This window comes from Acidimicrobiales bacterium, from assembly GCA_022452035.1.
Classification (GTDB): Bacteria; Actinomycetota; Acidimicrobiia; order Acidimicrobiales; family MedAcidi-G1; genus UBA9410.
The window spans coordinates 1-57671 of the sequence record JAKURV010000005.1; the positions used below are offsets into that span (position 1 = coordinate 1).

General features: G+C 67.2%; 49 protein-coding genes (1 of these 49 running past the window's edge). 30 read left to right on the plus strand and 19 right to left on the minus strand.

Annotated features, from left to right (window positions below; all coding sequences use genetic code 11):
* From MK181_02965 to MK181_02980, 4 genes are all read left to right on the plus strand, one after another.
* Window positions 1–845 (plus strand): ABC transporter permease (locus tag MK181_02965; GenBank protein ID MCH2418753.1); only part of this gene is annotated, 845 nt, incomplete at its 5' end.
* The gene (locus MK181_02970; GenBank protein ID MCH2418754.1) at window positions 842–1717 is read left to right on the plus strand and encodes an ABC transporter permease; all 876 of its coding nucleotides are present in this window, start codon (window positions 842–844) and stop codon (window positions 1715–1717) included. The genes MK181_02965 and MK181_02970, both read left to right, overlap by 4 nt.
* A complete protein-coding gene (locus MK181_02975; GenBank protein ID MCH2418755.1) occupies window positions 1717–2565 on the plus strand; it encodes an ABC transporter ATP-binding protein in 849 nt (282 codons plus the stop codon). Before MK181_02970 ends, MK181_02975 begins: the two co-directional genes overlap by 1 nt.
* Window positions 2562–3479 carry an ATP-binding cassette domain-containing protein gene (locus tag MK181_02980; GenBank protein ID MCH2418756.1) on the plus strand — a complete coding sequence of 306 codons (918 nt, stop codon included), beginning with the start codon at window positions 2562–2564 and terminating at the stop codon, window positions 3477–3479. The genes MK181_02975 and MK181_02980 overlap by 4 nt, the downstream gene beginning before the upstream one ends.
* A gap of 58 nt (window positions 3480–3537) precedes the next feature.
* On the opposite strand, the gene MK181_02985 is transcribed toward MK181_02980, so the two are convergent.
* Window positions 3538–3891, minus strand: a complete 354-nt coding sequence (locus MK181_02985; GenBank protein ID MCH2418757.1) for a hypothetical protein — start codon at window positions 3889–3891, stop codon at window positions 3538–3540.
* A 97-nt stretch (window positions 3892–3988) separates the two neighbouring features.
* Between MK181_02985 and MK181_02990 the strand changes: the two genes are divergently transcribed.
* Genes MK181_02990 through MK181_03010 form a run of 5 tightly spaced genes read left to right on the plus strand, consistent with a single transcriptional unit; the run spans window position 3989 to window position 7437 of the window.
* Window positions 3989–4396 (plus strand): helix-turn-helix transcriptional regulator, encoded by a 408-nt coding sequence (locus tag MK181_02990; GenBank protein ID MCH2418758.1) that lies wholly within the window; start codon window positions 3989–3991, stop codon window positions 4394–4396.
* A gap of 16 nt (window positions 4397–4412) precedes the next feature.
* On the plus strand, window positions 4413–5129 hold the full coding sequence (gene modA, locus MK181_02995) for a molybdate ABC transporter substrate-binding protein (GenBank protein ID MCH2418759.1): 717 nt from the start codon (window positions 4413–4415) through the stop codon (window positions 5127–5129).
* On the plus strand, window positions 5126–5917 hold the full coding sequence (gene modB / locus MK181_03000) for a molybdate ABC transporter permease subunit (GenBank protein MCH2418760.1): 792 nt from the start codon (window positions 5126–5128) through the stop codon (window positions 5915–5917). The genes modA and modB overlap by 4 nt, the downstream gene beginning before the upstream one ends.
* On the plus strand, window positions 5914–6615 hold the full coding sequence (locus MK181_03005; protein ID MCH2418761.1) for an ATP-binding cassette domain-containing protein: 702 nt from the start codon (window positions 5914–5916) through the stop codon (window positions 6613–6615). The genes modB and MK181_03005 overlap by 4 nt, the downstream gene beginning before the upstream one ends.
* A 9-nt stretch (window positions 6616–6624) precedes the next feature.
* Window positions 6625–7437, plus strand: coding sequence for an SDR family oxidoreductase (locus MK181_03010; protein MCH2418762.1), 813 nt, complete (start codon window positions 6625–6627; stop codon window positions 7435–7437).
* Between the two features lie 65 nt (window positions 7438–7502).
* Here the strand turns inward: MK181_03010 and MK181_03015 are convergent, their stop codons facing one another.
* Entirely contained in the window at window positions 7503–9602 is a 2100-nt protein-coding gene (locus MK181_03015; GenBank protein ID MCH2418763.1) for a prolyl oligopeptidase family serine peptidase, read from the minus strand.
* Between the two features lie 114 nt (window positions 9603–9716).
* Between MK181_03015 and MK181_03020 the strand changes: the two genes are divergently transcribed.
* From MK181_03020 to MK181_03050, 7 genes are all read left to right on the plus strand, one after another.
* Window positions 9717–10742 (plus strand): LLM class F420-dependent oxidoreductase, encoded by a 1026-nt coding sequence (locus MK181_03020; GenBank protein MCH2418764.1) that lies wholly within the window; start codon window positions 9717–9719, stop codon window positions 10740–10742.
* A gap of 119 nt (window positions 10743–10861) precedes the next feature.
* Window positions 10862–11977: a zinc-binding dehydrogenase gene (locus MK181_03025; GenBank protein ID MCH2418765.1), complete on the plus strand. Its 1116-nt coding sequence runs from the start codon at window positions 10862–10864 to the stop codon at window positions 11975–11977.
* Window positions 11974–13194, plus strand: coding sequence for a mandelate racemase/muconate lactonizing enzyme family protein (locus MK181_03030; protein MCH2418766.1), 1221 nt, complete (start codon window positions 11974–11976; stop codon window positions 13192–13194). Before MK181_03025 ends, MK181_03030 begins: the two co-directional genes overlap by 4 nt.
* Before the next feature lie 88 nt (window positions 13195–13282).
* Entirely contained in the window at window positions 13283–14815 is a 1533-nt protein-coding gene (locus MK181_03035) for a trimethylamine methyltransferase family protein (protein MCH2418767.1), read from the plus strand.
* Between the two features lie 27 nt (window positions 14816–14842).
* On the plus strand, window positions 14843–17317 hold the full coding sequence (locus MK181_03040) for an FAD-dependent oxidoreductase (protein MCH2418768.1): 2475 nt from the start codon (window positions 14843–14845) through the stop codon (window positions 17315–17317).
* A gap of 45 nt (window positions 17318–17362) precedes the next feature.
* The gene (locus MK181_03045; GenBank protein ID MCH2418769.1) at window positions 17363–18676 is read left to right on the plus strand and encodes a Xaa-Pro peptidase family protein; all 1314 of its coding nucleotides are present in this window, start codon (window positions 17363–17365) and stop codon (window positions 18674–18676) included.
* 80 nt (window positions 18677–18756) lie between these two features.
* Window positions 18757–19173 (plus strand): PaaI family thioesterase, encoded by a 417-nt coding sequence (locus tag MK181_03050; GenBank protein ID MCH2418770.1) that lies wholly within the window; start codon window positions 18757–18759, stop codon window positions 19171–19173.
* Between the two features lie 21 nt (window positions 19174–19194).
* Here MK181_03050 and MK181_03055 read toward each other — a convergent pair whose 3' ends face one another.
* Window positions 19195–20001, minus strand: a complete 807-nt coding sequence (locus tag MK181_03055) for an enoyl-CoA hydratase-related protein (protein MCH2418771.1) — start codon at window positions 19999–20001, stop codon at window positions 19195–19197.
* A 143-nt stretch (window positions 20002–20144) separates the two neighbouring features.
* Here MK181_03055 and MK181_03060 point away from each other — a divergent pair, with 143 nt between their 5' ends.
* Both MK181_03060 and MK181_03065 read left to right on the plus strand, forming a co-directional pair.
* Window positions 20145–21191: an acyl-CoA/acyl-ACP dehydrogenase gene (locus tag MK181_03060; GenBank protein MCH2418772.1), complete on the plus strand. Its 1047-nt coding sequence runs from the start codon at window positions 20145–20147 to the stop codon at window positions 21189–21191.
* Window positions 21191–22351 (plus strand): acyl-CoA dehydrogenase family protein, encoded by a 1161-nt coding sequence (locus MK181_03065; protein MCH2418773.1) that lies wholly within the window; start codon window positions 21191–21193, stop codon window positions 22349–22351. Before MK181_03060 ends, MK181_03065 begins: the two co-directional genes overlap by 1 nt.
* Window positions 22352–22372: 21 nt before the next feature.
* On the opposite strand, the gene MK181_03070 is transcribed toward MK181_03065, so the two are convergent.
* On the minus strand, window positions 22373–23164 hold the full coding sequence (locus MK181_03070; protein ID MCH2418774.1) for a tyrosine-protein phosphatase: 792 nt from the start codon (window positions 23162–23164) through the stop codon (window positions 22373–22375).
* 60 nt (window positions 23165–23224) lie between these two features.
* On the opposite strand from MK181_03070, the gene MK181_03075 reads away from it, so the two are divergent.
* On the plus strand, window positions 23225–24052 hold the full coding sequence (locus MK181_03075) for an enoyl-CoA hydratase-related protein (protein MCH2418775.1): 828 nt from the start codon (window positions 23225–23227) through the stop codon (window positions 24050–24052).
* Between the two features lie 13 nt (window positions 24053–24065).
* Here MK181_03075 and MK181_03080 read toward each other — a convergent pair whose 3' ends face one another.
* From MK181_03080 to MK181_03090, 3 genes are all read right to left on the minus strand, one after another.
* Window positions 24066–24989 (minus strand): acyl-ACP desaturase, encoded by a 924-nt coding sequence (locus tag MK181_03080; protein ID MCH2418776.1) that lies wholly within the window; start codon window positions 24987–24989, stop codon window positions 24066–24068.
* A 115-nt stretch (window positions 24990–25104) separates the two neighbouring features.
* Window positions 25105–27909 (minus strand): ABC transporter permease subunit, encoded by a 2805-nt coding sequence (locus tag MK181_03085; protein MCH2418777.1) that lies wholly within the window; start codon window positions 27907–27909, stop codon window positions 25105–25107.
* A complete protein-coding gene (locus MK181_03090; GenBank protein MCH2418778.1) occupies window positions 27906–29126 on the minus strand; it encodes a betaine/proline/choline family ABC transporter ATP-binding protein in 1221 nt (406 codons plus the stop codon). The genes MK181_03085 and MK181_03090 overlap by 4 nt, the downstream gene beginning before the upstream one ends.
* A gap of 220 nt (window positions 29127–29346) precedes the next feature.
* On the opposite strand from MK181_03090, the gene MK181_03095 reads away from it, so the two are divergent.
* Window positions 29347–29970 (plus strand): class I SAM-dependent methyltransferase, encoded by a 624-nt coding sequence (locus MK181_03095; protein ID MCH2418779.1) that lies wholly within the window; start codon window positions 29347–29349, stop codon window positions 29968–29970.
* Window positions 29971–30009: 39 nt separating this feature from the next.
* On the opposite strand, the gene MK181_03100 is transcribed toward MK181_03095, so the two are convergent.
* From MK181_03100 to MK181_03135, 8 genes are all read right to left on the minus strand, one after another.
* Window positions 30010–30870 (minus strand): 2Fe-2S iron-sulfur cluster-binding protein, encoded by an 861-nt coding sequence (locus tag MK181_03100; GenBank protein ID MCH2418780.1) that lies wholly within the window; start codon window positions 30868–30870, stop codon window positions 30010–30012.
* Window positions 30867–32690, minus strand: a complete 1824-nt coding sequence (locus MK181_03105) for an NAD(P)H-dependent oxidoreductase subunit E (GenBank protein ID MCH2418781.1) — start codon at window positions 32688–32690, stop codon at window positions 30867–30869. The genes MK181_03100 and MK181_03105 overlap by 4 nt, the downstream gene beginning before the upstream one ends.
* Window positions 32683–34563: a molybdopterin-dependent oxidoreductase gene (locus MK181_03110; protein MCH2418782.1), complete on the minus strand. Its 1881-nt coding sequence runs from the start codon at window positions 34561–34563 to the stop codon at window positions 32683–32685. The genes MK181_03105 and MK181_03110 overlap by 8 nt, the downstream gene beginning before the upstream one ends.
* A gap of 151 nt (window positions 34564–34714) precedes the next feature.
* Entirely contained in the window at window positions 34715–35503 is a 789-nt protein-coding gene (gene caiD, locus MK181_03115; GenBank protein MCH2418783.1) for a crotonobetainyl-CoA hydratase, read from the minus strand.
* On the minus strand, window positions 35500–37554 hold the full coding sequence (locus MK181_03120; GenBank protein MCH2418784.1) for an acetate--CoA ligase family protein: 2055 nt from the start codon (window positions 37552–37554) through the stop codon (window positions 35500–35502). Before MK181_03120 ends, caiD begins: the two co-directional genes overlap by 4 nt.
* Window positions 37555–37574: 20 nt before the next feature.
* On the minus strand, window positions 37575–38735 hold the full coding sequence (locus MK181_03125) for an acyl-CoA dehydrogenase family protein (protein ID MCH2418785.1): 1161 nt from the start codon (window positions 38733–38735) through the stop codon (window positions 37575–37577).
* Between the two features lie 27 nt (window positions 38736–38762).
* A complete protein-coding gene (locus tag MK181_03130) occupies window positions 38763–40247 on the minus strand; it encodes a 3-hydroxyacyl-CoA dehydrogenase NAD-binding domain-containing protein (protein ID MCH2418786.1) in 1485 nt (494 codons plus the stop codon).
* 29 nt (window positions 40248–40276) lie between these two features.
* Entirely contained in the window at window positions 40277–41170 is an 894-nt protein-coding gene (locus MK181_03135) for a 3-keto-5-aminohexanoate cleavage protein (GenBank protein MCH2418787.1), read from the minus strand.
* Window positions 41171–41355: 185 nt separating this feature from the next.
* On the opposite strand from MK181_03135, the gene MK181_03140 reads away from it, so the two are divergent.
* From MK181_03140 to pabB, 3 genes are read left to right on the plus strand one after another with little or no spacing between them, the layout of a single operon-like run.
* A complete protein-coding gene (locus MK181_03140) occupies window positions 41356–42567 on the plus strand; it encodes an NAD(P)-binding domain-containing protein (protein MCH2418788.1) in 1212 nt (403 codons plus the stop codon).
* A 2-nt stretch (window positions 42568–42569) separates the two neighbouring features.
* A complete protein-coding gene (locus tag MK181_03145; protein MCH2418789.1) occupies window positions 42570–43811 on the plus strand; it encodes a DUF1015 family protein in 1242 nt (413 codons plus the stop codon).
* The gene (gene pabB / locus MK181_03150; protein MCH2418790.1) at window positions 43808–45598 is read left to right on the plus strand and encodes an aminodeoxychorismate synthase component I; all 1791 of its coding nucleotides are present in this window, start codon (window positions 43808–43810) and stop codon (window positions 45596–45598) included. The genes MK181_03145 and pabB overlap by 4 nt, the downstream gene beginning before the upstream one ends.
* A gap of 41 nt (window positions 45599–45639) precedes the next feature.
* Here the strand turns inward: pabB and MK181_03155 are convergent, their stop codons facing one another.
* Genes MK181_03155 through MK181_03165 form a run of 3 tightly spaced genes read right to left on the minus strand, consistent with a single transcriptional unit; the run spans window position 45640 to window position 49940 of the window.
* Window positions 45640–46614 carry an electron transfer flavoprotein subunit alpha/FixB family protein gene (locus MK181_03155; GenBank protein MCH2418791.1) on the minus strand — a complete coding sequence of 325 codons (975 nt, stop codon included), beginning with the start codon at window positions 46612–46614 and terminating at the stop codon, window positions 45640–45642.
* Window positions 46611–47378 carry a hypothetical protein gene (locus MK181_03160; GenBank protein ID MCH2418792.1) on the minus strand — a complete coding sequence of 256 codons (768 nt, stop codon included), beginning with the start codon at window positions 47376–47378 and terminating at the stop codon, window positions 46611–46613. Before MK181_03160 ends, MK181_03155 begins: the two co-directional genes overlap by 4 nt.
* Window positions 47379–47420: 42 nt before the next feature.
* Entirely contained in the window at window positions 47421–49940 is a 2520-nt protein-coding gene (locus MK181_03165; protein MCH2418793.1) for an FAD-dependent oxidoreductase, read from the minus strand.
* A 239-nt stretch (window positions 49941–50179) separates the two neighbouring features.
* On the opposite strand from MK181_03165, the gene MK181_03170 reads away from it, so the two are divergent.
* On the plus strand, window positions 50180–50947 hold the full coding sequence (locus MK181_03170; GenBank protein MCH2418794.1) for an SDR family oxidoreductase: 768 nt from the start codon (window positions 50180–50182) through the stop codon (window positions 50945–50947).
* A gap of 198 nt (window positions 50948–51145) precedes the next feature.
* On the opposite strand, the gene MK181_03175 is transcribed toward MK181_03170, so the two are convergent.
* Entirely contained in the window at window positions 51146–51889 is a 744-nt protein-coding gene (locus MK181_03175) for an IclR family transcriptional regulator (GenBank protein ID MCH2418795.1), read from the minus strand.
* 214 nt (window positions 51890–52103) lie between these two features.
* On the opposite strand from MK181_03175, the gene MK181_03180 reads away from it, so the two are divergent.
* From MK181_03180 to MK181_03205, 6 genes are all read left to right on the plus strand, one after another.
* Window positions 52104–52808 carry a B12-binding domain-containing protein gene (locus MK181_03180; GenBank protein MCH2418796.1) on the plus strand — a complete coding sequence of 235 codons (705 nt, stop codon included), beginning with the start codon at window positions 52104–52106 and terminating at the stop codon, window positions 52806–52808.
* A 6-nt stretch (window positions 52809–52814) separates the two neighbouring features.
* Window positions 52815–53513: a DUF1638 domain-containing protein gene (locus MK181_03185; protein MCH2418797.1), complete on the plus strand. Its 699-nt coding sequence runs from the start codon at window positions 52815–52817 to the stop codon at window positions 53511–53513.
* A 3-nt stretch (window positions 53514–53516) separates the two neighbouring features.
* On the plus strand, window positions 53517–53825 hold the full coding sequence (locus tag MK181_03190; protein MCH2418798.1) for a virulence factor: 309 nt from the start codon (window positions 53517–53519) through the stop codon (window positions 53823–53825).
* Between the two features lie 67 nt (window positions 53826–53892).
* On the plus strand, window positions 53893–54792 hold the full coding sequence (locus MK181_03195) for a dihydropteroate synthase (GenBank protein MCH2418799.1): 900 nt from the start codon (window positions 53893–53895) through the stop codon (window positions 54790–54792).
* A gap of 21 nt (window positions 54793–54813) precedes the next feature.
* Window positions 54814–56865 carry an ASKHA domain-containing protein gene (locus tag MK181_03200; GenBank protein ID MCH2418800.1) on the plus strand — a complete coding sequence of 684 codons (2052 nt, stop codon included), beginning with the start codon at window positions 54814–54816 and terminating at the stop codon, window positions 56863–56865.
* Window positions 56862–57671, plus strand: partial view of a trimethylamine methyltransferase family protein gene (locus tag MK181_03205; GenBank protein ID MCH2418801.1) — the 5' portion only. Its footprint extends 732 nt past the window's final position; the window shows 810 of its 1542 coding nt (coding positions 1–810); it begins with the start codon at window positions 56862–56864; the stop codon falls past the right edge of the window. The genes MK181_03200 and MK181_03205 overlap by 4 nt, the downstream gene beginning before the upstream one ends.

The following is a 57671-nucleotide window of genomic DNA, read 5'->3' on the forward strand; positions in this document are numbered from 1 at the left end:
GTGACGCTGAGTTTCTTGCCCAGGTCCGGGCCGATTACGGGCTGGACCACCCGCTTCTCGTCCAGTTGGGGACCTACGTCGGTAACGTCGCCCAACTGAACCTAGGCGAGTCAATCTATTTTAATGAGCCGGTCCTCGGCCTAATCGTCGAGCGACTCTTCGCAACGGTGCTGCTGGCCGGCACTTCACTTCTCTTCGCAGTGGGGCTGGGGGTGGCCATCGGCGTGTACACCGCCCGACGGCCCGAAAGCCCGATGTCTTCTGCCGCAACGGTGACGAGCCTGGTCGGATTTTCCACACCGGTCTTCTACTCGGCCATCATGGTCATAGTCCTCTTTGCCGCAAAGTGGAGCCTGCTCCCCGTGGGTGGCATGGAAGACGTCCGCTACGACGGCAACTGGGTCGGCGAGACCATCGACCTTCTTCAGCACCTCATCCTCCCGGCGCTCAGTCTCGGCATTATCTATCTGGCCATCTACTCCCGGCTGGCCCGAGCTTCGATGCTCGAAGTCCTGGAGTCCGACTACATCCGCACTGCCCGAGCGAAGGGCGCCCAAGAACGCGTCGTCGTCTACAAACACGCCCTTCGGAACGCCGTCATTCCCGTGATCACCGCCGCCGGACTCCAGGTCGGGAACCTATTGTCCGGCGCCCTACTCGTTGAGGTCGTGTTCGCCTGGCCTGGGATCGGGAGGCTGGCCGTCGACTCAATCTTCCGGCGTGACAGTCCGATGCTCCTCGGGATCATGATCTTCTCCTCGGCCATGGTCATCGTGGCCAACCTGCTCACTGATCTTGTCTACCGGCTCATTGACCCCCGGATCCGCGTCGGAGGATCCCGATGACCGATTTCGGCGTAGCCATCGAACAAGTCGAAACTGGTGGCCGGGGAGCCTTGCGTATGTTCCTTCGGAACAAGGCCGCGGCCGTGGGTCTGGTCGTATTCGCCCTAATCGTCTTGGTCACCATCTTCGGTCCCGGCCTCTACGGGACAGGCGCAAACAAGATGGTTGCCAAACCGTTCCTTGGCCCCGGTAGCGAACTAGCGCCGCCATTGGGTACCGACTACCTGGGTCGAGACATTCTGGCCGGAATCATTGGAGGAGGCCGGGCAACTCTGGTGGTCGCCGCAGTAGCCGCCGCCATGACTATGACCATCGGCATCTTGGTTGGAAGCCTGGCCGGGTACTTCGGCGGGTGGATCGACGCCCTGCTCATGCGCTTCACCGAGATCTTCCAGGTAATGCCGGCTCTCCTCTTCTCGATGGTCGTCATCTTCATATTCGAACCCGGAACCCGGAACGAGACCCTGGCCATCGGCCTAACACTGTGGCCGCTGGCAGCCCGCCTTGCGCGTGCTGAGTTCCTGCGGTTACGAGAGATGGAGTATGTGAAGGCCGCCCGCGCTATCGGATGCGGCGACCTGCGGATCATGTTTCGCACGATCCTGCCCAACGCCATGCCTCCCCTACTGGTGGCAGCCACCCTGACGGTGGTCATTGCCATCCTCTTCCACTCCGGGCTGGCCTTCCTGGGCATGGTGGACGTCAACACGATTAGTTGGGGGTCGATGTTGGGCAAGAACCGGGGCTACGCACTGACGGCCTGGTGGATGGTCTTCTTCCCGGGCATAGCGATCGTGGTCACCTCACTCAGCATCAGCCTGGTCGGTGACGGCCTACAAGATGCCTTTAACCCGAAGCTCCGAGGGCGCTGATGACCCTCCTCTCAGTCACCGACCTCACCGTCACCTTCGACGAGTTCACCGCAGTGGATTCGGCGAGTTTCACTATCGAGCCTGGTGAGACATTGGGTGTGGTTGGAGAGTCAGGTTCCGGCAAGTCGGTCACCGCGCTTTCAATCATGCGGCTGATCGAAACGGGCACTCGGGCGAAGATCACCCGTGGCCAAGTTGAACTAAAGATGCACGACGGTTCGACCCTCGACCTATTGGGTCAAGACGAGCCCACCATGAGAAGCATCCGCGGCAACCAGATCGCCATGATCTTCCAAGAGCCGTTGACCAGCCTGAACCCCGTCTACCCGGTGGGCGAGCAGATCGCCGAGTCGGTGCGCATCCACCAGGGACTAGGGAGGAAGGCGGCCGCCGTCCGAGCACGGGAGATGTTCGACTTGGTCCGGATCCCCGAGGCCGACAAGCGGATCGGTCAGTACCCGCACGAGATGTCGGGCGGCATGCGCCAACGGGTCATGATCGCCATCGCCCTGGCTTGTGATCCCCGCCTGCTGATCGCCGACGAGCCGACCACCGCCCTAGACGTGACCATCCAGGCCCAAATCCTGGGCCTGATCAAGCAGTTGCAGGTCGACACAGGCACCGCGGTGATGCTCATCACCCACGACATGGGTGTGGTGGCTGAGGTGGCCGACCGGGTCGTGGTTATGAACCAGGCGAAGATCGTTGAACAGGGTCCTGTAGAACAGATCTTCCACTCGCCAAGGGAGGCCTATACCCGAGGTCTGCTGAGCGCGGTACCCAGACTGGGAAGCATGGCCGGCTACGACGGACCTAGACCGTTCAATCTGGCAGGAGACCTGGGGTGACCGGCCATAGCAACGGCCAGGGTCCCGTTGTCGAGGTACAGGGTGTCTCGAAGCAGTTCCCGACCGACCACAAGGCTCGGGTGCACGCCGTGACCGAGGTGTCGCTCCATATCGATCATGGCGAAACCCTTGCCGTGGTCGGAGAAAGCGGCTGCGGGAAATCCACCCTGGCAAACCTCATCATTCGTCTCCACGACGTCGACCAGGGCCGGATCCTGCTCAAGGGAATCGACATCACTGACCTAGACCCTCGAGAGATGCGGGTACATAGACAAACCCTGCAAATCATCTTCCAGGACCCATTCGCCAGTCTGGATCCCCGGGTCCGGGTCGGGGCGTCTGTAGCCGAGCCACTAATGGTCCATAAGGTCGCCACTAAAGAACAGGCTGCGGACCAGGTAAGTCACCTATTCGAATTGGTCGGTCTTGAAAAATCAATGCTGGACAACTACCCCCACCAGTTCTCTGGTGGTCAACGCCAGCGAGTGTGCATCGCCCGAGCACTGGCGCTGAACCCTGAGTTAGTAATCGCTGATGAGGCCGTATCGGCCCTCGACGTATCGGTCCAAGCTCAGGTGATGAACCTGATGTTGGAACTCCAGCAGGAACTCGGACTGTCGTACTTGTTCATCAGCCACGACCTGGCCGTCGTCGAACGGATCGCCCACCGGGTGGCCGTCATGTACCTGGGCCAGATCGTTGAACTCGGTTCGCGCGAACAGATATTCCGCGACCCGCGCCACTCCTACACGAAACGCCTCCTAAGTGCGGTACCAATCGCCGACCCCCGACAGCGCACCGAACGGACGCTTCTGACCGGTGAGATACCCAGCCCTGTCTGGCCGGCCGGCCAGAGCCCCGAGGTGGTCACTCACGCTGAGGTGGAACCCGGCCACCTGGTGGCCAACGAGTAGAAGCGAGGGCCGGTGCGGCGCCTCGGTCAGTCCATCCCGTTGTGATTGGACCGTTTCCTCAGCAGTCCGCCTGATCTCCCGGAGCCGCAGGCGCCGGCCGGTGGAGCACCCCTTCGATGAACTCCACCTCGGCGACCTCGCCGCCGGCGACCCGTCCAATGCCGTCGACCAGCATGCTGTGGTCGCCGTCCGCAGGAGGCGGGAACACCAGGGTGACCGGTCCGGGCTTGGTCAGGTTCCGGAGCGTTCCGCCACCCGGTGTGCACCGGAACGCACTAGCACTCGCGTCCCACACGACAGGGACGTGGACCACCTTGGCCGATCCGTCGACGCCCACCGTGACCAGGAAGGCCGCCGAGCCGTACTCCTCGAGGCGGGCTGGAACGTCGTTGCCGGTGACCGGGATGCTCACGGCTGCACCCTAGGCCCGGTCCGGCGGGCTACCGATCCGAGTATCAGGTTGTTACCAAATAAGCGCTTCTACAGGATTATTTGATAGTTTTTCTGGCATGCACCAGTTTCGGATGGGTGAAGCCGCCAACCTGCTGGGGGTTAGCCCGGACACCGTCCGCCGGTGGGCCGACGCCGGACGCCTGGCTACTGAACGGACCACCGGCGGCCACCGCACGGTGGCCGGCACGGAGCTGGCCCGCCTGGCCCAGGAACTGGCCGCCGAGGGTGGCTCCTCTGGGGAAAGTGCGGGAGAAGCAGCCCTGTCGGCCCGCAACCGCTTCACCGGGCTGGTCACCCGGGTGGTCCGTGACGGGGTGATGGCACAGGTGGAGATCCAGGCCGGCCCCCACCGGGTGGTGTCCCTGCTGTCCGCCGAAGCGGTCGACGATTTGAGCCTGGAACCCGGGGTACTGGCGGTGGCCGTCGTAAAGGCCACCAACGTGGTGGTCGAACGCCCCCGTTGAACCCACCACTTCCGCCATGCGCTTCCTCCCGGCCCTTGCCGTCGTGTTCACCGTCACCCTGGCTACCGCAGCCTGTGCGGCCGACGACGCCAACCGGGTAACCGTGTTCACCGCGTCATCCCTGACCGATGTAGTCGACGACCTGGCTGAACGGTGGAAGGCCGCCGGCGGCTCCGAGGTAGTGGCGGTGCTCGGCGGTTCGAACCACCTGGCGGCCCAGCTCCGCGACGGAGCGCCGGCTGACGCGTTCCTGACCGCCGACGTAGACCTGCTGGACGGACTGCTCTCCAACCCGGCCCCGGCGGATCTGGTCCGGGGCTTCGCCTACAACCACCTGGTCGTCGCCATGCCGTCTGACGGACCGGGCCGGAATCCCGGAGACCTCCACAACCGGGATCTGGTCCTGGTGGCCTGCGCCCAGGGGGTGCCGTGCGGCGACGCAACCTGGGCCCGGTTCGGCGACCTGCCTGTCGACTCCCTCGAGCCGAGCGCCCGAGCCGTCGTCACCCGTCTCGATCTCGGTGAGGCCGACCTGGGGATCGTCTACGCCACCGACGTGGCCGCCCGACCAGGGCTGGTCGAGGCATGGCCCCATGACCCAGCCTGCCCCTGCGTCGCCTACGCGGCAGCAGCCCTTACCGACCGCGGGCGGTCCTTCCTGGCCTTCCTCGACACGCCGGCCGCCCGGGACGTCCTGGCTGGCCACGGCTTCGTCACGGAACCACCGTCGTGAGTCAGCCTCCGGTACGGGCACCGAGGCCGGTCCTGGCCGTGGCCGTCGTCGGCATCACCGTGCTCGCCCTGCCCTTGGTGGGCCTTGTCCAGCGGGCCCCGTGGACCTCACTGGGCGACCTGCTAGGCCGGCGCCCTGTGCTGGAGTCGCTCCGGGTCTCGCTCACCGTCAGTCTGGTGGCCGCCGGTGTGGTCTTAGTCCTCGGGACCCCTCTGGCCTGGGTCCTGGCCCGGGTGGAGATGCCATTTCGGCGACTAGTCCGGGCCCTCGTAGTGCTCCCCATGGTCCTGCCTCCAGTGGTGGGGGGCACGGCGCTCTTGTTCGCCCTAGGGCGCCGCGGCCTGGTCGGCCAGTGGCTTGACCGCTGGTTCGACGTGGCCCTGCCCTTCACCATGGCCGGGGCGGTGGTAGCTGCCGTGTTCGTGGCCCTCCCTTTCTACGTGGTGACGGTGGAGGGGGCGTTGCGGACCACCGGGGACGAGATGGAGGGCCTTGCCGCCACCCTCGGTGCCCCGCCACTAACCGTTCTCCGGCGGGTCACCCTGCCCCGACTGGTCCCAGCCATGGGAGCCGGGTTGGCCCTTGCCTGGGCCCGAGCCCTGGGCGAGTTCGGGGCCACCATCACCTTCGCCGGAAACCTCCCTGGAAGGACCCGCACCCTGCCGCTGGCCACTTTCCAGGCCATGGAGTCCGACCCGGAGGCCGCCCTGGCTCTCAGCCTGGTGCTCCTGGCCGTCTCGCTCGCCGTCCTCATACCCACCCGCAACCGCTGGTTGCCTACCCGGTGAGCGACCCGAGAGTGGACGCGCCGACTATCGCAACCACCGTCCTCGCACCGGGGACCGTCGGGGCCCCACCGGCCGTGGACCTGGCCGGACACACCTCGGTGGGCGACCTGACCCTCGACGTTCGCCTAAAGGTCCGCCCCGGCGAGCTGGTGGCCGTGGTCGGACCCAACGGCGCCGGCAAGACCACGCTCTTGCGCCTGGTCGCAGGCCTGGTGGCGCTGGACGCCGGCTCCCTGTCCCTCGGGGGCCGGGTGGTAGACGACGCCACGTCGTCAGGCTTCGTAACCTCTCACCGCCGCCGGGTGGGTTGGGTTCCCCAGGACCGTCTGCTGTTCGACCACCTCCCGGTGGCCGCCAACGTGGGCTTCAGTCCTCGGGCCACCCCTGAGCGGGTGGCCCATCTACTGGCCGAACTCGACCTTGTCGACCTGGCTGATCGGCGTCCTACCGACTGCTCGGGCGGCCAGGCCCAGCGAGTGGCCGTGGCCCGGGCGCTGGCCGGCGCGCCCGACGTCCTGCTCCTGGACGAGCCGTCAACCGCCCTGGACGCCGAGTCCCGTCGGCGGATCTACCACCTGCTGGAGGACGGGGAGCGGCCGGCCACCCTCCTAGTGACCCACGACCCGGGCGAAGCTGCCGGGCTGGCCGACCGGGTGGTGGAGCTCGCCACCGGACAGGTCGTCGGGGACGCCCCGTAGGATCCCGGCGTGACCGACCCGCAGGATCCGACCGACCGTCCAGCAGAAGACCCTGATCGGGCCCTGGACCGGTTCCGTCTGGACGGACGAGTTGCCGTGGTCACCGGCGCCAGCTCCGGGCTGGGCGAGCGGTTCGCCCGGGTGTTGGCTGGCGTGGGGGCCCGCGTGGTCTTGGCCGCACGACGCACCGAACGCATCGAAGCCCTAGCCGTCGCACTGCCCGACGCTCTGGCCGTCACCGTCGACGTGGCCGACGACGACGGCCCGCAAGATCTGGTCGACGCCGCCCTTGCCCATTACGGTCGCCTCGACGTGCTGGTCAACAACGCTGGCATCTCCCGGGTGGTCCCGGCCGTCGACGACAACCTGGCAGGCTTCCGCCACGAGTTGGCCGTCGACCTGGTGGCCCCTTACGAGCTGTCCCGTCGGGCTGCCCGGTGGTGGATCGCAGAGGATCATCCGGGCGTGGTGGTCAACGTGGGCTCTGTCCTGGGTGAGGTGTCTGGTGGTCGCCTCCGGGTCCCCGGCTACGCGGCGGCCAAGGGAGGACTCCACAACCTGACCCGGGAACTGGCCGTCCAGTGGGCCCGGAAGGGCATCCGGGTTAACGCTCTGGCCCCCGGCTGGTTCGAGACGGAGATGAACTCGGACGACATGTTCCACACCGACGCTGGCCTGGCCTACATAGGCGACGGGGCGGCTCTGGGGCGGGGCGGCCGGAGCCACGAGTTGGACGGTGCGCTCCTGCTTCTAGCCTCCGACGCCAGCTCCTACTTGACCGGGCACGTGCTGCTGGTCGACGGTGGCTGGACGGCGGCCTGATTCGGCACCCTCCTGGACTCCGACCGTTGGGCGCCCGTCTCGATTCGGTCCGTCTCGACGTACCCCTAGCTGGGATCACTCTCGGGGAGGCCGAGGGCCTCGCGTAGGAACTCCAACTGCACTCGTAGCAGGTTCTCGGCCACGTCCACCTGGGGGGTCATGTGGGTCACCCCGGAGAGTGGCAACACCCGGTGGGGGCGACCCGCCTCCAGTAGCGCTCGGGACAATTGCAGTGTGTGAGCGGCCAGCACGTTGTCGTCGGCCAGACCGTGAACTAGTAGGAGTGGCCGCTCCAACCAGGCCGCTTCCACGCACAGGTCGGTCCGGGCGTAGTTCTCCGGCTCGGTGGCCGGATCACCTAGGTACCGCTCGGTGTAGTGGGTGTCGTAGAGCCGCCAGTCGGTGACTGGGGCTCCGGCCACTGCGGCGTGGAATACGTCGGGCCGACGCAGCACGGCCAGGGCGGCCAGGTAGCCGCCGAATGACCATCCCCGGATGGCTACTCGACCCAGGTCCAATCGCCTGTCCACGGCGGCAAGAGCCTGCAGGGCGTCCACCTGGTCTTCCAGGACTGGGCCGGCCAGGTCCCCGTGCACGGTCCGCTCCCAAGACGGTCCGCGACCCGGGGTGCCCCGCCCGTCGACTACTACAACGGCGAAGCCCTGGTCGGCGAACCACTGCGAGGTCAGGAACTGGCCACGGGCACGCTGAACCCGCTGCGCGTGAGGTCCCCCGTAGGGATCCAGCAGCACGGGAAGGGGCGAGCCGTCGTGGCCCTCGGGAACCAGAACGGCGGACCGTAAGCCCCGGTCTCCGACCACGTGGAAGGTCGGCTCGGGGTGTACCACCGGTTCCTCGACATAGGACGCCACCTCGTGTCCACCCGGCCACACGGCGGTCGTGGACCCCTCCAGGCCAGTCGACGACACGATCGTCACGCCTCCGCCCACCGCACCGGAGTGAACGCCTCCTCCTGTGGCTACCGGCTGGACCGTGCCGTCCCGGCGAACCCGTATGAGGTCTACGTCGGCGGGGTCCGTCGAGGCCCGCACCATCACTGCGTCGCCGTCGATTCCCACCACTGAGCGGACATGGAGGCCGTCGGGTGACACGGCCAGACCATCCACTACCAACCGGGTGGTGCCCTCCCGGGGTTCCACGGTGACCAGCGCCCCGTCCCACCACCGAAGCGCCCCCGGGACGAGGTCTACCCAGTGGTCATCGATGATCCGATGACGCTCGGAGACGGCACCGGATACTGGGTCCACCTCCCACACGACGACCGTCCGCTGGTCTCGGGACTGGGCAACAACTAGGGGCGGCCCCCCGGCAGTCCACGACACATCGGCCAGATACTCGAGAGATCCGCCAGCGCTCCAGTCCACGGCGGTCGTAGCACCGTCCAGACCCACCACCGACAGGCCAACCTCGGCGTTGGCCGTGCCGGCCGCTGGATATCGGATAGCCCGGGGAGGCGACGACGGGTCCACCGGCGACGAGATCCACCACTCGGCTACCGGGGCCACGTCCACTCGTGCCACCAGGAGGTGGTCACCATCCGGTGACCACCAGTGCCCCCGGGACCGACCCATCTCCTCGGCGGCCAGGAACTCGGCCGAACCCCACGAGACGGTTGGCGAGACACCACCGATCAGACGCCGGTCACCTCCCGAACCGGTGATCCGCAGCGACGGCCCTGACACGTAGGTCACCGACGCGCCGTCGGGGCTGATCCTCGGATCGAAGGCGTCGCCGGTGCACGCCAGTTCGGCCACCAGGACGTCACCGCCGGTCGCCGGATCGGGAACCTCGGCCAGGAACACTCGGCCGTCCAGGACGAAGCAGGCTCGCGACAGATCGCCTAAGGCGTCGTAGGCCACTATCCCCGACCCTGACTCCCGGAACCGTTCACGCCGGGATCGCTCGGCTTCGGGAAGCAACGCCGGGTCGTCACCCCCAAGGTCGGTCGGATCGGCCACCACCCGCTCGTGACCGGTCGCCGGGTCCAGCAGCCAAAGGGCGTGCACTGGGTCGTCACCGGCCCCCGAGCGGAGGAACAGAACCCGTGAGCCATCGTCGGCTACCCGGAAATCGCGGGGAGCCCCGCAGGTGAACCGGCGGGTCCGGGCGTACTGCCGAGGGAAACTCTCCTGCGGATTATTCACCCGCTGAGACTAGGGCCGTACGAGTATCCGTCTTGCAGCCCCACTCCGGGATTGGCGACCAGCCTGAGTCGCTGGAACCATGCTCTGTCGAGTCGACAATCCGGAGGACTCCTCATGCAACTCGGTCTGAGTCTCGGCTACTGGGGTGCCCAGCCACCGACCGACCTGGCTTCAACGGTCAAGGAGGCCGAACGCCTGGGTTACGACGCCGTCTGGACCGCCGAAGCGTGGGGCAGCGATGCCTTCTCTCCGTTGGTGTACCTGGCCGCCCACACCAAGCGGATTCGGCTTGGTACCGGCATCGTCCAGATGGCAGCTCGTACCCCTACGGCTACCGCCATGCACGCCGTAACCCTGGACCACCTGTCCGGGGGTCGCCTGGTTCTGGGCCTCGGTGTCTCTGGCCCTCAGGTAGTGGAGGGCTGGTACGGACAGCCCTCCGACCGGCCCTTGGCCCGTACCCGCGAGTACGTCGAGGTGCTCCGCCGGGCTTTTCACCGCGAAGGTCACCTGTCGTTTGACGGTGAGTTCTACCAACATCCTTACGTCGGTGAGGGCTCGACTGGGCTGGGCAAACCACTGAAGGTCATGGTCCACCCGTTACGGGCTGGCATCCCGATCTTCATCGGCGCCGAGGGGCCAAGGAACGTTGCCCAGACGGCCAAGATCGCCGACGGCTGGCTGCCCCTCTACTACTCGCCGTACCGACCCGAGGTGTATGCCGAGCAATTGGCCTACGCCCCGGACCACTTCGAGGTGGTACTGAATGTCTCGATCACGGTGACCGAAACGAACTCCGATGAGGACCTGGCGGCGGCGCTCCTCCCCGTAAAGGGGATGCTCGGCTTCTACGTGGGCGGCATGGGAGCGAAGGGACAGAACTACCACACCAAATTGATGGCCCGGATGGGATTCGAAGAAGAGGCTTTGCGAATTCAGGACCTATTCCTCGATGGACGCCGTGATGAGGCGATCGCCGCTGTACCTGACCTCTTCGCAGACGAGATCTCGCTGGTCGGCACCCCTGACCGGATCCGTGATCGACTGGCCGCCTTTGAGGACAGTCCGGTGACCATGCTCAACGTCGCCCCCGGGACAACGGACCGGCTCCGGCGGGTCGCCGAGATCGTCCTCGGCTAACCGGGCGCGGGCGGCGCGCCGAGACCAGAAATCGCTGCTGATCCGTGCTGGTTGCTGATACCAACGCGTGTAGTTTCCGCGCCGTGCCAACGGGCCGGGGGGCGACCATCCGTGCGGCGGTGAGCCGCGGTGTCGGTCTCCCGCCGAGCATCGAGAACCTCCACCTGGACGCGCCCGGACCTGGCGAGGTGCGCGTGGTGGTCGAGGCCTGCGCCGTCTGCCACTCAGACCTCAGTTACGTAGACGGCATCTGGGCCACCGACTTCCCCCTAGTACTGGGTCACGAGGCATCCGGTCGGGTGGCAGACGTGGGTGATGGGGTGTACGACCTCTCCACCAACGACCCAGTGGTCGTGTCGCTGGTGCGGACCTGCGGAGAATGCCGGGCTTGCCGGAAGGGACACGAGGTGGCCTGTAACGGGAACCTGTCCCTGAACGACCGCAGTCCGCTGTCTGACGCAGATGGCAACCGCATCCCCCAGGGGCTAAACGTGGCCGCCTTCGCCACCCAGGTGGTGGTCCACCGGTCCCAGGTGGTGCGCCTCCCCGACGGCTTTGACCTGGTCGAAGCCTCACTATTGGGGTGCGGTGTCCTGACCGGGTCCGGGGCGGTCACCAACACAGCCCGGGTGGACCGGGGCGACGCGGTCATCGTGGTCGGGTGTGGCGGAGTGGGCGTGGGTGCCATCCAGGCGGCCCGGATCGCTGGGGCCAAACCAATCCTGGCCGTGGATCCGGAGGCCGACAAGCGGAAGGCCGCCCTCGGCTTCGGCGCCACCCACACCGTGGACCCGGTCGGCGACGACGTAGCGGCAGCTATTCGATCGGCCACGGGAGGCCGCCTGGCCGACCATCTGCTGGTCACCACCGGGGCGCCGGCCGCCCTGGACGGCGCCATCGACCTGCTGGCCCCCATGGGCCAGCTGGTGATAGTCGGTATGCCCGGCGACGACGTCACCATCGACGTCGCCCCCAGCTGGCTGGCTGCCGCCAACAAGTCGATCCTGGGGTCCAAGATGGGTGGTGCCAGGGTCTCCGTCGACGTACCGGCCCTCCTCGACCACCACCGGGCCGGTCGCCTGGACCTGGGCGGCATGGTCTCCACCACCCACCCGCTGGACGAACTGGAGGAGGCCTTCGGCGAGGTCCGCCGGGGCGAGGTGCTCCGTACGGTGATCCTGCCCAACGGATCCGGTGATCGGGACCCCGCCGATGCCCCGGGGGTTCTGGTATGAGGGTGGCCAACGTCGAGACGTTCGTGGTCGGCAACCCGCCGCCCCGCCACGGCGGCCGCTACTTCCTGTTTGTGCAGCTGACTACCGATGACGGGATCGTCGGCGTCGGCGAGGCCTACGTGGCTACCGTCGGACCCCACCTGGTGGCCGACATGTTGGTCGACGTGGCCGACCGCCACCTGGTGGGCCGCAGCCCCTTTGACGTGGAGGCGTTCTGGCGTCGGGCCTACGGCAGCGGCTACGCCCTGCGACCTGACCCCACCCTGTGCGGTGTCCTGAGCGCCCTGGAGATGGCCTGCTGGGACATCATCGGCAAAGCTGCTGGACGGCCCGTCTACGACTTGCTGGGAGGCCGCGTCCACGAGGGGCTCCGCTCCTACACCTACCTGTACCCAGAGGGCGGCGACGCCTACGACCCCCTGGACGGGCCCAACCTCTACACCGACCCCGACCTGGCCGCCGAGGCCGCCGTCCGAGCGGTAGAGATGGGTTTCACCGCCGTCAAGTTCGATCCGGCCGGCCCCTACTCCGTCTACGACGGCCGCCAACCGTCGCTGGAACGACTAGACCTCTCTGAGCGCTACACCCGGGCCATCCGCGAGGCGGTCGGCGACCGGGCAGACCTGCTGTTCGGAACCCACGGACAGTTCACACCGTCCGGCGCCCTGCGGTTAGCCCGCCGCCTCGAGGCCTACGACCCACTCTGGTTCGAGGAACCGGTACCCCCTGACGATCTCGAGGGCATGGCCCGGGTGGCCGCTGGCACCACCATCCCGGTGGCCACCGGCGAGCGCCTGACCACGGTGTCCGAGTTTGCCGCCGTCCTCCGGGCCGGCGCCGCGTCGATCCTGCAGCCTGACCTGGGGCGCAGCGGTGGGATTCTGCAGGGCAAGAAGATCGCCTCGGTGGGCGAGGTCCACCAGGCGCTGCTAGCCCCCCACTGCTACTGCGGGCCGGTGGTAGCGGCCGCCAATATCGCCCTGGCCACCTGCTCGCCCAACTTCCTGATCCTGGAGTCCATCGACCGATGGGACGGCTTCCACGCCGACCTCCTACAGTCCCCCATCCGCTGGGAGGACGGCATGGTCATCCCGTCAACGGAGCCGGGTCTTGGCGTGGTGCTGGACGTCGACGTGGCCCGGGCCCACCCGTATGAGGGCAACGAGTTGCACCTCACCCCCGAGAACGATCCGATACCTGTACGGGAGGACCTGTGAACGGACCTCGCTGGTCCGCCGGAACCGGTTCGATAGACGACGAAGAGACACCGGTGACCGGAGACAACCTGAGAACAGGAAGGCACCAATGACCGAGGGACGACGGGGACGCCTCAGCGGGCGGACCAGAACACGCGACGTGGTGGCCGAACAACCACCATGGACCCAACCTCGCCTGCCGTTCGAACCACTGCGGAGCGTCTCCGACGACGAGCTGGAGGCCATCCACAAGGCCTCGCTGAGAGTCCTGGCCGAGACCGGTATCGACTTCCTGGACGAGACGGCCCGACGCCAACTGGTCGATGTCGGCTGCCAGGTGGATGGCGACCGTGTGAGGTTTGACCCGGACTTGGTCATGCACCTGGTCTCCACCGCCCCGGCCGAGTTCACCATGCACGCCCCCTCCCCGGCCCGGAATCTCCACATGGGCGGCAACGTCCTCACCTACACCAGCGTGGCTAGCCCGCCGTTCGTCACCGGCCTGGGACGAGACCGCCGGGACGGCAACCGCGACGACTACCGGAACCTCATCAAGCTGGGCCAGATGTTGAACGCCGTCCACACCGTGGCCGGCTACCCGGTGGAGCCCATGGACCTCCACCCGTCGATCCGCCACCTGTACGCCACCCACGACATGCTCACCCTGTCGGACAAGGTTCCGTTTGTCTACAGCCTGAGTCGCCAGCGCAACCTCGATGCCATCGAGATGACCCGCATCGCCCGGGGCGCCGACCACGACGCCATGGATGTGGAGCCATCGCTCTACTCGGTGATCAACGCCAGCACCCCGCTGCGATACGACACAGTGATGCTCCACGGCATCCAGGAGATGTCGGCCCGTAACCAGTGCATCGTCATCACCCCGTTCACTCTGGCTGGGGCCATGGCCCCGGTGACCGTGGCCGGTGCCCTGGTGCTCCAGAACGCCGAGGCCCTGGCCGGCATCGCTTACACCCAGGTGGTGCGGGCTGGAGCCCCGGTGATCTACGGCGCCTTCACCTCCAACGTGGACATGCGGTCAGGTGCTCCGGCATTCGGCACCCCCGAGTACTGGAAGGCCTGCCTCATCAGCGGACAGTTGGCCCGCCGCTATCGCGTGCCTTACCGGTCGTCCAACGTCAACGCTTCGAACAGCGTGGACGCCCAGTCGGCCTACGAAAGCGTGATCGCCCTCTGGGGGGCGGTCATGGGTGGCGTCAACCTGCTGTTACACGGCGCAGGGTGGCTGGAGGGTGGCCTCCTGGCCTCCTACGAAAAGATGGTTATCGACGCCGACGTCCTGAACATGATCACAGCCATGCTGGAACCGGTAGTCATCGACGACGCCGCCCTGGCCGTCGAGGCCATCGCCGAGGTCGGGCCGGCCGGGCACTTCTTCGGGACCCAGCACACCCAGGACCGGTACGCCACCGAACACTTCCAGCCCATGGTCTCGTCGTGGGCCAACTTCGAGACCTGGGACGAGGGCGGACGGATCGAGGCCCACCAGCGGGCCGAGGCGCTGGCCCGCACCCTCGTCGACGCCCACCAGGAACCCCCCATGGCCGCAGACCGTCGAGCCGCCCTCGACGACTTCCTGGAACGTCGGGTCGCTGAGGGTGGCGTCGAGACGGACTACTGACCGGAAAAGCGGGAGGGCACGATTGGCATGGGGGGACTCCCCGACGAAGCACAGGTAGTGGTGATCGGTGGCGGCGTGGTTGGCGCCAGCGTGCTGTACCACCTCACCCAGGCCGGCTGGACAGACGTGATCTTGATAGAACGGCGGGAGTTGACCGCCGGGTCCACCTGGCACGCCGCGGGTGGCATGCACACCATCAACGGAGACCCCAACGTGGCCGCCCTCCAGCGGTACACCGTGCAGCTCTACGAAGACCTGGAGAAGGCCTCCGGCGTGTCCTGTGGGGTCCACTTGACCGGTGAGGTGATGCTGGCCGACGACGAGGACCGCATGGACTGGCTGCGCATGGCCCATGCCCGCGGCCGCTACCTGGGTATGCAGACCGAGCTGATTTCGGTGGCCGAAGCCAAGGAGAAGATCCCCTTCCTGGTCGAGGACCACTTCGTGGGCGCCCTCTGGGACCCGGTGGGCGGCCACGTCGACCCGTCGGGCGTCACCAACGCCTACGCCACGGCAGCCCGGCTGGCCGGAGCCGAGGTCCACCGCAACACCTGGGCCCACGACATCGTGTCCCGCCCCGACGGCCGATGGGACGTCGCCACCGAGCAGGGCACCGTCACCTGTGAGCACTTCGTGAACTGCGGCGGCCTGTGGGCCCGCGAGGTAGGCCGTATGTGCGGCCTGGAACTGCCCATCCTGGCTATGGAGCACATGTACCTGGTTACCGAGGAGCTCCCGGAAATTCGACCCTGGCTGGACGCCACCAACGGCCACGGTGTCGGGGCCATCGACTTCGGCGGTGAGATCTACACCCGTGCTGAGGGCGGCGGCCTGCTTCTGGGCACCTACGAGAAGGCCTGTGTGCCGTGGTCGGTGAAGGAGACCCCGTGGGACTTCGGAGCACAGCTCCTCACCCCCGATCTGGAACGCATCGCCCCGTCGTTGGCTGTCGGCTTCGAGCACTTTCCGATCTACGCCGAGGCGGGTATCCGCCGGGTCGTCAATGGCCCGTTCACCTTTGCACCGGACGGGAACCCTCTGATCGGTCCCATCCGCGGCCAGCGAGGCCACTGGGTGGCCTGTGGCGTCATGGCCGGCCTCAGCCAGGGTGGCGGCGTAGGCCTGGCTATGGCCAACTGGATGACCACAGGCGATCCCGGATTCGACGTTTGGGGCATGGACGTCGCCCGGTACGGGGACTGGACCACTCCCTCCTACACCCGGGCCAAGGTCATGGAAAACTACAGCCGCCGGTTCTCCATCTCGTTTCCCAACGAAGAGCTCCCTGCCGGACGTCCCCTGCACACGTCACCCGTCCACGGCCGCCTGTCTGAGGCCAACGCCGTCTGGGGCTCCTCCTACGGCCTGGAACAGGCCCTGTGGTTCCAACGGCCCGGCGAGGACCCGGTGGAAGACGTGACGTTCCACCGGTCCAACGCCTTCGACCCGGTCGCCGACGAAGTCCGTGCCGTACGCACCGGGGTGGGGCTGCTGGAAACCACCGGATTCGCCAAGCACCAGTTCACCGGTCCGGGCGCCCGGGACCTCCTAGACCGGCTCCTGGCCAACCGCATCCCACCGCCGAGTCGAATGGCCCTGGCCCCGATGCTCAACGCACAAGGTCGCCTCATAGGCGACTTCACGGTGGCCACACTGGCCGACCCGTTCAACGGCTCCGAACGGTTCCTGGTCTTCGGCTCCGGGGTGGCCGAGGGGTACCACGAGCGGTGGTTCCGGGCCCACCTCCCGGTCGATGGGGCCCCCGTGCACTACCGGCCCCTCTCCCACGAGCTGGCTGGGCTGTCCATCGCTGGGCCGGCAGCCCGCCAGGTGCTGGAGGCGCTGACTGACGTTGATGTATCCGGTGAGGCGTTCGGGTTCTTGGACGTCCGGGAACTGGACCTGGGCATGGTCCCGACGATCGTGGGGCGCATCTCATTCACCGGCGACCTGGGATACGAGTTCTGGGTACCGGCCTCGCTCCAGCAGCGCCTCTACGACCTCGTGGTGGAGGCCGGAACGCCCTACGGCCTACGGCCGTTGGGCCTACGGGCCCTGGACTCCCTGCGCTTCGACAAGTCGTTTGGAGCCTGGGCCACCGAGTACCGCCCCATCTACACCGCCGACGAGGCCCGGCTGGACCGCTTCGTCAAGCCAGAGAAGGGTGACTTCATCGGTCGTGATGCCGTGGTGGCCGACCGGACCAACGGCCCCGACCGGCGCCTGTGCGCCTTCACCCTGGACGACGGAAACGAGCGGGACTCCGACGTCCTGGGTGACGAGCCGATCTGGTACGACGGGGAGGTGGTGGGCTGGGCTACTTCAGGCGGCTACGCCCACTGGTCGGAGGCCTCGTGCGCCCTGGGGTACGTCCCGACCCCCCTAGCCGACTCCACGTCCTCGGCTACCGGCTTCGAGCTCGAAGTGTTGGGTGTCCGACGCCCCGCCACTCGCCGCGACGAGCCGTTGTTCGACCCGTCGGGGTCGCGGATGCGAGGCTGAGGGCCGACCGATGGGCCCGGACACACCGGAGCGGAGGATCGGACGATGGACGTACACCCCGTGGTAGACGGCGACCTGGACGACTCTCTGGTGCGCCGGGCGTCTACCGTCGGCCACCGGATGGTCATGGGTCCCGGCGAGCCAGCCCTGTCCGAGTGGGCGGCCGCTGGCTTGGTCCTTCCTGACGAGACGGCCATGATGCGCTACCGGCTGGACCGCATCGCCGACCAGTTGGTGTTGGCCGACGTTGACGGGATCCTCCTGTTCGATCCCATGAACGTCATGTACGCCACTTTCGCCCCGAACATGCAGGTCTGGTTGCTCCACAACCAGGCTCGCTACGCCTTCGTGGGGGTCGACGGACGCCTTGTGCTCTTCGACTACCCCAACTGCGAGTTCCTGTCGGCTCACAACCCGTACGTGGACGAGGTCCGACCGGCCACTACGTTCACCTACTTCCTGGCCGGCGACCGGATCGACGAACAGGCCAAGAGCTTTGCCGCCGAGGTGGTTGACCTGGCCCGTACCCACGGTGGCGGCACCCGACGTCTGGCCGTGGACTCGTCCACCACCGCGGGGATCACCGCCCTGCAGGACGAGGGCGTCGCCCTGGTCGAGGGAACCCGGATCATGGAGGAGGCCCGCAAGGTAAAGGGCCCCGACGAAATCGCCGCCATGCGCTGCTCGGTGGAGGGCACCCGGGTGTCGTGTCGGAAGATGTTTGAGGCCATGCGACCGGGCCTAACCGAGAACCAGCTCTGGGGGGTGCTTTGGGCCGAGATGCTGGCCCGCCATGGTGAGTGGATGGAGTGCCGCCTGCTGTCGGCCGGTCCCCGAACTAATCCTTGGTTCCAGGAGTGCAGCAGCTACGTCATTGGTAACGGTGAACTGGTGGCCTTCGACACTGACCTGGTGGGGGCCTACGGGATGATGACCGACATCTCGCGCACCTGGGTGTGTGGCGACGCTCTGCCCTCGGATACGGCCCGGCACGCCCACGACCTAGCCGTCGAGCAGGTGTCCCGGAACATCGAGTTGCTGACCCCGGGCCGAAGCTTCCACGAACTGTGCCACGCCGCTTGGGCCCCCCCGGTCGAGGACTACCGGCACTACTCGTGCCTGTTCCACGGGGTGGGTCAGTGCGACGAGTACCCCAGCATTCCCTTCCCGGAGGACTGGGCGGACTCAGGCTACGACGGGGTGCTGGAACCCGGCATGGTGCTGACCGTCGAGTCCTACGTGGGTGCTCGGTCGGGTGGCGAGGGGGTCAAGATCGAAAATCAGGTACTCATTACCGAGGGCGGCCACGAGAACCTCACCCCGTGGACGCTCGACCTCGACCGCTTCGAGGGGCTGTGACCTCTCCGGACCCGACCAGTAGACCCGACATGGCCTGCTGCCCTACTTAAGCCCCTTTCCATGACCCACCGACGGAGACCATGACCACCCCATCCGACGAGAAGTTCACTGACCTGATCCGGAAGATCATGCCGTTCTGCGACGTGCTCGGGTTGTCGGTCATCAGCGCCACGCCCCAGCGGGTAGAAGCCACAGCTGACTGGGCTGAAGAGCGGACCACGGTGTTCGGAGGCTTGCACGGTGGCTACATCATGGCCATCGCGGATTCTGTGGGGGCGCTGTGTGCGTCTCAGAACCTTCCGGAGGGAGCGGAAACTTCGACCATCGAATCCAAGACGAACTTCCTGCGTCCGGTCACCGGTGGAACCGTCACCATCGTGGCCACACCGATCCACGTTGGGCGAACCACCATCGTCGTCCAGACCGCGATCACCCGTGACGACGGCAAGTCGGTCTCGCTGACCACTCAAACACAGGCGGTTACGGGTCCGACTTGAGGCCGGTTCGGCTAGTGGCCCCTAGTTCCCCTCGAACTCGGGTTGTCGCTTTTCGATCCAGGCCTGCGCCGCCTCCCGGGTGTCCTGCGTCCCAAAGTTGGTGGCTTGGGCCTGGCCCTCGGCCTCCAGCGCTTGGGACATAGACGTTTGTCCGCCGTTGTTCAACAACGCCTTGCTCATGGACAGAGCAAGAGGTGGTCCGGCGGCGATCCGACCCACCACGTCAGCCACGTGGGCATCCAGGTCGGCTTCGGCCACGATCCGGTTGACCAGGCCGATGCGGTCGGCTTCGGCGGCATCGATGACCTCAGCCAGGAGGGCCAGTTCCTTGGCCCGGTGCAGGCCCACCCGTCTGGGCAGCACCCAGGATCCACCGAAGTCGATAGTGAGGCCGCGACGGGCGAAGATCTCCGAGAACCGCGCCGTGTCGGCTGCATAGACGAGGTCGCACCCCAGGGCCATGTTGAGGCCGGCTCCGGCCGCCACACCGAACACCTTGGCCACAACCGGATGCTGGCACTCATGGAGAGCCTGGGCCGATGCCTTGATCCTGCGCAGGTTGCGGAGGGGGTTGGTGGCCACCGCACCACTGGCCCGCTCCGACTGGCCGCCCACATCAGCGCCCGAGCAGAAGTTGCCGCCGGCGCCAGTCAACACGATGGCCCGCACGGACCCGTCTGAGTGAAGGTCCCGGAAGATCCTTCCGAACTCGTTGAACATCGACCCGGTCATGGCATTCATGACCTCGGGACGGTTCATCGTCACGGTGACAATGTCGCCGTCTCGCGTCACGTCCAGCCCTTCGGCCCCTTCGATCACACCGCCCACGTCGCTCCTCCGGTCCTCTTCCTCTCTCGACGTTAGACCGACACAGGGAGACCCAACCCACGGGGCGACCTGTCCGGTGGAGCGCCCACCAGCATTCCACCGGTACCACCGGTACCACCGGTGGCCGTCGCTAGGGTCGACACATGGACCTGGACCTGACAGAGGATCAGGAGGCGATCCGCGACGTCTTCGCCGACTTCTTCACCTCGGAGACCGGACCCGAACGGGCCCGGGCGGCCGAGCCGGTCGGCTTCGACGCCGCAGCCTGGGAGCGACTGATGGAGACCGGCGCCCCTGGCATGGGCGTCGACGCCGATCTTGGAGGCGGCGGGGCCTCGTTGGCCGACCTAGCCGTGGTGGCCGAGGAGGCCGGAGCCCGAATCGCCCCTCTGCCCCTGGTCGACCACCAGGTCACCGCCCGCCTGTTGGCCAGCGTGGGGGGCTGTGACGACGACGTCCTGTCCGGTGCAGCCATCGCCGGCCTGGCCGTCCGCCCGGTCGAGGATGGCACCGCCCGTACCGTTCCCACCGGAGCCGTGACCGGCCGTCTAGTCGCCCTAGACGGTGACCGCCTGATAGCCGTCGACGGTCCTCCTGGGGATCCCCTGGCCAACCATGGTTGTCTGCCCCTTGCCCACCGGGAGGTGAGCGAGGCCACCGTGCTGGCCACGGGACCCGAGGCGATAGCGGCCTACGATCGTGCCCTCGACGAGTGGCGGACCCTCACCGCCTCGACCCTGGTCGGCATCACCCGGACTGCCCTGGACCTCGGCGTCGCCTACGTCAAGGAACGGGAGCAGTTCGGTCGCCCGGTGGGCAGCTTCCAGGCCGTCCAGCACCTCTTGGCCGACCTGCCCGGGCTCTTAGACGGAGCCCGCTTACTGACCGCTAAGGCGGCGTGGGCCGGTGACCGGGCATCGGCCGGCGAGTCGGGCGTCCTGGACGTGGGCGCCAACGACGTGACCGACTTTGGCGCCCTGGCCACCATGGCCCTCGTGGTCGCTGGTGAGGCTGCGGCCACTTCGACTGACCGCAGCCTCCACGTGCACGGTGGCTACGGCTTCAGCGAGGAGTACGACATCCAGCTGTTCTTCCGCAGGGCCCGCGCCCTCGCCCTGCTGCTGGGAGACCCGGCCCGCGAGTGCCGGCGGCTGGCTGACCGGATGTTCACCGACCCGGCGGCCGCCTGATGGACTTCTCCCTCGGCCCCCAAGCCGCCGAGTTTCGCGACCAGATCCGGGCATTCGTGGCCGAGCACCTGACGACCGAAGTGGTCGACCGAATGCACGCCACCGGCACATTCAACGACAGGGACCTCAATGGGGCACTGGCCGACGCTGGCCTGCTGGCCGGGGCGGTCCCCGGCTACGGCGACCGTGACCCCATCGAGCTCTACGTGCTGTTCAACGAGTTAGAGAAGGCTGGAGCCCCCTACGACGGACTGGCCGTCACCATGCTGGTGGCCGGCGTGGTTAACGCAGTGGGTACCGACTTCCACCGGGAAGCGGTGCTGGACCGCCTGTTGACCGGTCGTTTCAACTGTTGCCTGGGCTACAGCGAACCTGACCACGGTTCGGATTTGGCCGCCATCACCACGAGGGCCGTCCGGGAGGGTGACGGATGGGTGATAAACGGCCAGAAGATGTGGACCACCATGGCCCACGAGGCCGACTGGGTGATCCTGCTCACCCGGACCAACCCCGACGTACCCAAGCACAAGGGCCTGACCATGTTCTTGGTCCCCATGGACACCCCGGGTATTGAGGTCCAGCCCGTCCCCACCATGGCCACCGAGCGCACAAACGCCACCTTCTACGACGAGGTCCGGGTGGGCGACGAGTGGCGCCTCGGAGAGGTCGACGGTGGCTGGACCGTCATGGGAGTCGCCCTGGCTTTCGAACGGGGGGTGATGGGCGGCACCAACCCAGCCGTTCCCCTACTGCGCCACGTCCGGGACTGGGCAGCCACCGCTCCCGCCCCGGATGGCGGACGGATGCTGGACGACCCGGTCCTGCGGGAACGCATGGCACGTACGGCCATCGCCAACCAGGTGTCCCAGCTCCTGACGCTGCGGGCGGCGTGGATCGCCGCCACTGGCGGACTGCCCGGCCTGGAGGGATCTATGGCCAAGCTGTACGCCACCGAGCGGTACCAGCAGGCTGTGGGATGGTTCCAACAGATGGCGGGCGCCGAGGGGCTCCTAGGGTTCCACGCCGACGGGGCAGCGGCCGACGGCTGGATCGACTACGACGCCCGCCACGCCCCGGTGACCACCATCTACGGCGGAACCACGGAGATCAACCGCAACAACGTGGCCGAGCGCCACCTGGGCCTCCCCCGGGCCCGCTGAACCCGTTCCCCCCGGGTCGGGTCAGTCCAGGAGCCGGTCGCGCAAGTCGGCTATCCGGTCCTCGGTGAGGCCCAATCCGTCGCGCAACATGCACCCGGCGCCGCCCCATCGGTCATCCACGGCAGCTAGCTGCGCCTCGACGTAGGCCGGGGCCACCTCGATGAACGGCCGCAAGAGCTCCAGCCCCTCTTCGGTGAGCATGCCCCCGTCCACCAGGGCTGCCGCCCGGCGTGTCCCCACCCGGTTGCTCTCCAGATAGTGCTCCACGATGGCGTCCCGCTCCACGCCAAGGGCCAACAGCAGGATGGTCCCCACCCACCCGGCCCGGTCCTTACCGGCCGAGCAGTGCCACACCAGCGGCCACCGGTCGGCATCGGTTACGAGATCCATGACCCGACAGAAGGCCTCGACCCTCCCCGGGTGCTCCACCATGTTACGAGCGCCCTTCGTGGCGATGGCCGCCGCCCGGCCGTCGGACCACACGGCACGCATGGCCTCCACGTCGCCGGTGGTGATGAACTCCCGGATGTCGGCCCCAAAGCCTCCTTCGTCAGGGATGGGTGCCGGGATCCCGACCGCGCCCTCAGGTATCCGGTCAGCGCCCTCGTACCGGGAGTCCACCTCGTTGCGCAGGTCCACCACCGTCCGGATGCCCAGGGCATGCAGGCGAGCCAGGTCGGCGTCAGAAGCCCGACCCAGGTGTCCTGACCGCCACAGCAGGCCACCGACCGTGGTCCGACCGTCGGTGGTGGGCAGACCACCGATGCCTCGGAAGTTGGCGATCCTGTCCATCTCGGTCGCGGTGGGCTCCATCACGGGATGATGGCACGGCACGTTCCCGCACCCCACCTCCGATGGCCGTACCATCGGGTCGTGTCCGACGGTCCGGCCTCCCATCCCGACGTCCTGCTGGTCGACGACCCGCGCCCCGGTGTACGACGGCTGACCCTGAACCGGCCCGAGAAGCGCAACGCCCTGAACAACGCCCTTCGGGGAGCTCTGTTCGCCGCGCTCCAGGAGGCCGACCGCGACAACGCCGTCCACGTGACCATCCTCCGGGGAGCCGGACCGTGCTTCTCCTCTGGGTACGACCTGGGCTCAGACCTCAGCGCCGACCGACCCTCCTACACGCCGGGGGGTGACGGAGGCTGGGCCCGTCACGTCACCGACGGATGGCTGTCGCTGTGGGACTTGGCCAAGCCGGTAATTGCCCAGGTCCACGGCTACGCCATGGCCGGGGGCTCCGAGCTGGCCGCGGCCTGCGACCTCGTCTACTTGGCCAACGACGCCACCATCTCCCATCCCGTGCTCCGAGTAGCCGGAACACCTGACTTCGCCATCCACCCGTGGCTGGTCGGCCTACGCAACTCCCTGGAGATGGTCCTTACCGGCGATCCGGTAGACGCCGCCGAAGCGGTCCGCGTCGGTTACGCCAACCGTGCGTTTCCTGCTACCGAGCTGGATGAAGCGGTGCTGGCTGTAGCCGAGCGCATGGCCTCCATCCCCCACGAACTCCTACAGCTCAACAAGCGCTGGGTATACCGGGCGATGGACGCCATGGGTGCCCGAACGGCCATCCGGTCGGCCCCCGACCTGGGTGCCCTGGGCCCTCACGTCCCGTCGATCCAGGCGAACCTGGACGGGCTCCGGAGCCGGATACGCGACGCCGCCCGCTCACCGGACGACGACCCGGCAACCTGACGGTCCGACCCAATCAGGCGCCGCTTGGGACCCGCCTGGTCCGACTGGCCATCCGGTTCTCGAAGGTCTCGGCCTGGGCAATCAGGGCCCCCGGAATGGCCAGGATCTTCTCTTGCAGTTCCTCGCCCCGGGGGTCAAGGCCCTCGATGGACCCCACCTTCCAGTGGCGGAGCAGCGGTTGGACCACCTGTTCGGCATGGATCCGTAGGTTGTAGATCCCGGCCCGGGCAATGGCCACGGCCCGTCGGCTGAAGTTCGGAATCACGGTCCCGGGCATGTTGAAGTCGGACAGGACCCGGTGGAGCGCCCCCAGCACGAAGGTGGGCGCCTGGCGCAGCATGGCCGTGGTCACTCCCCGGTAGAACATGAAGTGGTGGTTCTCGTCGGCGGCCACTCGGGTCATGACCTCGTGGGCCACCGGACAGTCGGCCTTCACCCCAGTGTTGCGGTGGCTGATACGGGTGGCCAGTTCCTGGGCCGACGTGTAGGCGAAGACCTCCACAGGGCACGGGGAGTCGTAACGCCAACCGCGGGTCACCGTGGCCAACCGCTCGTCCTCCAGTTGGGCAGGATCGCAGTTCCGGGTGGCCAGCAGGTAGTTACGGATGGCAATGGAGTGCTGGCCCTCCTCAGCCGTCCAGAGGCGGGACCATTCGGCCATCGGCGAGTCCTCGGGGAAGCTGCCAGCGATCTTGGCGTGGTAGTAGGGGAGGTTGTCCTCGGTCAGCAGGTTCAACTGCAGAGCGGTACGGACCTCCGGGGACAACGTGGCCTGGGACTCCTCCCACGGTTCGTCGCGGAAACTCCGGCCCAGTTCCCAAGGAACAACGTCGTGGGCATACCAATGCTGTCGGCGCTCCCGGTGCTCGGCCATGAGCCGGGAGATCTCCGGCTCGACGGACGAGACCAACTCGAACGATTCGGTGGTGGCGGTCACGGCGCTCCGATCCCATTCCGGGCCGCCCCTCAGCCCGGTAAGGAACAGGCTAGGTCACCCCGGGGAAACCCGGTACCCGGCACCCTGTCACGCCCGAAGGGGCGCTCCCGTCCGATCAGTCGGTGACAGCGGGCTCGAGGTCGTCGTAGGTCTTGTTTCGACGGAACTCGGTGATGATCTTCTTCGACGTCGTGGCCAGCATCACTCCGGCGAACGCGGTGAGAAAAGAGCCGGCGCCACTGACGGTCTTGAGGTCCGACACCCGGGCCAGGCTGGCGATCCACACGATGCCGATCAGCGCTAGGCCACCTCCCGCGCCGGCAACCATGACACTCCAGCGCCATCTTCGGTTCTCGTCCAGGCCCAGCAAACCCGATGCCGGCACGGTGAGCGCCGCGCCGATGATGGACATCGTGATGGCCAGGCGGCCAAGCCCGCCACCGTCCTCCGAAAGCCCGTCGGTGACCACCAGAGCATTCATTCGGTACTTGTTGCGCAGAGAGGCGGCCTTTCCACTGTTTGATGCTGCCATGGCCGGATTCTCGTTCGTCTCGTCCCGAAGTCGAATCAGTTCCGCTTTGACCTCTTCGGGAAGCTCGGTCGCTCGACGTTCGTCGAAGGTCCAACCGGAAATCGAACCGATCAGGACCAGGGCAACGGCGAGGGCGCCCGCACCCATCCGACCCCAGCTGATGATTCGGTCCAAAGGTCGGAAGGCTGAGTAGGGCGCCGTCTGCAGGGCCAGGACCGCGCCGGCCAGCATCACGATGCTGGCCACGATGGCCAGCATCACGCCCGGGCCGTGGTTGTAGGTCTCAACGTCGACGAAGGGGGAGGCCACCTGGTAGGTGAGGGCGGCGACCAGCATGCAGCTCGAGGTGATGACCATGGTGTCTGCTGCGAACCAGCGGGAGCCTGACCGTAGGACGACCACGACCATCACGCCGATGGTGACGGTGGTCAGCAACTGCATGTCCAGGAACACCGCCGAATCGCCGGAGCCGATACTCCCGATGACCAGCCATCGGAGGGCGACGCCACTTGCCAGCGCTCCCAGGACGGTGACCCGCTGCTCGGAACCGGTTCCGTCAAGTACCCGATAGACGGCTCCGGCCAACGCGAGGGCCACCAGGTCCTTGACGTCGAGCACGGTCGAGAGCGGTGCGACGGCCATGCCCACGATGGCAACCACCGCAGCAGCCACCAAGTTGTTCCAGGTCATCCGATCGGCATCGAACAGGCTCGTACTGTTCAGGACGGCCAGCACGATCGCTCCGAGGGCGAGGACGATCACGGCGAGGACCTCTCCGGCCATACCGGTCGGGCTTTCGAAGATGTGCCCGAGCAGGCCCGCCGTGACGGCCCAAGTCCCGACCATCTGCCAGGACACCGGAACCGCCACCTTCGCTAGGCCGAGAACGAGGCCGAGGATCGCCGGAATCGCGAAGGTCTCGACGACCACCGACCAGAAGGCCTGGGCCTCATAGCCCTGGAGGTTGGAAAGCATCGTGTACCCGTCGAACTCGCCCAGGATCGGGTACATGAAGATGGCGGTGAACGCGCCGAGCGCCAGGGATACCAGGCCGGCAGGACCTCGGGCCCGTCCGATCCCGCCCGTCCAGAAGATGCAGGAGACGGCGGCGAAGACGGAGAAGAAGCCCAGAGCCAGAACAACAAGGCCAGCCCACGAGCCACCGGATGCCTGGTAGCCGTTGAACGACTCGCCGATGAGGTCTACGTCTGCTTTACGGGAATGGCTGCTAAGGAGGCCAGCATCGTTGCCCCATGTCATCTTGGTGGAGAGGACCGCGACGAACCCGGCGATGCCGACGACGGCCATGCCGAGGCGCTCACGTCCCGAGGCCACTACCTCGTGCTCGACGTGGACGGCCTTTGATGCCTTCTGGTCTTCGGTCTCGGCTGCCTCGACCTTCTTGAGGAGTTCTTCAGGGTCCCGGCGCTGGCTCATGGCCTCCCGGATCCGGGATAACAGGTTCTGTCCACCCTCCTCTTCGGGCTGGGAGAGGCGGTCTAGTACGACGGCCACTGCCCACAAGGCGAGACCGGATGAGATGCCGAGGCCGATGTCGAGGTTCTGGACGGCCCGGAAGACCAGGAGTCCGAGGCCCCCGGCGCCCATGATGGCGGCGATGCCGACCATGGCGATGGCCAGCATGAGGGTCTGGTTGAGACCGGCCATGATCGAGGGCTTGGCCAGCGGCAACTGGACGTCGGTCAGGACACGTAACTCGGTGGATCCGTACGCCCTGCTGGCCTCCACGACGTCCTCGGGAACGTGTCTGATGCCCAGGTTGACCATACGCACCAGCGGTGGCAGGGCGTAGATCATGGTCACCATGGTCGCTGGGACGACTCCGATGCTGAAGAAGAACACGAACGGCACCATGTAGACGAACGTGTGGACAGTCTGCATGGCGTCCAGGATCGGTCTGGTCACGTTCCACGCCGAGTCCACCCGGGCGCAAAAAACCCCGAGTGGGAGGCCGACGAGCGCGCACAACCCGACGGCCACGAGAACCATCCCGATGGTCCGCATGGTCTCCACCCAGTACATCGATCCGAGCAGGCCGCACATCATCAGGCCGAGCCCGGCCATAATGCCGATCTTCGGCGTCCGCACCAGCGAGCCGAGGATTACCGTGAAGAGCACCACCTGGTACCAGGGAAGCTGTAGCAGGAAGTCGTTGACGACATTCGAGAGCAGGAAGTCGAACGGCCACTTGACGGTATCGAGGAACCACTGGGCGTTGGCGTCCAACCAGTCGACCATCTGGTCGAACCAGTACCCCACCGGCAACTGGAACTGGTCAAGGACCTTGGTATCGGAGAGGCCCACGCCCTCGCTTCGTCCGGTCCATTCGCCGGTCTCGCCGCCAATGACCCAGGTGGTCCATCTCACAGGAAGACCTCCCGCTCGAACCCGTCCACCAACTGCTCTACCCGGCCCATCTCCTCCATGATCTCCCGAGGTTCGAGCTCACCGATCAGGTGGCCTGTGTCGTCCACCACGGCAATCGGGAGCCCCCGACCGGCCGCCGCGTAGTTGTCACTGAACCGTGCCTCAATGGTGGTGGAGTCGAAGTCTGACCGCAGCACCAAGCCCAGGTCGGTCGTCCCGTGGGCGATGGCCGTGGCGGCGTCGGTCATAGCCAGCAGGCCGGTAGGCCGGCCGTCGGCGTCGACCACAAAGGCACCTTGCCGATCGCCCATGGCGTCGATGCTTTCTGTGAGGGTCCACGACTCGTTGAGGATCACCGGGGTCTCCATGATCTTGCCCACGTCAATGACCCGGCCCTGGTCCACGTCCTGGACGAACTCAGCCACGTATCCGTCTGCCGGTTCGGTGAGGATCTCCTCAGGCGTCCCGATCTGGATCACCTTGCCGTCGCGGAGGATGCAGACCCGGTTGCCGACGCGCAGGGCTTCGTTCAGGTCGTGGGTGATGAACACGATCGTCTTGTGGAGCTTGTCCTGGATCGCCATCAGCTCATCCTGCATCTGGCGCCGGATCAGCGGATCCAGTGCGCTGAAGGCCTCATCCATGAGCAGGATCTCCGGGTTGGAGCACAGCGCCCTAGCAAGACCCACGCGCTGCTGCATGCCTCCGGACAGTTGGCGGGTGGCGTTGAAGGCATAGGCCTCGAGCCCGACCATGGCCAGCGCCTCGATGGCCGCCTCGTGGCGTTCTTTCTTATCCACACCCTGGACCTTCAGGCCGTAGGCGGTGTTGTCAATGACATTACGGTGGGGGAAGAGGGCAAAGTGCTGGAAGACCATGGCTGTCTTCTCACGGCGGAAGGCCTGGAGGGCGGCGCCCCGGAGTTGTTGGACGTCTGTTCCCTCGACCAGGACACGACCATGGGTTACGTCGTGCAGTTTGTTCACCGTTCGAATGGCCGTCGACTTGCCCGATCCGGACAGTCCCATGACCACGAAGATCTCACCCTTCTGTACCTCGAAGGAGATGTCACGCATCCCGACGACGTGACCGGTCTGCCGTTGGACCTCGTCCTTGCCGACGTCCGCCGAGCAGAGGTCAAACGCCCGCCCACGCGGGTTCGGGCCGAAGATCTTGTAAACGTTCTCCAGTGCAATGATCGGCTCGGAGTCCGACATGCAACCTCTCCTTGTTGTGTAACACACATAGAGACATAGTGGGACACCCCGACACATCCCCTACAACTGCGGCAGTGTATCAGGGTGACCTGTGTAACGAGACGGGCCACAAGGGATCCGGGAGACCACTCTTTATCGGTCCCGGCCCGATATCCGGTTACCGTCGAAGGTCGGGCCGCAAGCCGTCGACCCGGTCACGTTGATCACGGGGAGAACCAGGGTGGAAGACCGGCGATTCCTCGACACCTCTTACGACCTGGAGACCGGCCGTCAGACGCTGGACCACTACGAGGAGTGGGCCGAAACCTACGACCAGGAGGTCGGCGTCGAGAACGCCTACGCCCAACCCACCCGGTGCGCAAAAGCCCTGACCTCCGTAGTGGAACCCGGCGGACGGATCCTGGACGTGGGCTGCGGCACCGGACTCTCCGGGCGTGCCCTCGCCGAGGCCGGATTCACCAACCTCGACGGCTGCGACTTCTCACCCCCCATGCTGGAACGGGCCGCAGCGACCGGGGTCTACGGCCGGCTCTTCGAATCCGACCTGAACGAGGGGCTCGACGTCGCCGACGACACCTACGATCACGCAGCGGCCGTCGGCGTGTTCTCGTTCGGGCACATCCGACCCTCCGCCCTCCGTGACGTCCTGCGCGTCGTCCGACCGGGCGGTGCCGTAGTCGTCGGCTTGAACGACCACTTCTGGGACGAGGGCCGTTTCCCCGCCGAACTGGACGCCATCGAGGCCGACGGTTCGGCCACCGTGGCCTTCCGGGAGCACGGCGACCACCTGCCAGGTGCCGGCATCGAGGGTTGGGTCGTGGTCCTGATCAAAGAGCAGGGCTGATCGCCCGGATACCGACGCCGGGCGGATCCGTCCCGGAGGTTAGGACTGAGCGTGTTGCCAGCCGAACCGTCCCTTGATGCACAGGTGGCCGTGAGTCACCGAGTGGTCGGCCGGTGACGTCACCTTCACAATCCGCTCATCCTGGACGTGCAGTTCCAGGTTGCAGCCCACCCCGCAGAACGAACACACCGTGGTGGTGACCTCCTGGTCTTCCTCGTTCCACGTGCCGTCCAGGCGCATGTCGTGCTCGGTCTTGAAAGCCAGCGCCCCCGTTGGACAGACCCCGATGCAGTTCCCGCAGTAGACGCAGGCCGAATCGGGAAGGGTCACGTCGTGCTCGGTGGAGATGTGGGCCCCGAAACCCCGACCGGCTGTGGCGATGGCGTAGGTGTGCTGGGCGTCGTCGCCACAGGCCTCAACGCACTTGTAGCAGAGGATGCACCGTTCGTAGTCCCGAACGTAGAGGTCGTCTTGGACCTTCACCGGCTGGGCCACCGTCGCGATCTCGGACCGTTCTCCCATCCGCTCCGGCCGGGCCCCATAGTGCTCCATCCAGGCGTGGACCTCGGGGTCAGCCCGGTCCATCTCGACCGACGAGGCCAGCAGCTCGTAGACCATCCGCCGACTGGTGTGTACCCGCTCGGAGTCAGTGGACACCACCATCCCGTCTTCCACGGGCCGGGAACAGGACGGAACCAGAACCCGGGACCCCTCGACCTCGACTACGCAGACCCGGCAAACGTTGACCGGTGTCAAGTTCTCGGCCCAGCACAGCGTTGGTGTGTCGATGCCCTGGCGGCGACAGGCGTCCAGGATGGTGGACCCCTCCGGAACACGAACTGTCGCCCCGTCGATGGTGGCCTCGACCATGGTGGTCACAGAAACCGCCGTCTCGTTCATCGAGATCCTCCGCCGCCGATGTCGACCAGCAGGCCGAGGTCCAGAGCGCTGAGCACAGCACCTGAGGCCGTCTGACCCAAACCGCAGATCGAGGCGTCCTTCATGACGGCCGCTAGGTCGTCCAGCAGGTCCCGTTCGTCATCCACCGTGGACCCCCGTCCCAGCCGGACCAGCACCTCCTCCTGGCGCACCGTCCCCACCCGGCAGGGAACGCACTGGCCACACGACTCGTCACGGAAGAATTCGGCGATGCGCCGTACGGTGTCGACCAGGTCGTCAGTCTCATCGAACACCATGATCACGCCTGAGCCCAGCGACACGCCTGCGTCCCGGGTGGCCTCCAACGTCAGCGGCAGGTCCAGCGAGTCCGGTCCCACGAAGCTACCGGCGGCCCCACCCAGCATGACGGTCCGCAGGCTCCGCCCCTCTGGCAGGCCTCCGGCCAGGTCGATCAGGTCCCGCAGGGTGGCCCCAAACTCCACCTCGTAGGTGCCGGGGCGGACTACCCGTCCGCTGAGGCAGAACAACTTTGTTCCTGGTGACCGCTCCGTACCCTCGGCGGCGTAGGCCGCTCCGCCGTCCAAAACAATGGGCAGCACGTTGACCAGTGTTTCCACGTTGTTGATGGCCGTGGGCTCACCGAACAGGCCGTGCGTGGTGGGAAACGGCGGCTTGTTCCGAGGCTCGCCCCGGAACCCCTCAAGCGAATTAAACAGCGCCGTCTCCTCGCCACAGATGTAGGCACCGGCCCCGCTGCGCAGCGAGATGTCGAAGCGACGTCCCGAGCCGGAGACGTCGTCGCCCAGGAGCCCTGCAGCCCGGGCCTCGGTGATGGCATGGCCCAGACGGTCGGTGGCCACCGGGTACTCACCCCGGATGTACAACCAGCCCTGCTCGGCCCCGACGGCCAGGCCGGCCACCGTCATAGCCTCGATGAGGGAGAACGGGTCACCCTCCATGACAACCCGGTCCTTAAAGGTTCCGGGCTCAGACTCATCGGCATTGCACACCAGGTGGCGGGGACGCCCCTCCTGGTCGGCCACGCCGCGCCACTTGATGCCGGTCGGGAAGGCAGCACCACCCCGACCGGACAACCCGGCCGTGGTCACCTCGGCAATCACCTGGTCCGATCCCATGGTCAACGAGGCCTCCAGGGCCCGGTAGCCGCCGTGGGCCCGGTAGTCCTCGAGGCTGGTCGGATCGACGACACCGACACGGGCCAGGAGGCGTAGGCCGGGATCCCCAGCCTGGGGGAGGGTGACCGACGGCGTGGAGGCGCCCGATCCGATGGCTGCCGCGACCTGTGCGACACCAACCGGTCCGCCATCCACCGAAGCGACGGTCACGTCTTCGTTCCCGGTCCGCTGGACCATCACCGCTGGTCCCCGCTCGCACTGACCTAGGCACGGGCTTGCCTTGACGTGGTGCCCGTCGGCGACCAGGTCGTCGATCAGCTCCAACGCTCCGACGATCCGGCAGGCCACGTCGTCGCACACGTGCACAGTGTCGACGGCAGCCGGCGGCTCGTGGGTGAACAGGTGGTAGAAGGTGGCCACGCCGTATCCCTCAGCAGGCGGCACCTCCAGTTGCGCGCAGGCGTAGTCCAAACCCCCCGGGCTAATCCAACCGACCGACCGCTGGAGAGCGTGGAGGGCCGGAAGCAATAGGTGGCGACGCTCCCGAGTGCGTTCGTGGCCTCCATAAACCAACCGTTCGGACTCCCAGAGGACCACCGGACCAAGGCTGGCAATCGCCGCGTCGACCCCTGCCCTCTCGGCGTCAGTCGCCTCCTCTGTCGCCCCAAAGTGGAGGTCAGGCACCGGTGGCTACCCCGACGAGCTTGTCGACCCGCACGGCCGCCGCCTTGAACTCGGCCGTGCCCGACTTCGGGTCAACCGCGTCGCTGGTGATCTGGTTGATGTCGGTCGTCTCCGGGAAGTGGAAGGTGGTGTGGCACAGGCCTACGGCAAGGTCCCGGTCGATGCCGATGGTCATCTCGATGGCGCCCCGGCGGGACGACACGTTCACCCGCTCCCCCTCGACCACCCCCAGATCGGCGGCGTCGGCCGGCGAGATCTCGAGCGCCTCCCCCGTGCGAATGGGCGAGGAGTACTTGTCGGTCTGCACGCCCGTGTTGTACGAGTCCAGGGCGCGCACGGTGGTTAGACGCAACGGGAACTCATCGGAAAGCTCGTCCAGCGGACGGCGATCCTCGACACACGAAAACGGCGCCAGTCGTCCACCGGCCGGCCGCTCCCAGAGGCGGCCGTGTAGGAATGGACTCCCGGGATGGCCTTCGGTCGGGCACGGCCACTGGATGCCACCCTCCGCCTCGAGGCGCTCCCAGGACATGCCGGCGTGCATGGGTGAAACGGTCCGGAGTTCCTCCCAAAGTTCCTCGGCCGTGGGGTTCCCCCAGCCTCCGTCACCCATCTGAGCCGCCAGGTCGTTGATGATCCCGATCTCCTGGCGAGCTTCACCGGGTGGCGGTATGGCGGCCCGCATCCGCTGGACACGACGCTCGCTGTTGGTGACCGTACCGTCCGACTCCGCCCATCCCAGGGCCGCCGGCAGGACAACGTCGGCCATCTGGGCCGTACGCGTCAGGAACACGTCCTGCACGACCAGCACATCGAGTCGCTCAAGCATGGCCCTGGCGTGCTTGACGTCGGCCTCCGAGTCGGCCGGGTTCTCGCCGATGCAGTAGACGGCCTTGAGCTCATCTCGCTCCATGGCCTCGAACATCTCGGTGAGGTTCCAGCCGTTGGTAGCGGGAATCTCACAGTCCCAGGCCCCTTCGAACTTGGCCCGCACCTCGTCATCTTCCACGTCCTGGAAGCCGGTGAGCTTGTTGGGCAGCGCACCCATGTCACCACCGCCCTGCACGTTGTTCTGCCCGCGAAGGGGCACCAGACCTGAACCCCTCCGGCCCACGTGCCCGGTGAGCAGGGCAAGGTTGCAGAGGGCCTGAACGTTGTCCACCCCGGTGTGGTGCTCGGTGATTCCCAGGGTCCAACAGATCTGGGCCGTCGGGGCCGAGGCGTATCCGTGGGCCAGGTCCCGGATGGCCTCGGTAGGCACGCCGGTAACCTCCGCAGTCCGCTTCAGGGTCCACGACTCCACGAAGGCCACGAACTCCTCGTAGCCGGTGGTGGCGTGCCGGATGAACTCGTCGTCGGTGAGGCCAGCGTGGATGATCTCGCGTGCCACCCCGTGGGCCAGGGCGATGTCGGTCCCGACGTCGAGGCCTAGCCAGGAGTCGGTGAACTTGGCCGTACCGGTCCGCCGGGGGTCGACGGTCCACGACCGGGCACCGTTGTCGATGCCCTTTAGGACGTGGTGGAAGAAAATGGGGTGCGCGTTGCGCGCGTTGGTCCCCCACATGACGATGGCGTCGGTCGTCTCGATCTCCTCGTATGACGAGGTACCTCCGCCTGCTCCGAAGACCGTCGCCAGACCGACGACGCTAGGAGCGTGTCAAGTTCGATTGCAGCTGTCGATGTTGTTCGAGCCGATGACCCGTCGGGCGAACCGCTGGGCGGCGTAGTTCACCTCGTTGGTGGTCTTCGAGCAGCTGAACATGCCGAAGGCCGAGGGACCGTGGGTGTCGACCACGGAGCCGAACCCGGAGGCGGCCCGCTCGAGGGCCTCCTCCCAGGTCGCCTCGCGCAGCACCCCGTCCTCGCGGACCATCGGTGTAGTCAGACGCTGGCTCATGTGTCCCCCATCATTGGAGTCCGGCCGGAATCCCTCAGTCGGCCTCGACGACGGCCCTGGTCGGGAACCGTCGTCGAGATCGAAACCTAGCGCGGTTTACCGGGGCTCAGGCTTTCCCTCCAGTGGATCAGGAGCCCTGCCAGTGGGGGTCCCGCTTCTCGACGAAAGCTTGCAGTCCCTCCTCCGCATCCTCCGAAGCCAGCATGCGTTCGTAGGCCTCCAGATCGCCCGACCGGAGGTGGGCAAACGCCTCTTCCAGGGAGAGGTGGCGGGTGGCCCGGTCGATGGCCAACACCGCCTCCACGGCCAGCGGGGCGGAAGCAGAAATCCGACCGGCTAACTCGAGAGCCGCCGAGCGGAGGTCGGCCACCGGCACCACCCGATTGACGAGGCCCCACCGTTCGGCCTCCCGGGCATCCAGGCGTCGCCCGCCTATGAGCACCTCGGTGGCCACCGCTGGCGGCAAAATACGGGGCAGCCGGACCGCTCCCGTGTCGGGGATGATTCCCAAGCCGGCTTCGGGAAGAAAAAACTCGGCGTGCTCGGCGGCCACCACGAACTCGGCGGCCAGGGCGATCTCGAAGCCGCCACCTACGGCTAGGCCGTTCACTGCACACACCACCGGTTTGTTCCTTCGGGGTAACTCGCCAAAGCCGCCGAAGCCGCCTTCGCCGTAGTCGGCCTCGAACTCCTCGCCGTCCGCCGCCGCGCCGAGGTCCCAACCAGCCGAGAAGAACCGGTCACCGGCCCCCGTGAACACGGCGACCCTCAGCGACGGGTCATCCCTGAACCCGGCGAACACTTGTCCCAGCTCCCGGCTCGTGGCGGCGTCGATGGCGTTGGCCTTCGGACGGTCTAGGACCACCTCCAGTACCCCGCCGTTTACCGTGGTCCGGACCGCCGCCCCGTCGCTCATCGTTGCCCCTCCGGGTCCTCGCGTTCGACCAGCACGTCAACCACCGTGGCACCCTCCGCTCCGGCAATCAACGGGTTGCACTCCACCTCAACCAGGCCGTCTGGCGCCACGGCCATCTGAGCTACTCCGAGGACGGCATCCACAACGGCCTCCACGTCGGCTCCGGGACGTCCCCGATAGCCGGCCAGCAGTGGCCAGACCGACAGGCCCTGAAGGGCGGAACGTACGTCCTCCGCGGTGACTGGAAGCAGCAGGCTGCGGGTGTCCTCCAGGATCTCCACCAGGGTTCCGCCTGCGCCGACGGTGAGCAGCCAGCCCACCGGATCCTCCCGGCGTACCGAGACCAGCAGTTCGACGACCGCGTCGCCGACCTGGCGCTCGACGATCACCGTCTCGGCGGCCGACGCCCCGGCGATCCGACGGGCCACCTCGTCGACCGCACCGGCGTCATTGAGGTCCAGCGCCACCGCGTCGGCTTCCGTCTTGTGAGCCAGTCCGGCGGCCTTGACCACCACTGGGTACCCCAGTCGGTCGGCCGCCTCGCCAGCCCCGTCGACCGACACCACCTCCCACCGGGGTACCGGAACCCCAGCATCCTCTAGCAGTCTCCTGGCCTCGTCTCCCATCATGCGACGCGTCGGTCCCGGCGGGCGCCCTGGTGGTAGGAGCGGCGGATGGTCAGGCCGGGCGCCCCACTGGGCGGCCGCCTCCAGGACCACGAGCGCCGCCTCAATACCCCGCACGGCTACCAGCCCGGCGTCGGTCGCCGCTTCCTCGACGACCACCGGCAGGTTCTCGGCCAGGGAGGCAGCTACCACGCCTGGTGTCCTGGTCGATACGCAGGCCTCGGCGAACGCGTCCAGGGTCGGCCACCAGGTGGCGTCGTCCAGTCCGGCGCCGGGGAAGTCCAAGATGAGGAGGGCTGCGTCGACCGGCCCGTCCAGCGCTGAGGTAAAGGTGCCGGTCAGGCGGTCCCGGTCTCCCCAGATGAAGGTGTGGTAGTCGAAAGGATTGGACACCGACACCAGGTCCGTTGCCTCGCCTTCGCCCAGGGCGGCGCGGATCCTCTCGGCCTGGGCGTCGGTGAAGGGGGGAAGGTTCAGGTCGAGGCCGGCACAGCTATCGGCGACAATCGACGCCTCGCCGCCCGAACAGCTGAGGCTGACGATCCGGTTCCCCGGCAGTCCCCCGACGCGGTCCAGGACCAGGAGGGTGTCGAGTAGCTCTGCAAGGGACCGGACGCGGCGGACGCCCAGGCGGTCGAAGAGGGCCCCGTAAGCGGCGTCAGCTCCGACCAGCGACGAGGTGTGGGAGGCGGCGATCTCGGCGGCCCGGGGTGAGGAGCCGGTCTTGAGGGCGACGATTGGGACGCCCGCAGCCGACGCTCGGCGGCAGGCCTCCTCAAAGCGGGCCACGTCGTGCAAGGCCTCCACGTGGAGGCCCACGGCTGAAACCGCTGGGTCGCCCAGCAGGTCCTCCAGGCACTCTTCGATTCCCACGTCGGCCTGGTTTCCCAGGGTCAGGAGGTGGCTGATGGACAGGGGCCGAGTCTGCAATGTGAGGTTGAGGCCGATGTTCCCGCTCTGTGTGACTATGGCAACGCCCCGTTCCACTCGGGAGAGGCCCTGCTGGTCTGGCCACAGGGCGGCACCCACCGTGGCCGACACCGTGCCGTAGCAGTTAGGACCAACCACCGGCATACCGTCCGCTGCGGCCAGCAGATCCTGCTGTAACGCCCGGCCGTCGTCCCCTGCCTCGGCGAACCCCGACGCGTAGCAGACAGCGGCACCTGCTCCCATGGCTGCCAACCGTCCCACCACGTCGACGGTGGCATAGCGATTGACGGCCACCAGGGCGGCGTCGGGAACACCGGGAAGATCGTCCAAGGTCGGCAGGCACGGAATTCCGTCCAGCAAGGCCCGGGTCGGGTGCACCGGCCACAGGTCGCCGTCGAAGCCCAGACGACGGCACTGTTCGAGGGCCAGTTCGGCCGGTCGACCGCCCACCACGGCCAGAGACCGTGGGGACAGGAGGCGGCCCAGGCGTCCCATGGCTGGCCCTCCCCGTCCGGTCAGCCGCCCAGCGGGCGGAGCATCTCACGGCTCACGATGTGCCGCTGGATCTCACTGGTGCCGTCCCAGATCCGGTCCACCCGGGCATCGCGCCAGATCCGCTCCAGGGGAAGCTCGTCCATCAGGCCCATACCGCCCAGGATCTGGATGGCCTCGTCGGACACGAACTGGATCATCTCGGTGGACGAGAGCTTGGCCATCGCTGCGTCGCCGTCCGACATGACACCGCGGTCCATGAGCCAGGCCGCCCGGTAGGTCATCAGCTCGGCCTCCACCATGCGGGTCCGCATGTCGGCCAGCTTGAACGAGACCCCCTGAAACTTGCCGATCTTCTGGCCGAACTGTTCCCGTGAAGCCGCCCATTCCAGGGCCACGGACAGGGCCCGGTCGGCCCGACCCAGGCAGACGGCGGCCACCTGGAGCCGGGTGGCCCCCAGCCACTCGTTGGCCACCTCGAAGCCCCGGTGCTCCTCCCCGAGGACCTTGGAAGCCGGCACCCGACAGTCGTCAAAGTTCAGGATCAGGTTGTGGTAGCCGCGGTTGGAGACCGAGTTGTAGCCCGGCGCCACCTCCAGGCCCGGGGTGTCGTGGTCGACCAGGAACGAGGTGATGAGCTTTTTGGGGCCCCGAGGGGTGTCCTCTTCCCCGGTGGCCGCGAACAGGATCGTGTAGTCGGCTAGGTCGGCGTGGCTGATGAAGTGCTTGGTGCCGTTGACGACGTAGTCGTCGCCATCCCGGACGGCCCTGCAGGACATGCCCCGGACGTCCGAACCGGCTCCCGGCTCACTCATGGCCAGACAGTCCACCCGCTCGCCCCGGATGGTTGGTAGTAGGTATTCCTCGACTTGGTCCCCAGTGCAGGCCAGGAGGATGTTGGAAGGACGGGCCACCACGTAGTGCAGGGCGTACTGAGTCCAGCCGAACGCCCGGTCCACCAGAGCCATGGTCAGGTTGTCAAGCCCCCCGCCACCAAACTCGGCCGGCATGTTGGCTGCGTAGATCCCCGCCTCCAGGGAGCGGTCTCGGATCCGGGCCACCAGGTCGGGCGACACGTCGCCTTGTCGCTCCACCTCCTCCTCATGGGGAACTAACTCGCGTTCGACGAAGGTCCGGACGGTGTCCACCACCATCTCCTGCTCGTTGGTCAGGGCGAAGTCCATGGTCAGCTCCGAGGATCGTCGATCGGATCAGGTCAGGCCCATGACCTGACCCACCTGGGGCGGGACGGGCAGATCGGCGTGGGCTTTGGCGATGGCGGCCAGCGCAGCCGCCGGACCGGGAAGAAGGGGAGCCGTAGATCCGGCCCTGGTGTCCACGTGCAGCAGCATCTGCTCGGTGGTGCACAGCAGCTCACCGGTGGTGGCGTGCTCCATGGCATGGAAGAAGTGGAGCCGCTTGGCGTCCACGCCTAAAACCTGGGTGGTGAACCGGAGTGGATCGGCCAGTGAGGCCTCTCGCACGTAATTCAGGTGGGTCTCCACAGTGAAGAAAGTGTGGCCGGCCGACCGGTAGTCCTCGTCGACGCCCACATATCGGAAGAGCTTGTCGCTGGCCCACCCAAAAGCGGTCAGGAACGCCCACTCAGACATGTGGCCGTTGTAGTCCACCCAGTCAGGCTCGACGGTCGTCTCGTACAGGGTCAGCGGGGCGGCCACCGGGTCACCCGCCGACCACTGGGCCGGGACGCCGGCCTCGTGGATTCGGGCCTCCCGTTCGGCCACCAGCCGTCCGGCCCCCAGGCCCAGCGGACGCAACGATCGCATGACGTTGACCAGGTAGTCGTCGCGGAGCCGCTCGAGCTCAGCCATGGTCCGGCCCTCGGCCTGCTCCTCGCAGCCGGCGGCCATCACCTCGATGAGGTCCTCGGTCAAGTCCGGGGCCTCCAGCTTCGTCCACGGCAACTTCAGGGCCGGGCCGAACTGGCCGAGCATGTGGCGCATGCCCTCTTCACCGCCCGCCAGGTGGAAGGTGAGGTTGGTCCCCATGCCGGCCCACCTCAGGCCCGGGCCGTAGTGCACCGCCTCGTCCAGCTCTCGCGTGGTGGCCACACCGTCGTTGACCAGGTGCAGGATCTCCCGCCACAGGGCCTCCTGGAGCCGGTCCGAGAGGTAGCCCTCGATCTCGGTTCGAACGAGCAGCGGATGCATGACCAGGTCGTCGTAGTGGGTCAGGGCCGCATCCACCGCTTCGGTCGATGTCTGGCGACCGGCTACCACCTCAACTAGCGGCAGCAGGTACACGGGGTTGAACGGGTGTCCGATGAGCACCCGCTCTGGGTGTCGGCAGCCCTCCTGGAGCCGGGTGGGTAGGAGCCCAGACGAACTGGAAGCGATGACCACCTCGGGGCCGGCTACCCCGGCCAGGGCCTGCAGCAGGGGACGCTTGACGTCCTCGTCTTCCGGGGCGCTCTCCTGGATCCAGTCGACCCGCCCCGCTAGGTCATCGGCCGTCGCCGCCCACGCGAGCTGGCTCCGGTCGGCCCCCGGGAACAACCCCAGCCTGGTGGCCGACGGCCAGGCCCGATCCACGGTGGCCCGTAGTCGTTCCTCAGCACCCGGTGCCGGGTCCCAGGCCACCACGGCGTGGCCCCGGGCCAGCGCCCGGACAGCCCAGCCGGCCCCGATAACACCGGTGCCCACCACTCCGATGGTGCGCGGTGCGGTTCCTGCCACAATCCCTCCCCGGGCGGTCGGTACCTGACTCAGCCGAGCTTCAAGGTTTGGCGGGCGTCGGTCGTGGTCTGGATCCGGGCACCCATCAGTTCCACGATCCGGACCGCCTTCTCGACCAACTGGGCGTTGGTGGCCAGCACCCCCCGCTCTAGGTAGAGGTTGTCCTCCAAGCCCACGCGCACGTGGCCGCCCAGCATCACCGACTGGGCCGCCATCGGCATCTGCATGGCCCCGAGACCGAATGAGGTGAACTCGGCCTCGTCGGGAAGTCGGTTGACCATGGCCTGCAGGATCCCCACGTCCAGTGGCGTGCCGTAGGGGATGGACAGGCAGAGTTGGATCCAGTACGGGGCGTCGATGAGACCCTCAGCGATCATGGTCTCGGCGAACCACAGGTTGCCGGTGTCAAAGACCTCCAGCTCAGGTCGCACCCCGAGTTCGCGGACCCGCTGGGCCATGATGCGCAGCATCGATGGGGTCGAGACGTAGACCTCGTTGTCATCACCGAAGTTCAGTGACCCGCAGTCCATGGAGCAGATGTCGGGCCGGATGGCCTCCACATGGGCCAGTCGCTCGGCGCCCCCGACCAGGTCGGTCCCTGGCTGCCAGGACATCGGGTCGTCATCGGGCCCGACGTTGAGGTCCCCCCCCATCCCAGCGGTCAGGTTGACCACGACGTCATCGTTCTTCTCCCGGATGCGCTCTACCACCTCCTGGTAGTAGGCCACGGTCCGGGTCCCCCGGCCGGTCTCCGGCTCACGGACGTGGCAGTGCACGATGGCTGCACCAGCCGAGGCGGCATCCAGGGCCGAGTTGGCAATCTGGGCCGGGGTCACTGGAACGTGCTCGCTGCGTCCGGCGGTGTCGCCGGCACCGGTTACGGCACACGAGATGATCACGTCGCGGTTCATGGATCGGGTCATTAGCCACCTCCGAATTTCCCCGCCACGACGGGGCGACCGGGCCCGACGGCACTGCCGACCGGGCCGCCATTGTGTCCCTGAAGGCTCCTGCGTAGGCTTTCCTAAGGCTCAGGCCTCCAGATCCGCGCAGGCTACCCCGCCGTCCGCACCCACCGTGCCGGCGTCGGCGTGCCGAAGGAGCAACCATGAAGATCCTGTTCGCCGACGCATTCCCCGAGTCGTTCATCGAGATTCTTCGAGAGCGGGGCGACGAGTGCGTCGTCTCTCCCGATCTCGGTGCCGAGGACCTCCCCGAGACCATCGGGGGCTTCGACGTGCTGGTCGTCCGTAGCACCAGAGTCACGGCCGAGGCCATCGACCGTTCCGACAACCTCGGTCTCATCGTTCGATCGGGCGCCGGCACCAACACCATCGACTGCCAGGCGGCAGCTGACGCCGGTATCTACGTGTGCAACGTGCCCGGCACCAACTCGGTAGCCGTGGCCGAGTTGGCCCTCGGCCTCCTTTTGGCCGTAGACCGCCACATCCCGGCGGCTACCGCCGACCTCAGGGCCGGTGTCTGGAACAAGAAGGCGTACAGCAAATCCGATGGTCTCCTAGGCAAGACATTTGGTGTGGTCGGCGTGGGCGAGATTGGCCTGGCCACCGCCGAGCGGGCCCGAGCGTTCGGTATGACCGTGGTGGCCGAACGCAAGGCTGACCGTCAGCCAGACGTTGAGGCTCGCATCCGGGCTATCGGGATCCGCCTGGTGGAAGACCTGGACACCCTGATCGCCGAATCGGACGTCATCTCGATCCACTTGCCAGGTGGCGGGGACACCGAGAACTTGGTGGACGCCGACTTCCTGGAGAAGATGAGGCCGGATGCCGTCCTGATCAACACCAGCCGTGGCGAGGTGGTTGACGAGGTCGCCCTATTAGCGGCCATGGACACCAAAGGCATCCGGGCGGGTCTCGACGTGTTCCGCGACGAGCCGGGTAGCGGCACCGGGGAGTTCACGTCGGCCCTAGCCGGCCACCCCAACGTGGTGGGTACCCACCACATCGGCGCGTCCACCCAACAGGCCCAGGACGCCACATCGGCAGGCACCGTCGAAGTCATCGAGGCTTACCGGATCGGCGAGCCCATGAACTGTGTCAACGTCGCCAGGACCCGAGTCGGGTCGACCACCATCACCATCCGGCACTTCGACCGGGTAGGCGTGCTGGCCAGCGCCCTAGAGGTGCTGCGCCAGGCCCACATCAACGTCCAGACCATGGAGAACAAGGTCTTCCAGGGATCGAACGCCGCCATGGCCGTCATCGACGTGACGGGCGAAGTCTCCGACGAGGTGAGCGACCAGTTGTCCAGTCTGGAGAACGTTCTCCAGGTCCAAACCACGTCTCGCGAGCAGTGAACGTGCTGCGGCCCTTCCCGGGCCTGGTCGTGGACCCGGCATGGGCCGACCGAGTCACTACCGGACCGTACGACGCCTACTCACCGACCCAGCGGGCGGCCATCGCCGAGGCCAACCCTTACAGCTTCCTGAACGTGACCCGTTCCCAGGAGGATGTTCCGCCCGGCCGGCGGGACGACATCGACGGCCTGATCGCCGAGTGTGCTGGGTCGATGCAACGCATATACGACGCTGGCGCCTATGTGCCCCACGACGCCCCGTCCCTGTTCCTGTACCGCCTGGCCACAGCCGACCACGTCCAGACCGGCATCATGGGGCTGGTTCCAGTGACCGAGCCCGGCGACCGGCGGGTTCTCCGCCACGAAGCGGTTCGTCCGGGCCGGGCCAACCTCCTGACCCGGCACCTGCTGGAGGTCGGGATGTCCTCCAGCCCCATCTCGCTCACCTACCGGACCGACGACGCCCTGGACGCCGTCGTCGCAGCGTGCTGCAACGACGACCCTGTGCTGGAGTCGACTAGCGACGGTGTACACCAGATGGTGTGGGCAGTCAGCGGGGCGGCCGCCGACACCCTGGCCAACGCCCTGGGTGAACGGCCCCTGTACGTAACCGACGGGCACCATCGCCTAGCGGCCGCGGTGGAAGCTCGGACCAGAAACCCCGGCCTCGCCGACGACCACCCTCTGCAATGGACCCAGGCCGTCCTGTTCCCGGACGCCGAGATGCTGGTCCTGCCCTTTCACCGGCGGGTCGGCGACCGGGCGAGACGGTCGGCCGACGAACTGGTCGATTCCCTGTCCGGAGTCGGCGACCTGGTCCCGTGCCCCGGTATCGAGGAGGCCCGACCTTCCGGTCCGGGGTCGGTCGGCGTGTACCTGGCCGGTCGGTGGTTCTCTATGGACCTGCCCCCGGCCAGCGGTCGGCGGGCCGTCGACCTCCTGGACGTAGCTCGGCTCCAGGACGGGGTACTGGCCCCAGTCTTCGGGATCGAGGACCCGGGCAGCGACCCGATGATCGACTACGTCCCCGAACCGGTCGGTATCAACGCCCTGGTCGAGCGCTGCGACGCCGATTCCCGGGTCGGGTTCATCGTCCACGCCACGTCGGTGGCCGAGATGATGGCCGTAGCCGATGAGGACGGCCTGATGCCGCCCAAGTCGTCGTACTTTGAGCCCAAGCCCCGGTCCGGCGTGTTCGTCCGCCGCCTCGACCGAGAGCGCTCCTCGGGGTCAACAACCGCGTGACCAGTCCGGCAGTGCGCCGGGCACTCCTGCAGTTCCCGCAGGACGGCGAGCGGCGGTGGCTCTCGTTCGAGGCACCGTGGGACACCATCGTGGCCGAGGAACTCCATGACGTCCCTGCTGCCATGGCGGCCGCCCAGCAGGCGGCGGCCTCCGGACGGTGGGTGGTGGGCATGGTCTCCTACGATGCCGGACCGGCCTTCGATGACGCCATTCGCGCCGCTCGGATACGTCGGTGTCCGCTGGTCTCCTTCGGCGTGTTCGACGGGCCCCGCCCGTCGTCCAGTGCCCCCGACGGGCAGCCGTCGGCTAGCGGCGGCTATCACGTCGGGCCGTGGGTCCCAAACCGGTCCCAACCTGCCTACCTGACGTCGGTTCGGACAGTCCGGGAACTCATCGCCGCTGGCGAGACCTACCAGGTCAACTACACCATCCGGCTCCGGTCGCCGTTCAGCGGCGACCCGCTGGGCCTCTTCGGCGACCTGGTCCGGGCCCAGCGGGCCGACCACGCCGCCTACCTGGACCTGGGTGACCAGGCCGTCTGCTCGGCATCGCCCGAGATGTTCATCCGTCGCGAGGGCCGTCGCCTCACCTCGCGCCCCATGAAGGGCACTATCGGACGCCACCCGGACCCCGAGTTCGACAGCCTGGCCGCCGCCCACTTGTCGCGCTCGGAGAAGGACCTGGCCGAAAACACGATGATCGTGGACATGGTGCGCAACGACCTGAGTCGGATTGCCGACGGGGGCTCGGTGATGGTCCCGGCTCTGTACACCGTGGAGACCTACCCCACCCTGCACACCATGACGTCGACGGTGGTGGCCGACTCGGACGCTGACCTAAACACACTGTTCGAGGCGCTCTTCCCCGCGGCGTCGATCACCGGCGCCCCCAAGGTCCGCACCACCGAGATCATCGAGGCTCTGGAGGGCGACGGTCGGGGGATCTACACCGGAGCGATCGGGGCGCTGGCCCCGGACGGAACCCTGGAGTTCAACATCGCCATTCGAACCGTCTGGATCGATCGGGAACGGGGCACGGCTGAGTACGGCGTGGGCGGCGGCATCGTGTGGGACTCCGACCCGGACGAGGAGTGGCGGGAGGTTGAGCACAAGAGCCGGGTTCTGGGTCGGGCCCGGTCGGACTTCCGCCTCCTGGAGACCATGTCCTGGGATCCGGTCGGCGGCGTCGGCCTCCGCCATCGTCACGTCGACCGTATGGCGGCGTCGGCCGAGCACTTCGGCTTCGAGTTCGATGGTCGCCGCGTGGACGAGTTGCTGGACGGCGTGGAGGGAGTAGGCCCCCTCCGCCTCCGCCTGCTGAGCGCCCCTGACGGTTTGGCAGAACTGCAGGTGTCCGACGCACCGGAACTCACCACCGAGCCGTGGGACGTCCCAGTGGACGTGGAGCCGGTACCTGGCGGGCACGAATTCCTGTTCCACAAGACCACGGTGCGCGAGGTCTACGACAATGCCCGGTCTCGCTTTCCCGGAGCGCCAGACGTGCTGTTGTGGAACGAGGTGGGCGAGCTGACCGAGACCACCATCGGCAACTTAGTCCTGGACCTGGACGGCCGGCTGGTGACCCCGCCGGTGGCCTGTGGGCTCCTCCCCGGCACCTTCCGGGCCCAGCTGCTGGCAGACGGCACCGTCGTCGAGCAGGTGGTGTCACGGTCTGACCTTGACCGGGCGGTCTCCGTGTGGCTGGTCAACTCGGTACGGGGCTGGGTGCCCATCATCCCGGTGACCGACACCAGTACCGTCCTCGGGGGGACCAGACGCCGCTACTGAAGGGACTCGACCCCAGGACGGGACCCGGCCGGCGGAATAGCTCAGCCCCTGCGACGACGAATCTCGGCGGTGATGGCCGGGATGACCTGGTGCAGGTCGGCGATCACAGCGTGGCCGGCTCGGGTGACCATGTTGGCCTCCGGGTCGATATTGATGGCGAGGATGTTCTTGGCCGCCATAGCGCCAACCCAGTGCTGGATGGCGCCCGAGATGCCGCTGGCGATGTAGATCTCTGGGGCGATCCGCGTGCCGGTCTGTCCAACCTGGTCGCTGTGGGGACGCCAGCCGTTGTTGGTCACGGCCCGAGAACAGCCCACCACCCCACCCAGCTCGGAGGCCAGTTCCTCCAGCGGCGCGAACGCCTCAGCCGAACCGACGCCCCGACCGCCACCCACCACTACAGGAGAGGTGGCGAGGGTAATGCCCTGGGTCAGGACGACCCGGTCTGCCACCACGGTGGCCGACAGCGACGGGTCCAAGTCGGGCAGGAAGGGTGCCACCACTCCGGCGGCTGGTGCATCGGCCGGAGCGGCCTCCACAGCGTGATGGGCCACGGAGACCAGCTTCACGTCTGCAGACAGCGTGGTGTCCTCGAGCAGAGAACCACCCCACTGGACTCGGGTCATGGACCAGTCACCGTCGGCGGGCTGGACCGTCCGGCAATTGGCCACAAATGGCACCTCCAGGCGGGCCGCCACCTGGGCCAGGACCTCGTTGCCACGGTCTGTACCACAGGCCAGCACAGCCGTCGCCCCGGTGGCCCTCACCAGTTGGACCACCGTCTCACCCCAGGCCTCGGGGCCGAAGTCAGTGAGGAGGTCGTGGGAGGCCAAGTGGACGGTGGCCGCCCCGTGGATCGCCAGGTCGGTAGAGGCCACCTCGGCGCCCTCGCCGATTACCACGGCGGCCAGATCCAGTCCGGCCGCCGCAGCCAGCGGGCGCCCAAAGGCAAGGGCCTCCAGCGAGGCCTCGGCCAGGTGGCCCCGGTCGTGGTCGCAGACAACGAGCAGGCTCACGACAGCACCCCCAGCTCCTCCAACAGGTCCACGATCGCCGGGGCGGCCTCAGGACCGGTGCCCAAGATCACTGTCTCGCTGACCGTCTCCACTGGTCGGTGCAGACGCACCCGTTCCTGTCCACCGGCGCCGGCCGAGCGCTCGTCCACCACCACCTCGGCCTTCTTGGAAGCCAGTCGGCCCTTCATGGTCGGATACCGCGGGAGGTTGATCCCTTCCTTCACCCCGAGGACGGCGGGCAGGGGCACGTTGTAGACCTCGAAGCCGCCATCGATCTGTCGACGGGCAGACGCCACGCCGTCGGCCACGTCGATGCCCTTGATCCCGTTGACTACCGGTCTACCCAGGGCATAGGCCACCCGGACCCCGACCTGGAACCCGCCGGCGTCAGCCGACTCATTGCCGAACAGGACGAGGTCAAACGGACCGACGACCGCCTCGACGTCGGCGACCGCTCCGGCCAGCGCCGCGGCAGTGCGCTGTGGGTCCCAATCCACCTCGGTGATCGGAACCAAGATCAAGTGGTGGGCCCCCACGCTGGCCGCGTAGCGAAGCTGCTCCTCAGCCTCGACCGGGCCGAGGGTCAAGACGGTGACCTCGCCACCGTTGGCCTCGGTCAACCGGACGGCCTCTTCCACCGCGCACTCCTCGTGGGGGCTGGTAGTGAAGCCCAGGTGGGACGAATCGACGGCCTGACCGTCGGCGGTGACATTGATGCGAGCACCGGGAGCCGGCACGCGCTTCACGCAGACAAGGATCCTCATCGGTGAGCCTCTCTCTTCCTCGGGTAGGGGGCGACCCGGGGGTCAGCCCTTCATCCGGGAGTCGGTGGGATCAAACACGGCACCCGTGGTGGCGACCTCCACCGGATAAAGCTCGTTCATGTACATCACCTGCAAGTCGGTTCCGGAAACAGCCAGTTCCCGGGGCAGGTAGGCCATCAGGAGGTGTCGGCCCACCGACGGCCCGTAGCCGGCCGAGGTGACCCGGCTGACCCGACCGTGGCTGTCGGTGATGCGATCACCGTCCGGGGTCAGGATTGGCTCGTTCCCACCCATCATGTGGCGATTCCGACCCAGGCCATCGGTCTGGTCCTCGACGGTCAGGGTGCACATCAGGACCTCGGGATCCCCAGCCTCCCGAGCAGCCAGGTAGGCCTCCTTGCCGATGAAGTCGGCAGCCTTGACCCTCGGTCGGGCCAGACCGGCCTCCACCGGGTTGTACTCGCTCTCCAGCTCGGCTCCCATCAGTCGGTAACCCTTCTCGAGCCGACCCGACGACCCGTAGACGCCACCGCCGGTCGGGCGGATGCCCAGGTCGGCACCGGCCTCCATCAGGGCGTCCCATAGGGCCGGCCCGTCGTCCCAGGACGCGTAGATCTCCCAGCCGGTGTCGCCAACGTAGGAGATACGGAACAACTGGCACGGTAGACCAGCCACCTCAGCATCAACGATCGACCCGTAGGGCGAGTCGGTCTGGCTCAGGTTCTGGTCAGTGAGCTGAGACAGCACGGCCGGGGCGTTGGGGCCCCAAAGGCCGAGCGTGGTGACATCCTCAGTGATGTTGCGGAACGACACCGAGCCATCGGTCGGCATGTGGCGGCGGGTCCAGAACTCGTCCCGTCCACCATCGAACACGCCGGTGACGATCCGCACCCGGTCCTCACCGAGTCGCATCATGGTCAGGTCGGAGTGGAATCCACCATCGGCGGTCAGCCACGGGGTGTAGATGGAGCGGCCGACCGGCACGTCCACCTTGTTGACGGCCAGGCGGTCGGCGTACTCGACGGCTCCCGGACCTTCCAACTCGTAGATCTGGAAGGCGCTGAGGTCCACCACACCGCAGTTCTCGCGCAGGTTGAGGTGCTCACCGATGGTGATGGGGCTCCACCAGCGGTTATCCCATTCCACATCCCTCTCGGACAGGTCGTAGCGCTCTACCAGGTCGGCGTTGGCTCCGAACCACTGCGGGCGCTCCCAGGTCCGAGCCTGGAAGAACATGGCGTCCAAGTCCTCCTGACGGGAGAAGTAGGGGCCAACTCGCAGGTTCCGGCGGCCTTCCCACTGCTCGTCCGGGTGGACAATGCCGTACGTCTTGTTGAAGTGCTCCTCGGCCCGGGCCCAGATGTGCTCCTCGGTCCGCTCCTGGTCGTAGAAGCGCGCGATGTCGGCACCGTGGACGTCGATGACACGGGGATAGCCAAAGGTCATCCACTCGGCGACCACCTGAGCCATGCCTGGTCCCTCCTTGACCCACACCGCGGCGGCTGACCAAAGGTTGCGGACCTCGGGGGTCTCTCCGAGGCACGGCATGGTGTCCGGGGTCATGGCCAATAGGCCGTTGATGGCGTATTTGATTTCGGCGTCACCGAGCATTTCCATCAGCTCGATGGCCGTCTCCATCTGAGGGTCGAAGTCGTCCGGCGTGAAGGGCATCTCAGTGGGCGACAGCGCCGCCTCCTCGTTGGATGGGATCTCGTCCGGGTGGTGGAAGATGGGCCGGTGGCCGTACGACCCGATCTCCATGGAGCCGGCCGATTGCCGCTCATAGCAAAGGGTGTCCATGTCTCGGACGATCGGGTAGCCGATCTCGTTATTGGTCTCGGCCAGGATGTCGACGGGGCCGACGTCGGCCATCTGGTGCACGGTGGGCACCAACGGGATGGCGGCACCGGCCATGTTGGCGATGCGGTTGGACCAGACGCCGCAGGCGATGACCACGTGGTCGGCCTGGATGGTGCCCTTGTCGGTGACTACTGAACGGACGGTGGTCACGCCTCCCTCGCCCTCGCTAGTTTCGATGTCGAGCACCTCGGTGTTGGCGAACACCTGGCAGCCGACCGTTTCGACGGCCTCCCTGCGCATGGTGGTGCCAGCCTCCAGCGAGTCGACCACCGACACCGTGGGACTGTAGAAGCCACCGAGGATGACCTCCTCGTTGACGAATGGCACTAGCTCTACAACCTCGGCCGGGGTGAGCAGGTGGGCCTCAATACCCCACGCCCTGGCTGACGTCATGCGGCGGGCCAGCTCGTGCATCCGGTCGGCGGTTCGGGCCACTTCGATACCTCCCGAATCGACCGAGAGTTGCATGTCCCGGTACTGGTTGGCGCTCTGCTCGCCAAGCAGTGCCATCTCCTTGTTGTGATCGACCGGGAAGATGAAGTTGGAGGCGTGGCCGGTCGAGCCGCCGGGATTGGGCAGCGGGCCCTTCTCCAGTAGGACGAGGTCGGTCCAGCCCAAGCGGGCCAGGTGGCCGACGAGACAACTGCCGACGATGCCGGCACCGATCACGACGACGTTGGCGCGAGTCGGGAGTTCGCTCATTCAGTTTCTCCTGGAACACAGCCCGGCATGGCTCCACGAGGCGTCCGGGGTGGATCGGATGGGTCCCGACGGCGACCGCCGCAGGGCCGGGAAAGCGTACACACCCCTTCATCCGGTTGCTGACGGCCTACCACGGCCGTCTTCGGGTCGCCTCCCGGTCCCGGAGCCCACGAGCCAGGGCTAGTTTTCGCGCCGCGGAGCAGTGAGGACGGCTCCGGAGGATCGACTGGGGAGGGCTGATGACCGGTCCACAGCGGGTGCTAATCACCGGTGGCGCATCAGGCATCGGGCGGGCCATGGCCGACGCATTCCGGAAGGACGGAGCCCTGGTGCACGTAGCCGACGTGGACGGAACGGCTGACCAGCCTCCCGGGGGCGGCTTCACGGCGGCCGACGTCTCCGACCCCAGCGACGTGGACCGCCTCTTCGACGATGTGATGGCTGGGCTCGGCGGCCTGGACGTCCTGTGCGCCAACGTCGGCATCGCCGGTCCGACCGGACCCGTCGAGGAACTGGAGGCTTCGGACTGGGACAGGACGATGGCCGTGAACGTGCGGAGCGCCTTCCTTTGCTGCCGCCGGGCCGTACCCCTGTTACGCGAGGCAGGAGGCGGTTCGATCCTGCTGACCGCTTCCACGGCGGGCATCACCGGATACCCGATGCGGTCGCCGTACGCAGCCTCCAAGTACGCCGTGGTGGGCCTGGGCCAGACGCTGGCCATGGAAGTTGGCGAGCTAGGCATCCGGGTCAACGTGATCTGTCCAGGGTCGGTGGACGGCGAACGCATGGACGGGGTGATCGCCGCCGAATCGGCTGCCACCGGGGTGCCCGAGGCCAACCTGCGAGCCGGCTATGAGAAGCAGGTCTCGATGCGGACCTTTGTGGAGGGGCGGGACATCGGTGCCATGGCCGTTTTTCTTGCCTCTCCGGCCGCCCGGTTCGTTAATGGCCAGACCATCTCGGTGGACGGTGGCCTGGAGACCCTCCGTAACTCCTGGCGGACCTAAAGGCGGCTGAACCCCTGGGACTCCCGGTCCTAACCGGTGACCACCAGGACCACAGCGGCCGAGTACCCGACCAGCCCGAAGGTCTGCCACCAGTCCTGGCGTTCGCCGTGGAAGAGGAAGGCGCAAGCCACGGTGACCAACGTGACTACGCCGTAGATGGCTGAAATCGGAGGTCCTCCGGTTGGTCGAACGGGAAGATCAGCCGGTGTGGCCTAGGGCGACGGAGATCGTCGCCGCAGAGGACCGGACCTGCTCGCCAATAATGTCGCGCAGCGTGTCGTCCGGGAACCGGTAGCTGGGACCGTGGCTGTGCAGGGCACCGGCCACGACCCCGGCGGCGTTGAACAATGGGGCGGCCACCGAGTTGATGCCCTCGGAAAACTCCTCCTCCATCCAGACCACCCCGTCCTCCCTGACCTGCTGCAGGCGCTCGCGGATCAGAGCGGGCCGGATGACCGACCGGGCTGTGTAACGGTCCAGTTTGCGGTCCAGGTAGCGGTCGACGGCGTCGTCGGGCCAGTGAGCGAGGACCACCATGCCCGACGGAACAACGTGCATCGGCAGGCTGACTCCGGTCCAGTCCCGGACCTGGACCGGGTTCGCGCAGTCCACTTGGCCGATGTAGTGGACGTCGTAGCCGGCGGGGATGGACACGCCGACCGCCTCGGCCACCATCTCGACCAGCTCCACCAGGTGTGGCTGAGCGACGGCCAGGAGGCTCTGGGTCGGGTCGATGCTGGCCGCCATGGTCACGACGGACGGACCGATCCGGTAGCCGGTCCCGGAGTCGAGACGCTCCACGGCACCCAGGCCCTCGAGCGTTGAGAGCAGACGGGCCACCGTGCTCGTCGGGAGGTCGAGGCGACGGGAGAGTTCGCTGATTCCCGCCGGATCGTCGGCTACCTCGCCCAGCAGTTGGAAGGCCCGGTCGATGCTCTGCACGCTCTGCATGGGATCCCACATGTCCTTCCAGGCCGGTATCGCTCGAGCAGAACACACCTGTCCCACAGTGTGGGAAGGCCTTCCCAAACCGTGGAACAACTCTTTCGCCAGTGCTAGTCTTCCCATTATACAGGAACTTCCCACATTGTGGGAAACGGCACCCAAGGCTGACCCGGGCCATGACCGTGGCCCCCGATCCGCAACGGAGCGCATCATGGCCGAAGAGAACCCCGTCGACGAAGAGATCGATCTGGCGAGCCTCAGCGACGAGGACCTAACCGCCCAGATGCACGATGACCTCTATGACGGCCTGGCCGACGAGATCGTCGACGGCACCAACATCCTCCTCGACCGGGGTTGGGCCGCCGACCGTGTACTGAACGATGCCCTGGTTGCGGGCATGCGGATCGTAGGCATCGACTTTCGCGATGGCATCCTCTTCGTTCCTGAGGTGCTGCTGGCCGCCAACGCCATGAAGGCCGGCATGGCCATCCTCCGGCCACTGCTAGCCGAGACGGGGGCCGAGCCCATCGGGAAGGTGGTCATCGGCACCGTCAAGGGCGACATCCACGACATCGGCAAAAACCTGGTCGCCATGATGCTCGAGGGTGCGGGCTTCGAGGTCATCAACCTCGGCATCAACACCGACGTCGAGGAGTTCCTCGGGGCCCTGGACGAGCACAAGCCGGACATCCTCGGGATGTCGGCCCTGCTGACCACCACCATGCCCTACATGAAGGTCGTGATCGACACCCTCCAGGAGAAGAGCCTCCGGGAGGAGTACATCGTGATAGTGGGCGGGGCTCCCCTGAACGAAGAGTTCGGCGAGGCCATCGGAGCCGACGCGTACTGCCGCGATGCGGCAGTCGCCTCCGAGACAGCTTCGCGGCTGGTGGCCGAGCGGCGCAGCGCGGCCTGACCAACCATGAACGAGCCTTCCGGCGCGCCGGAGGCGTCCAGCGGGCGGACCCTGGTTGTCGCCTGTGGGGCGCTTGCCCGTGAGTTGCTCCAGGTAGTGGAGGCGAACGGCCTCGACCACGTCGACGTCGAGTGCCTGCCCGCCTCCTACCACAACACCCCCGAGGTGATCCCCGACCGGGTGGCTGAACGCGTCCGGGGTGCCGCCGACCGCTACGACAGGGTCTTCGTTGGCTATGGGGACTGCGGGACGGGCGGCCGCCTCGACGCCATGTGTGACGAGCTCGGGGTCGAGCGCCTGCCCGGTGACCACTGCTACGAGTTCCTCACCGGAAGCGCCGAGTTCGCCGACCTCCATGCCGAGGAGTTGGGGACCTTCTTCCTGACCGACTACCTGGTTAAGCACTTCGACCGTCTCGTCGTTCGGGCCTTCTGGCTGGACACCCACCCCGAGATGCGAGATGCCGTGTTCGGCAACTACCGCCGGCTGGTCTACCTGTCACAAAGTGACGACCCCGATCTCGTGGAGCGCGCCCGGGACGCCGCTGACCGCTTGGGACTCACCTTCGAGCACCGGCGCACAGGCCTCGGGGAACTGGAGACCAGCATCGTTTCGTTGGGTCGAGGCATCGGTCAGGATCCCGGCCGATGTCTCGACGAAAGTGCCGTGGCCTCCACTGGACCCGCCCCAGCCGGAACCCGCTGAGCTATGGCCGCACAGCTCGTCACCATCTACTGGCGCGACATCCCGGCCCAGGTCACAGCCCAACAGGGGAGGAACAGGGAGAAGGCGCTGCTGGGCGCCCGCTTTCAGCACGCCATCGACCGAGCGGCCATGGTGGCCGGAATGGACGACACCGACTCGTACGTGGCGCAGTGGCGTCGCGAGGCCGTCGAATGCCTCGCCGATCTGGCGCCTGCCGCGGCCGTCGAGGCGGCTCGCCTCGACGAGTCCTACCCCGACGACCGGCTGGAGCGACTCGTGCGATCCGGCGGTGTAGAGGAACAAGAGGAATAGCCAGGAACATCCCGACCGTGGGACCGTCACCGCTGACGGTCCCCCGACCAGAGAGACCGATCCAGAGATGACCGACACCATCCTCAGTTCTGCCACCAGGGAGGTGGCCATCGGCTTCGGCCGGCCCTTCGTCATGATCGGCGAGCGGATCAACCCCACGGGGCGCCAGAAGCTGGCCGACGAGATGAAGGCCGGGGACTTCAGCCGGGTTGAGGCTGACGCCATCGCTCAGGTGGAGGCCGGTGCCCACATGCTGGACGTCAACGCGGGAATTCCGCTGGCCGACGAACCAGCCCTGCTGGCCCGGGCCATCCAGCTTGTGCAGTCGGTGACCGACGTGCCTTTGAGTATCGACTCGTCGATCATCGAGGCCCTGGAGGCCGGCATCGCCGTGTACCAGGGCAAGCCCCTGGTCAACTCGGTGACCGGTGAGGACGAGGTGCTGGAGCGGGTCCTGCCGCTGGTGGCGAGGGCTGGTGCTGCCGTGGTGGCCATCTCCAACGACGACTCCGGGATCTCCGAGGACCCCGATGTGCGCTTCGAGGTGGCCCGCAAGATCGTGCAGCGGGCCGCCGACTACGGAATCCCGGCCGCCGACGTGGTGGTGGACCCCCTGGTCATGCCGATAGGCGCCATGGGATCGGCCGGCCAACAGGTCTTCACGCTGGTCCGACGCCTCCGCGAAGAGCTCAGGGTCAACACGACCTGCGGTGCGTCCAACGTGAGCTTCGGGCTCCCCAACCGGCACGCCGTAACCGGCACGTTCCTGGCCATGTCGATCAGCCACGGCATGACGTCGGCCATCATGAACCCCCTGCACGGTGAGGTGCGGGTGCGGGTTCAGGCCGCCGACATTCTCACCGGCGCCGACACCAACTGCGCCTCCTGGATTAGCCACCACCGGGACCCCGAAGCCGTCGGCACCCGCGAGCGCCGGAGCGGTCGCCGCGCCCGGGCGCAAGCCTGAACTACCGATCGGCATGATCCCATGACCGGAGCCGACGACCACCTCGTCGTCTTCACGCCCTCGGGTCTAAGGGGATCGTTCGCCGCCGGTACCACCCTGCTGGACGCCGCCCGTCGGCTGGGGGTGGATCTCGACTCGGTCTGCGGAGGCCGCGGGATCTGCGGGCGCTGCCAGGTGACGCCCACCTTCGGTGAGTTTGCTAAGCACGGCATCACCGTCGTGGAGGGCCACGTGTCGCCCCGCGGAGCTGTCGAGCAGGACTATCGGGGCCGTCGGCCCCTGACGGAATCCCGACGGTTGGGTTGTGCCGCCGCTGTATCCGGCGACTTGGTGGTCGACGTCCCTGCCGAGAGCCAGGTCCATCGGCAGGTCGTCCGCAAGGATGTGGACCTGGGCGACCTGGCACTGGACCCGGTTCTGGTCCTCCGCCTGGTCGAGGTCGCCCCGCCGGCCGGAGCCATCGGGGACCGTCCTGATCGCCGACTGCTCGACGCCCTAGCCGACCAGTGGGGCCTCGGAGGCCTCACTCTCGACGACAGGGTGGCCGACAGCCTGGCCGACGGGTCGACCGATGGACCTGGCACGGTGACAGTGGCTATCCGGGATGGCCACCGCGTGGTAGCCGTCTGGCCGGGCCTGCGGGACCGTGCCCTGGGCGTGGCCGTGGACGTGGGCTCCACGACGATCGCCGGCCACCTCTGCGACCTGGCAACCGGCGCCGTACTGGCTACAGCAGGAACCATGAACCCGCAGATCCGGTTCGGCGAGGACCTCATGAGCCGGGTCTCCTACGTGATGATGAACCCGGGTGGCGAGGCCGAGCTGACCGCCGCCGTCCGCGGCGCCCTGGACGACCTGCTGGCCGACCTCTGCCTCCAGGGGGAAGCCGAGCGAGATGAGGTGCTGGAGATGGTGCTGGTCGGCAACCCGATCATGCACCACCTGTTCTTGGGCCTGGACCCGACGCCGCTGGGCCAGGCCCCGTTCACTCTCGCTGTGGAGAACGCCCTCGACGTCCCGGCGGCCGACCTCAATCTGGAGGCGCACGCCTGTACCCGGGTCCACGTCCTGCCGTGTATCGCCGGACACGTGGGGGCCGATACGGCCGCTGTAGTCCTGGCCTCACGCCCCCACACGGCCGACGACGTCCGCCTGGTCGTCGACGTCGGAACCAACGCTGAGATTGTCCTGGCCGGCAACGGGCGGATACTGGCTGCCTCTAGCCCCACCGGCCCGGCCTTCGAGGGGGCCCAGGTCAGCGCTGGTCAACGGGCTACCCCGGGAGCCATCGAGCGGGTCCGTATCGACCCGGATACCGGCGAACCCCGGTTCCGGGTAATCGGCGCTGAGCCGTGGTCCGACGAGCCGGGCTTTGACGAGGCGGTAGCCGACACCGGGGTGACTGGGATCTGCGGGTCCGGGATTATCGAGGTGGTGGCCGAGCTGTGGCTGGCCGGACTCATGAATGCCGACGGTGTGATCGGCGGCCCGGGTACCAGGCCGTCTCGACGTCTGGTTGCCGACGGGCGGACGCTCTCCTATGTCCTGCACGACCCGGACGGCGGCGGCGACGACAGCGGGATCCTTGTGACACAGAACGACGTCCGGGCCATCCAGTTGGCCAAAGCCGCCCTCTACGCCGGCATCCGGCTCCTGATGGACCACCTTGAGGTGGACGAGGTAGACCAGATCAGCCTGGCCGGGGCTTTCGGCAGCCACATCGACACCGTCCGCGCCACCGTCCTCGGCCTCGTACCGGACTGCGAGCCCGACCGGGTAGCCAGCATCGGCAACGCGGCAGGCGCCGGGGCGGTCATCGCCCTGCTCTCGGCCGGAGCCCGGACCGAAATCCAGGAGGTGGTGGACCGTATCGAGAAGATCGAAACAGCCCTCGAGCCCTCCTTCCAGGCACACTTCGTGGATGCCATGGCCATCCCCCACCGCACCGCCGACTACCCCCGGCTGTCGACGTGCATCACGCTCCCGCAACGACCCGCCATATCCACAACCGGACCTGAACGGTCCGGACGACGCCGTCGCAGAGCCGCCACGGGAGAGGAATCCAGCGCATGAGCAATGCACCACGAGGCCGCCGTAGCGGCGGTAGCGCAGCCCGACAGGCACTCAGGGCGGAGGCCTCGACCGAGGTCCGTACGTTCCTGACCCGGACCATGGCCCCGTTCGAGGTGCTCTCCGTCGAGGGACTCGAGACCATCGAGCACAATGCCGACACGATCCTCGCCGAGATGGGCATCGACTTCCGCGACTACCCGTCGGCCCTCACCCTGCTGGCCGACGCCGGGGCCGACGTGGACGGGGAACGGGTGCGGTTCCCCCGCGGCATGTGTCGACAGATCATCCAGTCTTCGGCACCAGCGACCTACACCCAGCACGCCCGCAACCCGGTCCGTAACGTCCAGGTGGGGGGTGACGCCACCGTCCTCGTACCCGCCTACGGTTCACCGTTCGTCCACGACATCGACGAGGGTCGCCGGTACGCCACTCTGGAGGACTTCCGCAACTTCGTGAAACTGGCCTACCTAAGCCCGGGCCTCCACCACTCGGGCGGCACGATCGTCGAGCCGGTGGACGTCCCGGTCTCCAAGCGGCACCTAGACATGGTGTACTCCCACCTCCGTTACAGCGATAAGCCGTTCATGGGCTCGGTCACCGCGGCCGAGAGAGCCCAGGACTCCGTCGACCTGGCCGGGTTCGTGTTCGGCGAAGAGTTCGTCCGCCAGAACACCGTGATGACGAGCCTCATCAACGCCTCCTCGCCCATGTCCTGGGACGCCACCATGCTGGGAGCCGCTGAGACGTACGCCCGATCCAACCAGGCCACCATGATCAGCCCCTTCATCCTGGCCGGAGCCATGGCA

What these genes read in the sequence shown, in the direction of transcription:
- MK181_03180 (MCH2418796.1), top strand. Translation starts at nt 52,104, where the DNA reads ATGGCCGAAGAGAACCCCGTCGACGAAGAGATCGATCTGGCGAGCCTC.
- MK181_03135 (MCH2418787.1), bottom strand. Translation starts at nt 41,170, where the DNA reads ATGACCCGATCCATGAACCGCGACGTGATCATCTCGTGTGCCGTAACC.
- MK181_03170 (MCH2418794.1), top strand. Translation starts at nt 50,180, where the DNA reads ATGACCGGTCCACAGCGGGTGCTAATCACCGGTGGCGCATCAGGCATC.
- MK181_03120 (MCH2418784.1), bottom strand. Translation starts at nt 37,554, where the DNA reads ATGGGACGCCTGGGCCGCCTCCTGTCCCCACGGTCTCTGGCCGTGGTG.
- MK181_03190 (MCH2418798.1), top strand. Translation starts at nt 53,517, where the DNA reads ATGGCCGCACAGCTCGTCACCATCTACTGGCGCGACATCCCGGCCCAG.
- MK181_03020 (MCH2418764.1), top strand. Translation starts at nt 9,717, where the DNA reads ATGCAACTCGGTCTGAGTCTCGGCTACTGGGGTGCCCAGCCACCGACC.
- MK181_02970 (MCH2418754.1), top strand. Translation starts at nt 842, where the DNA reads ATGACCGATTTCGGCGTAGCCATCGAACAAGTCGAAACTGGTGGCCGG.
- MK181_03090 (MCH2418778.1), bottom strand. Translation starts at nt 29,126, where the DNA reads ATGTCGGACTCCGAGCCGATCATTGCACTGGAGAACGTTTACAAGATC.
- MK181_03125 (MCH2418785.1), bottom strand. Translation starts at nt 38,735, where the DNA reads ATGGACTTCGCCCTGACCAACGAGCAGGAGATGGTGGTGGACACCGTC.
- MK181_03185 (MCH2418797.1), top strand. Translation starts at nt 52,815, where the DNA reads ATGAACGAGCCTTCCGGCGCGCCGGAGGCGTCCAGCGGGCGGACCCTG.
- MK181_03065 (MCH2418773.1), top strand. Translation starts at nt 21,191, where the DNA reads ATGGACTTCTCCCTCGGCCCCCAAGCCGCCGAGTTTCGCGACCAGATC.
- MK181_03060 (MCH2418772.1), top strand. Translation starts at nt 20,145, where the DNA reads ATGGACCTGGACCTGACAGAGGATCAGGAGGCGATCCGCGACGTCTTC.
- MK181_03035 (MCH2418767.1), top strand. Translation starts at nt 13,283, where the DNA reads ATGACCGAGGGACGACGGGGACGCCTCAGCGGGCGGACCAGAACACGC.
- MK181_03050 (MCH2418770.1), top strand. Translation starts at nt 18,757, where the DNA reads ATGACCACCCCATCCGACGAGAAGTTCACTGACCTGATCCGGAAGATC.
- MK181_03070 (MCH2418774.1), bottom strand. Translation starts at nt 23,164, where the DNA reads ATGGAGCCCACCGCGACCGAGATGGACAGGATCGCCAACTTCCGAGGC.
- modA (MCH2418759.1), top strand. Translation starts at nt 4,413, where the DNA reads ATGCGCTTCCTCCCGGCCCTTGCCGTCGTGTTCACCGTCACCCTGGCT.
- MK181_03030 (MCH2418766.1), top strand. Translation starts at nt 11,974, where the DNA reads ATGAGGGTGGCCAACGTCGAGACGTTCGTGGTCGGCAACCCGCCGCCC.
- MK181_03200 (MCH2418800.1), top strand. Translation starts at nt 54,814, where the DNA reads ATGACCGGAGCCGACGACCACCTCGTCGTCTTCACGCCCTCGGGTCTA.
- MK181_03140 (MCH2418788.1), top strand. Translation starts at nt 41,356, where the DNA reads ATGAAGATCCTGTTCGCCGACGCATTCCCCGAGTCGTTCATCGAGATT.
- MK181_03040 (MCH2418768.1), top strand. Translation starts at nt 14,843, where the DNA reads ATGGGGGGACTCCCCGACGAAGCACAGGTAGTGGTGATCGGTGGCGGC.
- MK181_03100 (MCH2418780.1), bottom strand. Translation starts at nt 30,870, where the DNA reads ATGAACGAGACGGCGGTTTCTGTGACCACCATGGTCGAGGCCACCATC.
- MK181_03165 (MCH2418793.1), bottom strand. Translation starts at nt 49,940, where the DNA reads ATGAGCGAACTCCCGACTCGCGCCAACGTCGTCGTGATCGGTGCCGGC.
- MK181_03045 (MCH2418769.1), top strand. Translation starts at nt 17,363, where the DNA reads ATGGACGTACACCCCGTGGTAGACGGCGACCTGGACGACTCTCTGGTG.
- MK181_02990 (MCH2418758.1), top strand. Translation starts at nt 3,989, where the DNA reads ATGCACCAGTTTCGGATGGGTGAAGCCGCCAACCTGCTGGGGGTTAGC.
- MK181_03160 (MCH2418792.1), bottom strand. Translation starts at nt 47,378, where the DNA reads ATGAGGATCCTTGTCTGCGTGAAGCGCGTGCCGGCTCCCGGTGCTCGC.
- MK181_02975 (MCH2418755.1), top strand. Translation starts at nt 1,717, where the DNA reads ATGACCCTCCTCTCAGTCACCGACCTCACCGTCACCTTCGACGAGTTC.
- MK181_03195 (MCH2418799.1), top strand. Translation starts at nt 53,893, where the DNA reads ATGACCGACACCATCCTCAGTTCTGCCACCAGGGAGGTGGCCATCGGC.
- caiD (MCH2418783.1), bottom strand. Translation starts at nt 35,503, where the DNA reads ATGAGCGACGGGGCGGCGGTCCGGACCACGGTAAACGGCGGGGTACTG.